This is a genomic window from Acidisphaera sp. L21 (assembly GCF_009765685.1).
Classification (GTDB): Bacteria; Pseudomonadota; Alphaproteobacteria; order Acetobacterales; family Acetobacteraceae; genus LMUY01.
On sequence record NZ_LMUY01000008.1, the window covers coordinates 55,512 to 111,716 of the forward strand.

The 56,205-nt window shown below is 66.4% G+C and carries 54 protein-coding genes and 1 tRNA gene (2 of these 55 running past the window's edge); 30 read left to right on the top strand and 25 right to left on the bottom strand.

Annotation, left to right across the window (positions count from 1 at the left end; all coding sequences use genetic code 11):
- The 3 genes from GSQ76_RS01805 to GSQ76_RS01815 form a co-directional block, all read left to right on the top strand.
- Window positions 1-570, top strand: the final stretch of a protein-coding gene (locus tag GSQ76_RS01805; protein WP_158742204.1) for an amino acid ABC transporter permease. Its footprint begins 603 nt before the window's first position; 570 of the gene's 1,173 nt are visible here — the last part of the coding sequence; its start codon lies beyond the left edge, outside the window; it ends in the stop codon at window positions 568-570.
- A gap of 15 nt (window positions 571-585) precedes the next feature.
- A complete protein-coding gene (locus GSQ76_RS01810; RefSeq protein ID WP_408836154.1) occupies window positions 586-1,371 on the top strand; it encodes an amino acid ABC transporter ATP-binding protein in 786 nt (261 codons plus the stop codon).
- A 62-nt stretch (window positions 1,372-1,433) separates the two neighbouring features.
- The gene (locus GSQ76_RS01815; protein ID WP_158742205.1) at window positions 1,434-3,017 is read left to right on the top strand and encodes an ABC transporter substrate-binding protein; all 1,584 of its coding nucleotides are present in this window, start codon (window positions 1,434-1,436) and stop codon (window positions 3,015-3,017) included.
- A gap of 68 nt (window positions 3,018-3,085) precedes the next feature.
- Here the strand turns inward: GSQ76_RS01815 and GSQ76_RS01820 are convergent, their stop codons facing one another.
- Entirely contained in the window at window positions 3,086-4,714 is a 1,629-nt protein-coding gene (locus GSQ76_RS01820) for an inorganic phosphate transporter (RefSeq protein ID WP_158742206.1), read from the bottom strand.
- A 300-nt stretch (window positions 4,715-5,014) separates the two neighbouring features.
- Window positions 5,015-6,322, bottom strand: a complete 1,308-nt coding sequence (ahcY, locus tag GSQ76_RS01825; RefSeq protein ID WP_158742207.1) for an adenosylhomocysteinase — start codon at window positions 6,320-6,322, stop codon at window positions 5,015-5,017.
- 445 nt (window positions 6,323-6,767) lie between these two features.
- Here ahcY and GSQ76_RS01830 point away from each other — a divergent pair, with 445 nt between their 5' ends.
- Window positions 6,768-9,209 carry a glycosyltransferase gene (locus tag GSQ76_RS01830; protein WP_158742208.1) on the top strand — a complete coding sequence of 814 codons (2,442 nt, stop codon included), beginning with the start codon at window positions 6,768-6,770 and terminating at the stop codon, window positions 9,207-9,209.
- Window positions 9,210-9,225: 16 nt separating this feature from the next.
- Here the strand turns inward: GSQ76_RS01830 and GSQ76_RS01835 are convergent, their stop codons facing one another.
- Window positions 9,226-10,164, bottom strand: coding sequence for a class I SAM-dependent methyltransferase (locus GSQ76_RS01835; RefSeq protein WP_158742209.1), 939 nt, complete (start codon window positions 10,162-10,164; stop codon window positions 9,226-9,228).
- A gap of 181 nt (window positions 10,165-10,345) precedes the next feature.
- On the opposite strand from GSQ76_RS01835, the gene GSQ76_RS01840 reads away from it, so the two are divergent.
- Window positions 10,346-11,506: a hypothetical protein gene (locus tag GSQ76_RS01840; protein ID WP_158742210.1), complete on the top strand. Its 1,161-nt coding sequence runs from the start codon at window positions 10,346-10,348 to the stop codon at window positions 11,504-11,506.
- Between the two features lie 8 nt (window positions 11,507-11,514).
- Here GSQ76_RS01840 and GSQ76_RS01845 read toward each other — a convergent pair whose 3' ends face one another.
- A complete protein-coding gene (locus tag GSQ76_RS01845; protein ID WP_158742211.1) occupies window positions 11,515-13,371 on the bottom strand; it encodes a glycosyltransferase family 2 protein in 1,857 nt (618 codons plus the stop codon).
- A gap of 33 nt (window positions 13,372-13,404) precedes the next feature.
- Complete coding sequence (locus GSQ76_RS01850; RefSeq protein WP_158742212.1) at window positions 13,405-14,634, bottom strand: argininosuccinate synthase; 1,230 nt, start codon at window positions 14,632-14,634, stop codon at window positions 13,405-13,407.
- A 139-nt stretch (window positions 14,635-14,773) separates the two neighbouring features.
- On the opposite strand from GSQ76_RS01850, the gene GSQ76_RS01855 reads away from it, so the two are divergent.
- On the top strand, window positions 14,774-15,712 hold the full coding sequence (locus tag GSQ76_RS01855) for a hypothetical protein (protein ID WP_158742213.1): 939 nt from the start codon (window positions 14,774-14,776) through the stop codon (window positions 15,710-15,712).
- Window positions 15,713-15,727: 15 nt separating this feature from the next.
- Here GSQ76_RS01855 and GSQ76_RS01860 read toward each other — a convergent pair whose 3' ends face one another.
- From GSQ76_RS01860 to GSQ76_RS01890, 7 genes are all read right to left on the bottom strand, one after another.
- Window positions 15,728-16,405 carry a Crp/Fnr family transcriptional regulator gene (locus tag GSQ76_RS01860; protein ID WP_158742214.1) on the bottom strand — a complete coding sequence of 226 codons (678 nt, stop codon included), beginning with the start codon at window positions 16,403-16,405 and terminating at the stop codon, window positions 15,728-15,730.
- Window positions 16,406-16,714: 309 nt separating this feature from the next.
- The gene (locus GSQ76_RS01865) at window positions 16,715-18,793 is read right to left on the bottom strand and encodes a sensor histidine kinase (protein WP_158742215.1); all 2,079 of its coding nucleotides are present in this window, start codon (window positions 18,791-18,793) and stop codon (window positions 16,715-16,717) included.
- A gap of 35 nt (window positions 18,794-18,828) precedes the next feature.
- Window positions 18,829-19,617, bottom strand: a complete 789-nt coding sequence (locus GSQ76_RS01870) for an ABC transporter permease (protein ID WP_158742216.1) — start codon at window positions 19,615-19,617, stop codon at window positions 18,829-18,831.
- A complete protein-coding gene (locus tag GSQ76_RS01875; RefSeq protein WP_174247272.1) occupies window positions 19,610-20,323 on the bottom strand; it encodes an ABC transporter ATP-binding protein in 714 nt (237 codons plus the stop codon). Before GSQ76_RS01875 ends, GSQ76_RS01870 begins: the two co-directional genes overlap by 8 nt.
- A gap of 35 nt (window positions 20,324-20,358) precedes the next feature.
- Window positions 20,359-21,363, bottom strand: coding sequence for an ABC transporter substrate-binding protein (locus GSQ76_RS31570; RefSeq protein ID WP_158742218.1), 1,005 nt, complete (start codon window positions 21,361-21,363; stop codon window positions 20,359-20,361).
- Window positions 21,364-21,443: 80 nt separating this feature from the next.
- Complete coding sequence (locus tag GSQ76_RS01885) at window positions 21,444-21,917, bottom strand: YdcF family protein (protein ID WP_158742219.1); 474 nt, start codon at window positions 21,915-21,917, stop codon at window positions 21,444-21,446.
- Window positions 21,914-23,152 carry a methyltransferase gene (locus GSQ76_RS01890; RefSeq protein ID WP_158742220.1) on the bottom strand — a complete coding sequence of 413 codons (1,239 nt, stop codon included), beginning with the start codon at window positions 23,150-23,152 and terminating at the stop codon, window positions 21,914-21,916. Before GSQ76_RS01890 ends, GSQ76_RS01885 begins: the two co-directional genes overlap by 4 nt.
- Here GSQ76_RS01890 and GSQ76_RS01895 point away from each other — a divergent pair.
- Genes GSQ76_RS01895 through rlmN form a run of 3 tightly spaced genes read left to right on the top strand, consistent with a single transcriptional unit; the run spans window position 23,151 to window position 25,519 of the window.
- Entirely contained in the window at window positions 23,151-23,741 is a 591-nt protein-coding gene (locus GSQ76_RS01895; RefSeq protein ID WP_254070188.1) for an RNA methyltransferase, read from the top strand. The genes GSQ76_RS01890 and GSQ76_RS01895 overlap by 2 nt on opposite strands.
- A 52-nt stretch (window positions 23,742-23,793) precedes the next feature.
- Window positions 23,794-24,348, top strand: coding sequence for an invasion associated locus B family protein (locus tag GSQ76_RS01900; RefSeq protein ID WP_158742221.1), 555 nt, complete (start codon window positions 23,794-23,796; stop codon window positions 24,346-24,348).
- Between the two features lies 1 nt (window position 24,349).
- Window positions 24,350-25,519 (top strand): 23S rRNA (adenine(2503)-C(2))-methyltransferase RlmN, encoded by a 1,170-nt coding sequence (gene rlmN / locus GSQ76_RS01905; RefSeq protein ID WP_158742222.1) that lies wholly within the window; start codon window positions 24,350-24,352, stop codon window positions 25,517-25,519.
- A 54-nt stretch (window positions 25,520-25,573) separates the two neighbouring features.
- Here rlmN and GSQ76_RS01910 read toward each other — a convergent pair whose 3' ends face one another.
- Window positions 25,574-25,903, bottom strand: a complete 330-nt coding sequence (locus GSQ76_RS01910; protein WP_158742223.1) for a TIGR02300 family protein — start codon at window positions 25,901-25,903, stop codon at window positions 25,574-25,576.
- A 125-nt stretch (window positions 25,904-26,028) separates the two neighbouring features.
- Here GSQ76_RS01910 and aroA point away from each other — a divergent pair, with 125 nt between their 5' ends.
- The 5 genes from aroA to GSQ76_RS01935 all read left to right on the top strand — a co-directional run bounded on the left by aroA (window position 26,029) and on the right by GSQ76_RS01935 (window position 31,810).
- On the top strand, window positions 26,029-27,351 hold the full coding sequence (aroA, locus tag GSQ76_RS01915; protein ID WP_158742224.1) for a 3-phosphoshikimate 1-carboxyvinyltransferase: 1,323 nt from the start codon (window positions 26,029-26,031) through the stop codon (window positions 27,349-27,351).
- Window positions 27,348-27,959 (top strand): (d)CMP kinase, encoded by a 612-nt coding sequence (cmk, locus tag GSQ76_RS01920; RefSeq protein WP_158742225.1) that lies wholly within the window; start codon window positions 27,348-27,350, stop codon window positions 27,957-27,959. Before aroA ends, cmk begins: the two co-directional genes overlap by 4 nt.
- A gap of 179 nt (window positions 27,960-28,138) precedes the next feature.
- Window positions 28,139-29,866, top strand: a complete 1,728-nt coding sequence (rpsA, locus tag GSQ76_RS01925) for a 30S ribosomal protein S1 (protein WP_158742226.1) — start codon at window positions 28,139-28,141, stop codon at window positions 29,864-29,866.
- Between the two features lie 87 nt (window positions 29,867-29,953).
- A complete protein-coding gene (gene sppA / locus GSQ76_RS01930) occupies window positions 29,954-30,796 on the top strand; it encodes a signal peptide peptidase SppA (RefSeq protein ID WP_254070189.1) in 843 nt (280 codons plus the stop codon).
- A 147-nt stretch (window positions 30,797-30,943) separates the two neighbouring features.
- A complete protein-coding gene (locus GSQ76_RS01935; protein WP_158742228.1) occupies window positions 30,944-31,810 on the top strand; it encodes a universal stress protein in 867 nt (288 codons plus the stop codon).
- A gap of 2 nt (window positions 31,811-31,812) precedes the next feature.
- Here GSQ76_RS01935 and GSQ76_RS01940 read toward each other — a convergent pair whose 3' ends face one another.
- Genes GSQ76_RS01940 through ubiA form a run of 3 tightly spaced genes read right to left on the bottom strand, consistent with a single transcriptional unit; the run spans window position 31,813 to window position 34,093 of the window.
- Window positions 31,813-32,559, bottom strand: coding sequence for a C13 family peptidase (locus tag GSQ76_RS01940; RefSeq protein ID WP_158742229.1), 747 nt, complete (start codon window positions 32,557-32,559; stop codon window positions 31,813-31,815).
- The gene (locus GSQ76_RS01945; protein WP_158742230.1) at window positions 32,559-33,194 is read right to left on the bottom strand and encodes a methyltransferase; all 636 of its coding nucleotides are present in this window, start codon (window positions 33,192-33,194) and stop codon (window positions 32,559-32,561) included. Before GSQ76_RS01945 ends, GSQ76_RS01940 begins: the two co-directional genes overlap by 1 nt.
- Complete coding sequence (gene ubiA / locus GSQ76_RS01950; protein WP_158742231.1) at window positions 33,191-34,093, bottom strand: 4-hydroxybenzoate octaprenyltransferase; 903 nt, start codon at window positions 34,091-34,093, stop codon at window positions 33,191-33,193. Before ubiA ends, GSQ76_RS01945 begins: the two co-directional genes overlap by 4 nt.
- A 137-nt stretch (window positions 34,094-34,230) precedes the next feature.
- Between ubiA and GSQ76_RS01955 the strand changes: the two genes are divergently transcribed.
- From GSQ76_RS01955 to GSQ76_RS01985, 7 genes are all read left to right on the top strand, one after another.
- Entirely contained in the window at window positions 34,231-35,598 is a 1,368-nt protein-coding gene (locus GSQ76_RS01955; RefSeq protein WP_158742232.1) for a glutamate--cysteine ligase, read from the top strand.
- A gap of 224 nt (window positions 35,599-35,822) precedes the next feature.
- Window positions 35,823-37,721: a BTAD domain-containing putative transcriptional regulator gene (locus GSQ76_RS01960; RefSeq protein WP_158742233.1), complete on the top strand. Its 1,899-nt coding sequence runs from the start codon at window positions 35,823-35,825 to the stop codon at window positions 37,719-37,721.
- 72 nt (window positions 37,722-37,793) lie between these two features.
- Window positions 37,794-38,999: an ABC transporter substrate-binding protein gene (locus tag GSQ76_RS01965; protein WP_158742234.1), complete on the top strand. Its 1,206-nt coding sequence runs from the start codon at window positions 37,794-37,796 to the stop codon at window positions 38,997-38,999.
- Window positions 39,000-40,829: an ABC transporter permease gene (locus tag GSQ76_RS01970; protein ID WP_158742235.1), complete on the top strand. Its 1,830-nt coding sequence runs from the start codon at window positions 39,000-39,002 to the stop codon at window positions 40,827-40,829.
- Window positions 40,822-41,586 carry an ABC transporter ATP-binding protein gene (locus tag GSQ76_RS01975; RefSeq protein WP_216850846.1) on the top strand — a complete coding sequence of 255 codons (765 nt, stop codon included), beginning with the start codon at window positions 40,822-40,824 and terminating at the stop codon, window positions 41,584-41,586. Before GSQ76_RS01970 ends, GSQ76_RS01975 begins: the two co-directional genes overlap by 8 nt.
- The gene (locus tag GSQ76_RS01980; RefSeq protein ID WP_158742237.1) at window positions 41,586-42,287 is read left to right on the top strand and encodes an ABC transporter ATP-binding protein; all 702 of its coding nucleotides are present in this window, start codon (window positions 41,586-41,588) and stop codon (window positions 42,285-42,287) included. Before GSQ76_RS01975 ends, GSQ76_RS01980 begins: the two co-directional genes overlap by 1 nt.
- Before the next feature lie 61 nt (window positions 42,288-42,348).
- The gene (locus GSQ76_RS01985; RefSeq protein WP_158742238.1) at window positions 42,349-43,449 is read left to right on the top strand and encodes a YihY/virulence factor BrkB family protein; all 1,101 of its coding nucleotides are present in this window, start codon (window positions 42,349-42,351) and stop codon (window positions 43,447-43,449) included.
- On the opposite strand, the gene GSQ76_RS01990 is transcribed toward GSQ76_RS01985, so the two are convergent.
- Both GSQ76_RS01990 and GSQ76_RS01995 read right to left on the bottom strand, forming a co-directional pair.
- Entirely contained in the window at window positions 43,446-44,447 is a 1,002-nt protein-coding gene (locus tag GSQ76_RS01990) for a hypothetical protein (RefSeq protein ID WP_216850847.1), read from the bottom strand. The two genes, GSQ76_RS01985 and GSQ76_RS01990, sit on opposite strands and share 4 nt — an antisense overlap.
- Window positions 44,448-44,558: 111 nt before the next feature.
- Window positions 44,559-45,074, bottom strand: coding sequence for an adenine phosphoribosyltransferase (locus GSQ76_RS01995; RefSeq protein WP_158742240.1), 516 nt, complete (start codon window positions 45,072-45,074; stop codon window positions 44,559-44,561).
- On the opposite strand from GSQ76_RS01995, the gene GSQ76_RS02000 reads away from it, so the two are divergent.
- The 5 genes from GSQ76_RS02000 (at window position 45,057) to GSQ76_RS02020 (ending at window position 49,561) form a co-directional block, all read left to right on the top strand.
- Entirely contained in the window at window positions 45,057-45,368 is a 312-nt protein-coding gene (locus tag GSQ76_RS02000; RefSeq protein ID WP_158742241.1) for a DUF2842 domain-containing protein, read from the top strand. The two genes, GSQ76_RS01995 and GSQ76_RS02000, sit on opposite strands and share 18 nt — an antisense overlap.
- Window positions 45,369-45,457: 89 nt before the next feature.
- Window positions 45,458-46,792: a sn-glycerol-3-phosphate ABC transporter substrate-binding protein UgpB gene (gene ugpB / locus GSQ76_RS02005; protein WP_158742242.1), complete on the top strand. Its 1,335-nt coding sequence runs from the start codon at window positions 45,458-45,460 to the stop codon at window positions 46,790-46,792.
- 27 nt (window positions 46,793-46,819) lie between these two features.
- On the top strand, window positions 46,820-47,692 hold the full coding sequence (gene ugpA / locus GSQ76_RS02010) for a sn-glycerol-3-phosphate ABC transporter permease UgpA (RefSeq protein WP_158742243.1): 873 nt from the start codon (window positions 46,820-46,822) through the stop codon (window positions 47,690-47,692).
- Window positions 47,689-48,510, top strand: coding sequence for a sn-glycerol-3-phosphate ABC transporter permease UgpE (gene ugpE / locus GSQ76_RS02015; RefSeq protein ID WP_158742244.1), 822 nt, complete (start codon window positions 47,689-47,691; stop codon window positions 48,508-48,510). Before ugpA ends, ugpE begins: the two co-directional genes overlap by 4 nt.
- Window position 48,511: 1 nt before the next feature.
- A complete protein-coding gene (locus GSQ76_RS02020) occupies window positions 48,512-49,561 on the top strand; it encodes an ABC transporter ATP-binding protein (protein WP_158742245.1) in 1,050 nt (349 codons plus the stop codon).
- 26 nt (window positions 49,562-49,587) lie between these two features.
- Here the strand turns inward: GSQ76_RS02020 and GSQ76_RS02025 are convergent.
- Window positions 49,588-49,664, bottom strand: a tRNA-Pro gene (locus GSQ76_RS02025).
- A gap of 42 nt (window positions 49,665-49,706) precedes the next feature.
- Entirely contained in the window at window positions 49,707-50,291 is a 585-nt protein-coding gene (locus tag GSQ76_RS02030) for a TIGR00730 family Rossman fold protein (RefSeq protein WP_254070190.1), read from the bottom strand.
- Window positions 50,292-50,459: 168 nt separating this feature from the next.
- Here GSQ76_RS02030 and GSQ76_RS02035 point away from each other — a divergent pair, with 168 nt between their 5' ends.
- The gene (locus GSQ76_RS02035) at window positions 50,460-50,870 is read left to right on the top strand and encodes a cytochrome c (RefSeq protein WP_158742246.1); all 411 of its coding nucleotides are present in this window, start codon (window positions 50,460-50,462) and stop codon (window positions 50,868-50,870) included.
- Between the two features lie 19 nt (window positions 50,871-50,889).
- On the opposite strand, the gene GSQ76_RS02040 is transcribed toward GSQ76_RS02035, so the two are convergent.
- Both GSQ76_RS02040 and GSQ76_RS02045 read right to left on the bottom strand, forming a co-directional pair.
- Window positions 50,890-51,582, bottom strand: a complete 693-nt coding sequence (locus GSQ76_RS02040; RefSeq protein ID WP_158742247.1) for a cytochrome b/b6 domain-containing protein — start codon at window positions 51,580-51,582, stop codon at window positions 50,890-50,892.
- Window positions 51,583-51,683: 101 nt separating this feature from the next.
- A complete protein-coding gene (locus GSQ76_RS02045) occupies window positions 51,684-51,974 on the bottom strand; it encodes a hypothetical protein (RefSeq protein ID WP_158742248.1) in 291 nt (96 codons plus the stop codon).
- Between the two features lie 31 nt (window positions 51,975-52,005).
- Between GSQ76_RS02045 and GSQ76_RS02050 the strand changes: the two genes are divergently transcribed.
- From GSQ76_RS02050 to GSQ76_RS02060, 3 genes are read left to right on the top strand one after another with little or no spacing between them, the layout of a single operon-like run.
- A complete protein-coding gene (locus GSQ76_RS02050; protein WP_158742249.1) occupies window positions 52,006-52,809 on the top strand; it encodes a LysM peptidoglycan-binding domain-containing protein in 804 nt (267 codons plus the stop codon).
- Between the two features lie 40 nt (window positions 52,810-52,849).
- Window positions 52,850-53,518: a phosphatidylserine decarboxylase gene (locus GSQ76_RS02055; protein WP_158742250.1), complete on the top strand. Its 669-nt coding sequence runs from the start codon at window positions 52,850-52,852 to the stop codon at window positions 53,516-53,518.
- Complete coding sequence (locus GSQ76_RS02060) at window positions 53,515-54,360, top strand: phosphatidylcholine/phosphatidylserine synthase (protein ID WP_158742251.1); 846 nt, start codon at window positions 53,515-53,517, stop codon at window positions 54,358-54,360. Before GSQ76_RS02055 ends, GSQ76_RS02060 begins: the two co-directional genes overlap by 4 nt.
- Here the strand turns inward: GSQ76_RS02060 and GSQ76_RS02065 are convergent.
- The 3 genes in view from GSQ76_RS02065 to accD are tightly spaced (at most 13 nt apart) and all read right to left on the bottom strand, a layout consistent with a single transcriptional unit that may run on beyond the window.
- Window positions 54,355-54,786 (bottom strand): GNAT family N-acetyltransferase, encoded by a 432-nt coding sequence (locus tag GSQ76_RS02065; protein ID WP_158742252.1) that lies wholly within the window; start codon window positions 54,784-54,786, stop codon window positions 54,355-54,357. The genes GSQ76_RS02060 and GSQ76_RS02065 overlap by 6 nt on opposite strands.
- A complete protein-coding gene (locus tag GSQ76_RS02070; RefSeq protein WP_158742253.1) occupies window positions 54,783-56,018 on the bottom strand; it encodes a folylpolyglutamate synthase/dihydrofolate synthase family protein in 1,236 nt (411 codons plus the stop codon). The genes GSQ76_RS02065 and GSQ76_RS02070 overlap by 4 nt, the downstream gene beginning before the upstream one ends.
- Window positions 56,019-56,031: 13 nt before the next feature.
- A protein-coding gene (gene accD, locus GSQ76_RS02075; protein WP_158742254.1) for an acetyl-CoA carboxylase, carboxyltransferase subunit beta crosses the window boundary here: on the bottom strand, window positions 56,032-56,205 show its final stretch. It continues 708 nt past the right edge of the window; the window shows 174 of its 882 coding nt (coding positions 709-882); its start codon lies off the right edge, out of view — the gene reads right to left on this strand; the stop codon is at window positions 56,032-56,034.

Sequence of the window (56,205 nt, forward strand, 5' to 3'; positions counted from 1 at the left end):
CTGGTGGCGCTCGGCCGCCGGTCGACCAAGCTGCCGGCGGTCAAGGCGCTGTGCGTGCTGTATGTGGAACTGATCCGCGGCGTGCCGCTGATCACCCTACTGTTCATGGCCAGCGTGATGTTCCCGCTGTTTTTGCCCGAGGGCGTGAACATCGACAAATTGCTGCGCGCCCAGGTTGCGATCATCCTGTTTGCCGGCGCCTATCTGGCGGAGGTCGTGCGCGGCGGCCTGCAATCCCTGCCGAAGGGACAATACGAGGCGGCCGACGCGCTGGGCCTGTCCTACTGGAAGAAGACCGGGTTCATCGTGCTGCCGCAGGCGCTGCGGCTGGTCATCCCGCCCTTGGTCAACACCTTCATCGGGTTCTTCAAGGACACCAGCCTGGTGCTGATCATCGGCTTGTTCGACCTGCTATCGGCCGGCAAGATCGCGATCAGCGAGCCGGCTTGGGCGGCTTACTCGACCGAGGTTTACCTGGTTTTGGCCGCGATCTACTTCGTGTTCTGCTACACCATGGCCCGCTACTCGCGCGGGTTGGAGCGCGAGTTCTCCCGCGCTCGTAACCGATAAGATGGGGATTTCAGCATGAGTGCCGCGATGTCGATGACGACGCCAACCCCACTGTCCAACGTCGCCCCAGCGATCGTGCTGGACAAGGTGAATAAATGGTACGGCGCAATGCACGTGCTGCGCGACGTAACGCTGACGGTGGGACAGAAGGAGAAGGTGGTGGTTTGCGGGCCGTCCGGCTCGGGCAAATCCACCATGATCCGTTGCATCAACCGCCTGGAGACGCACCAGGAAGGCAAGATCATCGTCGACGGCACGGAGCTGACCGACGATCTGCGCGCGCTCGACACCATTCGCCGCGAAGTCGGCATGGTATTCCAGTCGTTCAACCTGTTCCCGCATTTGACGATCCTGGAGAACTGCACCCTGGCGCCGATCTGGGTGCGCAAGATGCCGAAGGCCGAGGCGGAGGAGCTGGCGATGAGCTACCTGCGCCGGGTCAAGATCCCCGAGCAGGCGAAGAAGTATCCGGGGCAGCTTTCGGGCGGCCAGCAGCAGCGCGTGGCGATCGCCCGGGCGCTGTGCATGAAGCCGAAGATCATGCTGTTCGACGAGCCGACCTCCGCCCTGGACCCCGAGATGATCAAGGAGGTGCTGGACACCATGATCGGCCTGGCCGAGACCGGCATGACCATGGTGTGCGTGACCCACGAGATGGGTTTCGCCAAGAAGGTCGCCGACCGCGTGGTATTCATGGATCGCGGCGAAGTGGTGGAGGCCGGTCCGCCGCGGGAGTTGTTCGACAATCCCCAGACCGACCGGTTGAAGCTGTTCCTCAGCCAGATCCTGAAAGACCACTGACGCAGCACGCATGGCCGGGCGCACCCGGCCGTGACGGACTTTCTCCCCAGGAGCCATAAACGATGAAACGACGCAGTCTTCTCGCGGGGGCCGCGGCCGTCGCAGCTTTGCCACGCCCGTCCCTGGCGCAGGGTGCCGGCGCCCGCACGCTGAAATTCATCCCGGAGGGCAACCTCGCCAACCCGGACCCGATCTGGACGACGACGACGGTCGCCCGCAACCACGGCTACATGGTCTACGACACGCTGTTCGGCGTGGATTCCAAGCTGATCCCGAAACCGCAAATGTGCGACGGGTATGATTTATCGGACGACAAGCTCACCTGGACCTTCAAGCTCCGGGACGGGCTGAAATTCCACGATGGCGCCCCGGTGCGCGGCGTGGACTGCACCGCGTCCATCGCCCGCTGGGCCAAGCGGGACGCCTTCGGGCAGCGCCTGCTGATGGTGCTGGACAGCATGGAGTCCAAGGACGACCGCAGCTTTACCGTCAAGCTGAAGCAGCCTTTCCCCCTGCTGGTGTCCGCCCTGGCAAAACCGGCGGCGAACGTGTGTTTCATCATGCCGGAGCGTGTGGCCAAGACCGACGCTTTCACCCAGATCACCGACTTCACCGGCTCCGGCCCGTTGCGCTTCCTGCGTAACGAGTGGACGCCGGGCTCGCTGGCGTCCTACGCCAAGTTCGACGGCTACGTGCCCCGGCAGGAGCCGCCGGACTTCGTGGCCGGCGGCAAGGTGGTGAATTTCGACCGGATCGAGTGGAACATCATCACCGATTCCGCCACCTCCGCCGCGGCGATCCAGACCGGGGAGGAGGATTGGTGGCAGACCCCGATCAGCGACCTGCTACCGCAATTGCGCAAGATGCGTGGCGTGACGGTGAAGCCGATGACGAGCATCGGCAGCATCGAGGTGATCCGGTTCAACCAACTGCACCCGCCCTTCAACAACGTCAAAATGCGCCAGGCGGTGCTGAAGGTGGTGAACCAGAAAGAATACATGCAGGCGGCGTATGGCGACGACACCAGCCTGTATAAGACCGGCGTCGGCGTGTTCACGCCGGGTTCGCCGGCGGAATCCAGCGTCGGGATGGAAGCGGTCGATGGTCCGCGTGACCTAGCCGCCGCCAAGAAACTGGTGCAGGAGGCCGGGTATAAGGGCGAGAAGATCGTCATCATCTCCCCCACCGACTACCCGTGGTTGGAGGCATTCTGCCAGGTCGCCCGCGACACGCTGATCAAGCTGGGGCTGAACGTGGACTACCAGGCGTCGGACTGGGGCACGGTGGTGCAACGCCGGGCCAGCAAGGAACCGGTGGAGAAGGGCGGCTGGAGCATCTTCTGCACGGGGTGGGAAGGGCTGAACACCGCCGACCCTGGTGGCCACTATCCCATCCTGGGCAACGGGTTGGACGCCTGGTTCGGCTGGCCGACCGACGCGAAGATGGAGCAACTGCGCACCGACTGGTTCAACGCCCCGGATGCCGCAGCGCAGAAGAAGGCGACGGACGCGATCCAGGCGCTGGTGTGGGAGGACGTGCCCTACGTCCCGCTGGGCCAGTATTTCCAGCCGGCGGCGATACGGACCAACATCACGGGGGTGCTGGACTCGCCGTTTCCGATTTTCTGGAACGCGAAGAAGGGGTGAAGCCGAGGGGATAGCCGCCCCCCGGACACCTAGCGAAAGGGGTTGAAGGGGACGACTGTCCCCTTCGCTCAGAACACTTGCCGGAAGATCACATACAGCGACCCGGCAATCGCCATCGCTGCCGGCAGCGTCATCACCCAGGCCAGCGCCATGCTGCGCAGTGTGCTCCACTGCAGCCCCGACCCGTTGGCGGCCATCGTCCCGGCCACGCCGCTGGACAGCACGTGGGTGGTGGACACGGGCAGGCCATACGCATCCGCCAGCCCGATCGTCGCCATCGCCACGATCTCGGCGGAGGCGCCTTGCGCGTAGGTCAGGTGCGTCTTGCCGATCTTCTCGCCCACCGTCACCACGATGCGCTTCCAGCCAACCATCGTGCCCAGCCCTAGCGCGATCGCTACGGACACCTTCACCCAGAGCGGGATGAAGCGGGTGCCGCTATCCAGCGAGGAGCGCAGGGAGTTCAGCTGCTTCTGTTCGTCATCGCTGAAGCCCGGTGCATGCGCCCCCATTACCCGAACCGCGTCGGAAGCGAGGTACATGTCGTTACGCACGTTCTGCGTCGCCGCGGCCGGGATCGACTTGATCGCGCCGAAGTTCTTCACCTGCTGGTTGATGTCGCCGGTCAGCACGGCCAGGGCGGCGTAGACTTCAGGCTTGTTCACCTCTTTGGTCTTCAACGCCTCACCGACCACCCCGCGCGCGGCACGCGCATCGGCGGGCGGAGCGGCGCCGTTGCTATGGCCCTGCAGCACACCCTGGGCCGATTGCGTGGCGGCAAGGAAGGCTGGGGTCGTGCTCTCCGGCATGGCGCGGTTCAGCGCGTAGGCGGTGGGGGCGGCGCCGATCAGGATCAGCATGATCAGCCCCATGCCCTTCTGCCCGTCATTGCTGCCGTGGAAGAACGACACGCCGGTGCAGGTCAGCACCAGCAGGCCGCGGATCAGCGGCGGCGGTGGCTTGTTGCCCTCGGGTGCGGCGTAGAGCGACTTGCTGCGGATCACGAACTTCATCACCAGCAGCAGCAGGGCCGACAGCACGAACCCGATCACCGGGCTGAACAGCAGCGCCTTGAACACGCCCACCGCCTGGCCCCAATCCACGCCCGAGGTCGCGGACCCGGCGGGCGCCATGAACTGGTTGGCCAGGCCGACGCCCATGATCGACCCGACCAGCGCGTGGGACGAGCTATTGGGGATGCCGAACGCCCAGGTGCCGAGGTTCCAGATGATCGCCGCGATCAGCAGGGCGAAGATCATCGCATACCCGGCGCCGCTGCCGACCTGCAGGATCAACTCCACCGGCAGCAGCGTCACCACCGTGTAGGCGACGGCGCCGCTGGACCACAGCACGCCCAGCAGATTGAACGCGCCCGACCACACGACGGCGACCATCGGCGGCAGGCTGTGGGTATAGATGACGGTCGCGACGGCGTTGGCGGTGTCGTGGAAGCCGTTGACGAACTCGAACCCCAGGGCGATCAGCAGCGCCAGGCCCAGCAGCACCAGCGCGCCGATGGCCAGGTTGTGTTCACCCACGTCCGACATGTCGGTGGCGATGCTGTAGGCGGCGAACAGCAACCCGGCGACCAATACGCCGATGAACACGACGGCGCCGAGCGCGTGCGGCTTCTCGTCCATGTGCGGCCGGGACAACGGTCCCGCCGTCAGTCCGGTATCTGCAGTGAAGTCCGACATCTCGCCCCCGAGGGAAGGTTAATATCGGGCCTTTATCGAAACATCCTGGCCCGTAGGATGTCGTTAATGTGACAATTTGCTCACGACGGCGGAACTATCCGGCCGAGCAGTGGCAGGCAAGCAGAGTTCCGCCACACCCAGCGCGCCATGGTGGTCCGGCCATTGGCCAGCGTCGCTGTGCCGGGTGGTCCTGATTATCGGGGTCCAACTGGCCGCGGTGACAACGCGATCTTGACCCTGTTGGCGACGGCGACGATGCAGCCGCGGAAAGTTAATTCCGCGGCCGCATCGCAACCGGGCTCAGTAGCGGTAGAGGTCGTGCTTGAACGGACCGGCGACAGGCGCGCCGATATACTCGGCCTGCTTCGTCGTCAGCTTGGTCAGCTCTGCGCCGACCTTGGCCAGATGCAGCGCGGCCACTTTTTCGTCCAGGTGTTTCGGCAGGGTGTAGACCTTCAGCTCGTACTTGCCGGCCGGGGCGCCCCACAGTTCCAGCTGCGCCAGAACCTGGTTCGAGAACGAGGCGCTCATCACGAAGGACGGATGGCCGGTGGCGTTGCCGAGGTTCACCAGGCGGCCTTCGCTCAGCACGATCAGGCGCTTGCCGTCGGGGAACACCACTTCGTCGACCTGGGGCTTCACGTTGTCCCAGGTGTAGTTGCGCAGCGCCTCGATCTGGATCTCGCTGTCGAAGTGGCCGATGTTGCACACGATGGCGCGGTGCTTCATGGCGCGCATGTTGTCGATGGTGATGACGTCGACGTTGCCGGTGGCGGTCACGAAGATGTCGCCGCGCGGGGCGGCCTTCTCCATGGTGACGACCTCGTAGCCCTCCATCGCCGCCTGCAGCGCGCAGATCGGGTCGACTTCGGTCACCAGAACGCGGCAGCCGCCCTGGCGCAGGCTGGCCGCCGAACCCTTGCCCACGTCGCCGAACCCGGCGACCACGGCAACCTTGCCGGCCAGCATGACGTCGGTGCCGCGGCGGATCGCGTCCACCAGGCTCTCGCGGCAGCCATACAGATTGTCGAACTTGGACTTGGTGACGCTGTCGTTCACGTTGATGGCGGGCACCAGCAGCTTGCCGGCCTTGGCCATCTCCCACAGGCGGTGCACGCCGGTGGTGGTCTCCTCGGAGATGCCCTTCACGTCCTTCAGCATCTCGGGGTACTTGTCGTGCATCAGCACGGTCAGGTCGCCGCCGTCATCCAGGATCATGTTCGGGGTCCAGCCATCCGGGCCGCGGACGGTCTGCTCGATGCACCACCAGAACTCCTCCTCGTTCATGCCCTTCCAGGCGAAAACGGGGGTGCCGGCCGCGGCGACGCCGGCGGCAGCGTGGTCCTGGGTCGAGAAGATGTTGCAGGACGACCAGCGCACGGTGGCGCCGAGGGCGGTCAGCGTCTCGATCAGCACGGCGGTCTGGATGGTCATGTGTAGGCAGCCGGCGATGCGGGCGCCCTTCAGCGGCTGGCTGGCGCCATACTCGGTGCGGATCGCCATCAGGCCGGGCATCTCGTCCTCGGCCATGGAGATCTCCTTGCGGCCCCAGGCGGCAAGGGTGAAATCCTTGACCTTATAGTCGGTCGGTAGTGCGACGTCGGGCATCGGCGGCTCCTGGCTTGCGTTTCGGGCGCTATATAAGGATATCTTGATGTTTGCAATTCCCATCTGCGGATAGGCTCTGAAGACCAGCGGATGAGCTGTGCGACGTTTTCGGATGCGTAACTTCTATTGCTGCGTTTTCAACGGATTTGCCGCGTTGACCGGCTATACTGCGATGCAATAGGTTCGCGGTCGTGGCTGAGAGAGCAGAATGGTAAAGAAAACACCGGACACGCGATCCCGGCTAGGCCAGATCGACGCTATAGATGACACGCTTATCCGCGGTTGGGCAGTCGATAAAACCCAATTGAAAGGGCCCGCGACTCTCGTTTTACTTATTGACGATAAAATCGTCGGAGGATTTACCTGCACCGACCCCCGACCGGAGCTGAATGCCGAGGGTATTCCCGGGGATCGTCTTGGTTTCCGCTTCCAGCTGCCCCCGGCGGTGATCGATGGCAAGCCGCACCGCATTCGCATCCGGTTCCGCACCGGGGAGGCGTTGTATTTCGGGCAGGGCGAGCAAGCCAGGGATGAGCTTGAGGTCGTTTTTCAGACCACCGCCATCCATGGCGTGGTCGACGGCATGTCCGGCGCGTCCGTCCGTGGCTGGGCGTTCCGCAGCAACCGGGTGACCGGCGAACGCAATGGCAACGTGACGCTGGAGGTGAGGGCCAACGGGATCCGCATTGGCGCCGTCAAGGCGACGCTGATCCGCAACGACGTGGCCGAAATGTTGGGCTGCGAGCCGCATTGCGGCTTCATGTACACCCTGCCCACGCGATTTCGCGACGGCAAGCCGTTCGTCCTGGAATTCCACGGCACGCCGGAGGGCGGCCAGATCCAGGGCAGCCCGTTCAACGGCCGCGTCCTGACACGCGACAGCAGCGACCGTTTGTTCGAGATGTATGCCAAGATCGAGGCGCTCTGCACCCAGGTGTATGCGCTGAAGGATGAACTGCGGAACATGGTGTCCGCGGATGAATACGACCTCAGCACCTACAAGCTATGGATGACCAAGTATCTCGACACGTTGCGATCCCGCGTGTTGGCCGAGCGGCGCGGGCCGGATTACGCGCGGCTCATGGGCGGCGCCTCCAGCAAGGTGTCCGTCATCTGCCCGGTCTACAAACCGGCGGTGGCCGATTTCGTCGCCGCGGTGGAAAGCGTGCGCCGGCAGAGCTGGACCGACTGGGAGCTGATCCTGGTCGACGATGCCAGCAAATCCCCGCAGCTGACCACGGCCATCGATGCGTTCTGCGCCAAGGATCCGCGGATCCGCGTCATCCGCCACCCGAAGAACCTCGGCATCAGCGAGGCGACCAATGCCGGCATCGCTGCCGCCACCGGCGAATGGATCGCCCTGTTCGACCATGACGACCTGCTGGTCGATGTGGCGTTGGAGATCATGTTGCTGGCCGCGCGCAATACTGGCGCCAAGCTGCTGTATTCTGATGAGGACAAGGTCGATCAATACGGCAATCTGAGCGACCCGCATCTGAAGACGGACTGGAACTACCGGCTGATCCTATCGAACAACTATATCTGCCATCTGCTGTTCGTCGAGGCCACGACGCTGCGGCAGGTGGGACCGTTCCGCCCAGCCTATGACGGTGCGCAGGACCACGATTTGATCCTCCGGCTGTCCGAAGCCATTCCTGCCACGCAAATCCACCACGTGCCGGAGATCCTGTATCACTGGCGCAAATCCGCGACCTCCACCGCCGGGCTGCAATCCGCCAAGAGCTACGCGGTCGAGGCCGGGCGCAAGGCGCTGGCCGACCACCTGGCCCGGCGCAATTTGCCCGCCGCCATCGTGCCGCTGTTCAACTCCACCCTCTACGAGGTCCAGTGGGGTTTCCTGGCCCAGCCGAAAGTGTCGATTCTGATCCCGTTCAAGGACCAGGTGGAGACGACGAAGCGCTGCGTTGAGGCGATCCTGAAACTGACTGCCTATCGGAATTACGAGATCGTGCTGATCGACAATTGGTCGACCGAGCCGAAAACCGAGGCCTGGGTCGATAGCATCCGGTCCAACAAGCGCATCAAGATCATCCGGGTGGAGGAACCGTTCAACTACTCTCGCATCAATAATTTGGCTGCAAATCAGTTGGAGACGGATTTCTTCCTGTTCCTGAACAACGACGTGTTCGTGCAGCAGGCGGATTGGTTGCGCATCATGGTCAACGAGGCCCTGGCCGATCCGCATGTCGGCGCTGTCGGCGCGAAGCTGATCTACCCGAACCAGACCGTGCAGCATGCTGGCGTGGTGCTGGGTGTTGGTGGCGTGGGTGACCACATGTTCCGCTATGTCCTGTTGGACGCGCCGGGCTACTGCTTCCGTGCGATTTGCGCGCAGGATATGTCGGCGGTGACGGCGGCGTGCATGCTGTGCCGGGCCGATGCGTTCCGTGCCGTCGGCATGTTCGACGAGGAGCGATTCACCGTCGCGTTCAACGATGTTGATCTATGCCTGCGCATCGGCCGCGCCGGGTATCGCATCGTGATGACCCCGGCGATGATTGCCGAACACCACGAGAGCCTCAGCCGTGGGACCGATTTGGCGGAGCACAATTTGCCGCGATTCTACGGCGAAAACCAGGCGATGGTGGATCGCTGGGGGCCGCTGCTGCTGGACGACCCGTATTACAACCCGCATTTCTCCCGCGAGGTGGGCATGTTCGAGAAATTGTCGAACGCGTCGTTGCAAGCGGCGCGGGCGCCGTCGTTGCTGAAGAAGCCGGTGCCACGGGCGGTGTTGCCGCCGGGTTCCAGTTTCCCGGAGCCTACGTCGGATGCCCCCGGCAAACAGATACCTAGCCCGGTCAAAGCGCCGCAACCCAAGGTGAAGCCTAAGTCACCATCGCGCAAGACGGCGATGGTGAGCTAACGGCGCGAGGCCGAATTCAGCGAATATTCGCGATATGGACTGCGATATGGGCGCGGGCGTTCGACTGGTTGGCCCACTCCATCATCCGGAGCAACTCGAACAGCACCGGCATTTCTCTTGGGTAACGGTTGGCAGTTTCGATTGCCATGGCGCCGGCCTCGGCTGTCTTGCCGGCCCAGATGAGCATGTCGATCCGTGACAACGTGCCACCAGAAGACGGATCGCGGTCGTTTTGCGCGGTAATCGAGTCGAACACGTCCTGGACTTCGGCATTGCCAAAATCGAGGGTTTGGTTGGAAGGATAGGTGTTGGGCCCGCGCTGGAACACGGTGACGTTGCGATAGGTCGCAACACTGCTGGTCATTGTCGCAAGCTGGCTCAGCAATGGATCTGGATTGGGGTCCACGAAACCCTCGGGTGCGTGCATCGCCAGGGACAGGCGATGGGCGAGATCGAAAACCGTCCCACGCCCGTCCGGATGGCCGCCCATGTGGGATGCGAACGAGGTCTGCGTATCCTCGATCGCGTAAATTCCGTTGGGTGCCATTGCCGGGTAGAGATGCCGGAACGACCCGACCATGTGGTCGACGGCGTGGCTGCCGTCATCGATGATGATGTCGAACGGACCTGCCTCGCGCGACAGCCGGTCCAGCAAATCGTAATCGACCTGCGAGCCCTGATGAACCTTGACGCGTGGGGAAAGCGACAGCGTCTTGCGTTCGACATCGAGGCCATGGATCGACGCGTTCGGAAAATACTCCGCCCACATCTTCAGTCCCAGGCCACCGGCCTTTTCCGAGGAATACCCGCCCACGCCGATCTCCAGAAATCGCAGCGGCTGCTCTCGCATGTGCTGGAACAACGCATGATAGATCGGCGTGTAGAGATGACCGCCATACCTGTCTGATCCATGTCGAATGGCGGCTCGGGTCAGGGCATCAAGTGCTTTGGCCATGAGTTGACGTCGCTATCCTGCAGGGGGGAAGTGAACGGCGATGCGCGTATCAGTAAAGCGCATGGTCGGCACCCTACCGGGTCCGTCCTATCCGGTATAGGGTGGTTGGCTCCATCCGCGTTATCGATGTTCGGTAGAATTCGTGCAAGAGAAGGTCCGATCTGCGATGCAGCAGAAGAGTATGCCGACGATCCGCATTCGGCCGTTGGGCAATCTCGGCAACCAGATGTTCCAATTCATGGCGGCCCAGACAATCGCGTCGCAAGTGCCGGGGAGCGTCATCGCCAATGTCGATATTCCCGAATGGAATTTGCACTATCCCGATAGCAGCGACGATCCGACCGATCGGCTCGTGTTCGATCATCGGCAGGAGGTGACACAGGTCAGTTTCGTCGATCCAGATGCACTGGCGGCCGCGCTCAATGCCGAAGCGATTTCGCGTGTGGAGCTGAGTCATTACTGTCAGAACACCGGCAATCTGCTGCCGCCAGCCGGCTACACGGCGTTTTTTCCCTTCGATGGGGCAGTGGGCGGCGCCGGGCCGGACGAATTGCTGATCAACATCCGCCTGGGCGACATCGCGAACGCGCAACATCCGGACTACGTTTTGCTGCCAATCGCGTTCTACCGGATGCTCGTCGCCGTCACTGGATTGAGGCCGGTGTTCTTAGGTCAGCTTGACGACGGCGCATATCTGGCCGCGTTGAAGGCCGAATTCCCCGATGCCGTATACCTCCCCAGCAAAGGTGCCATTGCCGATTTTCAGTTCATCCGGAACTCTTGCAACATTGTGCCCTGCATCAGCACCTTCTCCTGGTGTGCGGCATGGTTGTCGCAGGCGGACCGGATCATCTTCCCCGTGGCCGGCCTGTTCCACCCGCTGCAGGGCCGCCACGCCTGGCTGCTGCCGCTCGACGACGCGCGCTATAGTTTCTACGTGTTTCCCATCTACTATTCGGCCCCGCAGGACGCGGCGCTGCACTACCACGCGGGGCTGGAAAACCTCTGGCGGCTGGTCTGCCCCGGCATGCTGGAGGGCCTGCGGACCGCCCCCCGATACAAACGTCGCAAGGCGGATTTCATCAAACTGTTCGATGCCGCGTTCTACTGCAGGGAATATCCCGACGTGAGCGAAATCGTGGCCAGCGGCGCGCTCAAATCGGCATTGACGCATTACGTCATGAACGGTTTTGACGAGAACCGGCGGGTGGTGGACATCGACCCCAATCGCTATTTTCAGCGCTATGTCCTAGCAGCCATCGAGGTGAGCCAGGGTGACTACACGGACGCGCAACACCATTACATCGCGACCGGGCACAAGCGCGGCTATCATCTTGGCTAGCCTTTATCCTATCGCAACCGCAATTCGGCTCTGGTAGCGGCTTCGGCCATGATCGGGGTGAACCAGGCCTCGTCCGTGCCCGGCTGTTGAAACCGCGGATCGGTCGCCAGTAAGTCGACGACTTGTTTCAGCCGCTCGCTATCGCGTTGCGCCACCAGCGCCAGAACCTCGACCATGCCGGGCAGGCTTCGCAAGGTTGCGATCGCCTGGTCCAGATGCGGGGCACAGGCGAGCGCCCTCGTGTCGACACGCGATGCCGGCGAGTCGAACCAGAACCGGAAATAATGCGCCACCGGCGGCGGCAACGTCTCGGTCGACAGCGGAATGAGGCCGATATCGCCCCGGCCCCGAGTCCGGCGCATCACGAATTCCTCGGCGGATTTGGTGAAGTAGTGGTTGATCCAGGCGCCTTGGTCAGTCGGCTCCTTTGCGAAGGCGGATCCGGCCGTGATGTAGTCCTGCACGTGCGGCGTCCCGCTCGCCGTGCGAAACGACCAGGCAGTGAAATCGTCCCATATGGGAAAGTGGCACTGCGAGTGAATGAACTGCGACGGGCGGCTGATCGCCTTCACATGGAAGTTCGGCGTCGGTTCCCGGTGCAGACAGCGCTGCGTCACCGGAACGTCGCTGCGGAAAATCTCGTGATGCGCGGTGTAGACGACCCAATTGAGCGCGATCGCATCCGTCTGCCGCACGGTTATGCTCGCGATGAAGTCGGGCAGTGAGGCGAACCGATTGGTGTCGAACACAATGAACTCGTCGACGTCGATCACCGCCGCCCAGTCGTAGCCCAGCACGTCCGGCAACATCTGGAAGGCGTGGCCATACGCCTTGCCTTGTGGCCCGATACCGGGACCAACCCGGTTGTGGATCAGCGTAATGACCCCGTCCCCCGCCAGGATCGACAGCATCTCGTCCGAACCATCGTTATTGTCGTTGGTATAGATGAAGAACGCCTCGACCCCGATTTCGCGGTGGTAGGCAATCCACTCGAGCAGGTAAGGCGCCTCGTTCCGGGCGGTGGCAACGATGCAGATGCCACCTCGCGGCGCGGCACTGCGACGCGCGAAGGCGCTGCACATATGCGCGGCGGAGGCGTATTTGCCGCCGAACCCGAGGGTCATCAGGACGTCGAAGCGTTCGTCGATCAGCCGTATGCGCGGCCCGGCGGTGCCACCCTGCCAGCGCACCAGATCAGGCAGGGCATGCGCCGCCCACAAATCGTCCGGCAATGCCCGCGTCAACAAGCGGGCGGCTTCCGGGGCGGTTGCCAGCGCCCGGCCCACCCACTCGATCTGCTTCGGCGGCAGTACCCGCAGGACCTGGGCGAAATGCGATGGCGACGGCGTCGCCCCTTCGTAGAGATAGGCCAGCACGGCCGGCCCGTCATGCAGGCGCTGCAGCAAACCGCGCAGTTGCCGCACTTCCTGTTGCACGTAGGCAGGCACCGAAGCCATTGGCTCCAACGACACCCGTTCCCACGCGCCAGCCTCCCTGCGGTCGATTTCGACCGGGCCAACCCCGCCCTCCACCGGCACCGGGCATAGCAGGAAGCCGGTCAGTGGATGGTATAGGAACGAGGTGCCGTCCGCGTCCCGCCACACCCGCAGGCTCAGAACGTCATGATGCTCCGGGTCATGCGACAGGTGCAGTGGAACGGACGGCCGCTCCGCTGGGATCAGGAAGCCCACGCCCTTGCGGTCCGCCGGCGCCCAAAGCAGCAGTGGGACGTGGTCCCCGACGAGCGTGGGGCCATCGATAGGCACGGGGCCATCGATAGGCTTGGGGCCATGGCGGACCCGGCCAGTCTCCCGCTCCATGAATAGCCTCGTGCCATGGACGGTCACGACGTCGAACACATCCATTGTCTCAGGCTCCGTCAGGTGGCGCGCCCCAAGTTACAGCGTGCCGCCCTTGCGCCCCACGGCTGCACCCAACCGCAGCCGCAGCGCCTGCAGCTTGATGAAGCCCTGGGCGTCCACTTGGTCGTAGGCGCCCTGGTCGTCCTCGAACGTCACAACCCGGGCGGAATACAGGCTGTTCGGGCTCTCGCGCCCGATCACGCTCACATTGCCCTTATACAGCTTCAGCCGCACCCGGCCGCTCACGCTGTTCTGGCTCACGTCGATGGCAGCCTGCAGCATCCGTCGCTCGGGGCTGAACCAGAAGCCGTTATAGATCAGCTCCGCATAGCGCGGCATCAGCTGGTCCTTCAGATGCGCCGCCTCCCGATCCAGCGTGATGCTCTCGATCCCGCGATGGGCCTGCAGCAGGATCGTGCCACCCGGCGTCTCGTACACGCCGCGGGACTTCATGCCGACGAAGCGATTCTCCACCAGGTCCAGCCGGCCGATGCCGTTGGCCTTGCCCAACTCGTTCAGCTTGGCCAGCAGCGTCGCCGGGGACATCTTTACCCCGTCGATGGCCACGGCGTCACCACGCTCGAAATCCATGCTGATCACGGTCGCCTTGTCCGGCGCGTCCTCCGGCCGGATGGTGCGCTGGTAGACCAGTTCGGGCGCCTCGTCCGCCGGGTCTTCCAGCACTTTGCCTTCGCTGCTGCTGTGCAGCAGGTTGGCGTCGACCGAGAACGGGGCGTCGCCGCGTTTGTCGCGGGCGATGGGGATCTGGTTCAACTCGGCAAACTCCAGCAGCTTGGTGCGGCTGGTCAGGTCCCATTCGCGCCAGGGGGCGATCACCGTCACGTCGGGCTTCAGCGCGTAATAGGCGATCTCGAACCGCACCTGGTCGTTGCCCTTGCCGGTGGCGCCATGGGCCACCGCGTCGGCGCCGACCTCCTCGGCGATCTGGATCTGCCGCTGGGCGATCAGCGGCCGGGCGATGGAGGTGCCCAGCAGGTACTGGCCCTCATACACGGTGTTGGCGCGGAACATCGGGAAGACGAAGTCGCGCACGAACTCCTCGCGCAAATCGTCGACGAAGATCTGCTTGACGCCGAACATCTCGGCCTTCTTGCGGGCTGGCTCCAGCTCTTCCCCCTGGCCAAGGTCGGCGGTGAAGGTCACCACCTCGCAGCCATAGGTGGTTTGCAACCAGCGTAGGATCACGCTGGTGTCGAGGCCGCCGGAATAGGCGAGCACTACCTTCTTCACATCGCGCTTGGGCATAGCTAGACCTCCGGTACACCAGGGGTCGCGCATAGCCCCGAAGCGCGAAGGCGGCAAGCAAATGCGGCTTGGTTGGGTGCTCGGAGTGCTTTTGCTCTCGTTCGGGGCTCGGGCCCAAGCGGTATTGGACTCAGCATCCGTGCCGGGGTTGGGACAGGCGGGCCGGGGGCTCTACAGCGAGTTCCTGCTCTCCAACACGCCCCGCGTGGCCGCCATCGACGGCAACGGTCATATCGGCTGGTACTCTGGCGGCCAATCCACCGAGGCCGCGGCGGCCCGCGCCATCACCCTGTGCGTGCAGCACGGCGGCATCGACTGCCATCCCTATGCGGAGGATCTGAGCATCGTCTGGCCGGGGCGGCAATGGCAGCCAACCCTGCCGCCCGGCCCGTTCGTCGACACGATGAATTACGGCTTCGTCCCGGATGCCCGTTTCCTATGGCATGGCCCGGCGGCCGCGCTGGGGGTCGTGGTCTGGTCGCATGGCACCACAGGCACGGTCGATTCCCGCGGCGTGCAGCCGCCATCTTTCCTGCGCGTGTTCAACGATGCCGGGTTCGACATCGTGCGGTTCGACCGCGCGCCAATGGTTGACAATCCCATCCGCGCCGCCGGTTGGCTGCGGGATGGGCTCGCGCTGATGCGACGCCAGGGCTACCGCCTGGTGGTGGCGGCCGGCCAGTCCCGGGGCGGTTGGACATCGCTGCAGATTCTGGACACGGCCGGGCTGGCAGATGTGGTGATCGCGACATCCCCGGCGGCCCATGGCTCCGGCGCCAGCCTGAACCTCACGGCGCAGGATGACGATCTGCGCGCCCTGATCGGGAATGCCCAGCCATCCCGCACCCGCGTCGCCATCGCGCAATTCGCCAACGACCCGTTCATGTCCGACGGCGACACCAGGATCAGCCTGATGGAGCGGCTGCGGCCGAAGACGGGTGGGCTGCTGCTGATCGACCGGCCGCCCGGGTTGAGCGGACACCTCGCCGCCGGCAGCACCGCGTTCAACCAGCGATTCGCCACCTGCCTGCTGCATTTCGCGACCGAGCCCAAGCCGCCGGTGACGTGCGCGCCCTAGCGCGATCGCCGCCGGCTAGCCGATCGGCGGCGTCCAATCCGCCATCGCCCGCATCAATTCGATCTGGCGTAGCGTCACCTGGCCGGATCGCATGTCGAACAAACGATCACGACGGATCTGTTGTAGCGTCCGGTTGATGTGAACCACGCTGAGGCCCAACGCGTCGGCCAAAACCTCCTGCGTCAGCGGCAGGGCAAAACGGTCGTCGTGAACCGCCCCGATCTGCTGCAGGCGGCTGTGGAATTCCAGCATCAGATGAACGACTCGCTCGTATGCGGTCTGCCGGCCCAGCCGGACGATGTGGTCGCGCTGGCGCACATCCTCGGCATAGGCCATGCGGTGCAGCGCGCGCGCCAGGCCGGGCATCACCGGGCCAGACCCGTCGATCGCCTGCATCAGTGGCCGTGCATCGGCAGTGACGACCTGCGTTAGCGCAATTGCCGTGCGCGATAGGGGCAAGTCGCTGCGGGTGGGGGAGCCTATGATGTCACCGGGTAGCAGGAAGTCCACAATCTGCCGACGCCCATCCCCCAGCAGCCGCTGATAACACGCCCATCCTGCCAGCAACACCTGTGGCATCTGGACCTTGCCCTCCGTACACAGCTCGGCCTGGATGGCACTGCTATGCGCCAGCGAGACGTTTTCCCGCAGGATATCCATTTCCTCGGCGGACAGGTCTGCAAGACCCGCCATACGCATCACTAAGGGGTTTTCGAACCGTGACGTATCGCTGGACCTAATGGCTGACCAGCTCATATCCGCACGCATCTCTTTCAATATAGGGCGCGACGGCAGACCGGCGCGCGCAGCGTTGCATGCACATCCCGATGGCTCGCGGCGACGGTCGCGTTGGCTAGCGACGATATCACGACGTCGGTCGCGGTCTCGCATGTCGTGGAAGGATGCGTCATGGTTTCGAAACAACAGGGTCGAGGCTTAGTTCCGGCCATACACCGCCCATCGCATTAATTGATAAGGCGAGTGTGTCATTCGTCGACAGCCTCATGGCGCCTGCCGCCGGTTGCCCGCCGCAGCCATGTCGTCACCCCGGGGATCCAGCACGATCGTGCATTGTAGGCCACCCGGCCGGAAGTCGAGCTTGGTCGACGCTTTCAGCTCGAAGGCGAGCCCTTGCTCGATCAGGTTGCGGCCAAAGCCGCGCCGGCTGGGGTTCACCTCGGTCAACGGCACGCCGTGTTCCAGCCATGCCAGTGTTAGCACGTCCCGGCCGGTGCGCGCGGCCGCAACCGGCGGTTCCAACCGCCAACGCACGGCAATCTGGCCGGACGGGATGGACAACGCCCCGTATTTCAAGGCGTTGGTCGTCAGTTCATGCAAGGCGAGGCCCAACACGCTGGCAACCTTGTCGGACAGCACCACGGGTGGCCCTTCAATGGACACCTGGCGATCGTTTTGGCCGCCATGCGCCGCCAATTCTTCGGCGACTAATTCCTCCAGCATGACATTACGCTCGGGCGTGCGCGCCGCCACGCTTTGGGACCGCGCCAAGGCGCCGAGCCGCCCGGCAAAATGGTCCGCGAAATGGTCCATATCCACGCTCGATTGCAGCGTCCGCTTCAGCAGCGAGCGCACGACCGCCAAAATGTCCTTCACCCGGTGCTGCATGTCCGCCAGCATCAGTCCTTGCCGGCTTTCCGCCTGGCGCCGCTCGTCGATGTCGGTGCAGGAGCCGAACCAGCGCACCACCCCCCCCTGCCGGTCCAACTGCGGCACCGCGCGTATCAGGAACCAGCACCAGGCACCCGTGGCGGCGCGAAATCGGATCTCGTGCTGCATCGTGCTGCCCCGCTCGGCCGCGGCCCGCCATAGCGAGTCCGCTTCCTCACGATCATCGGGGTGAACGGCATCCCACCAGCCGCGCCCCAGTGCCGCCTCAACCGCCAGGCCGGTGAAGCTGTGAAACGGTGGATTGACGTAATCCCAATCCCGCGACGGACGCGCGATGAAGAGAAACGCCGGCACGCTGGCCGCCATCAGATGCAGCCGTTCCTCGCTCTCGCGCCGGGCCTGGTTGGCGTTATGGGTGGCGCTCACATCGATGAAGGCCAGCACCACGCCAGCAGTCGCGGCTCGGCTATCGCGATAGGGCAGCATCCGGGCCAGGAACCGGCGGCCGTCCAGCGTACCGTCGATTTCGCGCTCCAGCATGGTGGCGCTCCGCAATACATTGCGCAGATCCGCAGTCAGGTTCGGGTAGTCGACATCAGCGGTCAAATCGCCGAGCGGACGGCCCAGATCGGCGTCGGATAGACGGAACATGCCGCATGCCAACGGGGTAAAGGTTCGGATGCGAAGGTCTTCATCCAGGAAGACGATGGCGATCCGCGTGCTGTCCAGCAAATTGCGAATGTCGGTATGGGCCAGGTCTAGCTCGACCACCCGGTCGGTCAGCTCGCCATTCAGCACCCGCAGTTCTTCGGTGGCGACTTCCAGCTCGGCATTGGTCGCCTCCAGTGCCTCGGCCGCGGCCTGGTAGTCGGCATTGCTTGCGATCAGGTCGAGCGTGGTGGCGCTAAGCCGGTGATTGGAGTGCTTCAACGCACTTGCCAAGCGGTCGAGCTGGATCTGCCGCTCCGGCCGGGCGGGCGACAGATCGGGGCCGGCCTGCTGGAACAGTATCAACAAGCGGCGCTCCCCGGCGTCGGCGGCCGGCAGTGGCTCCACCACCAGGCTCACCAATAGGGACGGGCCGGTAGCCTGGTCCATCGTCGTGGTCGCGCGGCCGATGCGGCCGGTGACCCGGGTCCAACGGATCAGCTTGCGCAGTTCCGGCAGGGTTTCGGGCCGCGCCATGCTGGCCAGGCTCAACGACGCCGGGCCAGTGGCTTCTAGAAACCAGCCGGTTCCTTCCGAGAACAATACCACGCAGTCAGCCTCGTCGATGACGACATAGGCCGGGGCGTGTTGGGCCGCGATGCGCTGCGCGTCGGATGCAAGCGCCTTGTCTGCTCTGGCCGAACCATCGGCCGGTCGCGTCAAGGGGGGCACAGGAAACCCTCGGTTCTGCCAAGCGGTCGGGGATACGACGGCGATCTGCATGGCCAGCGTAATGAGAACCAACGTTTCGGTCCAGCGCGCGAGGCGAACCTCATCGTCTAGCGATCCCGCCGCACGGCGCTCTCGTGCCAGCGGTGCAGCACCAGCCACGAGAGCAGGCTGGTGCAGCCGTAGATCACGATCCCGGTCAGCGACAGCAGCACCAGCGCGGCATACATGCGGGGAATGTCCAAGCGGTAGCCGCTCTCAAGGATGCGGTAGGCGAGCCCGGTGCCCCCGGTGGCGGTGCCGGCGGTGAACTCGGCCACCACGGCGCCAATCAGGCTCAAGCCCCCGGCGATGCGAAGGCCGGCCAGGAAATACGGCATCGCGGCAGGCAGGCGCAGATACCACAGCACCTGGCCGCGCCGGGCCCGGTAAAGCTGCATCAGATCCAGCATGTTGTGGTCGACCGAGTTCAGCCCCAGCGTGGTGTTGGACAAAATTGGGAAGAACGCCACCAGCCAGGCGCAAATCAGCAAGGCCAGGCGGGTGTCGTGCACGTAGATCAGAATCAGCGGCGCGATGGCGATGATCGGCGTCACCTGAAGCACTACCGCGTAGGGGAACAGGCTCGCCTCCACCCAGCGGGATTGCGCGAACAGGATGGCCAGGCCGCCCCCGCCGACGATAGCCGCCAGCAGCGCCATCAGGGTGATGTCCAGCGTCACCCACAGCGAACTGGACAGTGTGCCCCAATCCTCGATCAGCTTGGCGCCGATCGCGAGCGGGCTGGGCAGGATGTAGGGCGGGATATCGTTCAGCCGCACCACCGCCTCCCACGCCACCAGTACGACGATGCCGGTGACAATCGGCAGCAGGGCCAGCAGAAGGCGCTGGCTACGCATGGATGGCGGACTTCAGCGCTGCGGAGACGGTGCGGCAATCGGCGACGTAGCTGGGGGCGCTGCGGTATTCCTCCGTGCGCGCCGTTGGCGGCGGCAGGGGAATGTCGGCGACGACCCTGCCGGGTCGCGGCGCCATGACGACGATGCGGCTGGAGAGGTAGACCGACTCGTAGACACTGTGGGTGACGAACACGATCGTCAAGCCGTGGCCTTGCCAGAGCCGCAGCAGGTCGTCGTTCAGGTTGCCGCGGGTGATCTCGTCCAGCGCGGCAAAGGGCTCGTCCAGCAGCAGCAGGTCGGGCTGGGTGGCGATGGCGCGGGCGATGGAGACGCGCATCTTCATTCCGCCGGATAGCTGGCGCGGATAGGCGCGGGCGAAGCTGGTCAGCCCCACCCGCTCCAAGGCGTCCGCCACCCGGGGTTCGGCGTCGCCACGGGACAGCCCGGCCATCTGCAGGGGCAGGCGCACATTGCCCCAGACGGTGCGCCACGGCATCAGCGTCGGCTCCTGGAACACGAAGCCCAGCTTGGCGCCGGCCGGGCGCTGCACCGTGCCGGCGGTGGGCTCGCCCAGGCCGGCCATCAACCGCAGGGCGGTGGATTTGCCGCAGCCGGACGGGCCGAGCAGGCTCAGGAACTCGCCCCGGCGCACGGCCAGATCCAATCCGTCCAGGGCGACCGTGCCGTTGGGGAAGGCTTTACGCACGCCGGACAGGCGGAGGAGTGGTTCGTCGGCCGGGCTCAGGGCTTCGGCGCCAGGTCGTGTTTCTGATTCACGAAGTCCAAGGTGTAGGCTTTGTGGAAGTCCAGATCGGGTTTGTAGAGCCCGGCCTTGACCATCGTGTCGAAGAAACCCCTCCATCGCGCCTCCGTCATCGCACCGATCCCAAGGGCGAGGCTGTCGCCGGAATCGACGATGCCGTATTGGCGCATCACCTTGACGGAGTTGGCGAGCACGTCCTCCGTGATGTCCGGATTGTCCTTGTGGATCAGCACGTTGCCCGGTGCCGGATCGTCCATGTAGCTCCGCCACCCCTCGATCGACGCCTCGATGAACGCGCGCACGACCTGCGGCTTGTCGTGCACCAGCTTGGACGTGGTGAGGATCGTGGTGGAGTAGCTGTCGTAGCCATGGTCGGCGAGCAGGTTGACCACCGGTTTGATCCCCGTCGCCTTCTCGATCTGATACGGCTCGGACGAGACGAAGCCCTGCTGGATGGCCGTCTTGTCGGCGATGAACGGCGCAACGGAGAAATTGTATGGGCGGATCTGGTCGTCGGTGAAGCCGTATTTCGCTTTCAGGAACAGCCACGACCCGGTGCGCGTCGCCCCCCCGATCATGATCGGCTTGCCCTTCATCTGCTCCAGCGTGTCGCTGCCGGTGCCGGGATGGGAGATCAGCACCTGCGGGTCCTTCTGGAAGAACGCGGCGACGGCCACCACGGGAATGCCCTGCTGCGCCATCGCCATGGCGCCGAAGCTGCCGGAGGAGATTTGGAAATCCACCACCCCCGCCGCAACCTGCTGCAGCGGATTGGTCTGCGGTCCGCCCATGCGGATGGTCACGTCCAGCCCGTGCGCCTTGAAATATCCTTTGGCGACCGCCTGGTAGAACCCGCCATGCTCCGCCTCCGCCAACCAGTCGGTGCCGAACGTTACCTTGGTGAGTGCGCCCTGCGCCAAAGCGGGCCGGGCCAGCGGGGCAGCGAGGGCGGCGGCGAGCAGTGTCCGGCGGCGGGCTAGCATGGGCGGGCTCCGTAGCAGGGGCGATGGCGGAGCCTAAGCGAAGTGGCGCGCCGCGGTCACGGGGTCATGGCGCGATTCTGTCACAGCCGCCCAAACAGCCGCCGTGCCGTGATGGCGATGACGTCATAGGGATACGCCACGCACTCTCGCAGCCGCCAATACCACACCCGGCGCTCCCGCGGCGGTGGCGGGCAGTGGGCGGTACGCACGCCGACCGCGCGCATCAGCATGGCGCAGCGCGGCAGGTGGTAGTCGCTGCTGACGATGCGCACCGGGCCGGGGCTCGCCCCCAGCAGGCGCGCGCAGGCCACGGCGGACGACAGCGTGTCGGTGGCCGTTTCCTCCAGCGTGATGTGGTCGGGGGGCACACCGAACCCGGTCAGGATGGCGGCCATGACGCTGGCCTCGGACGGGCCGTGACGGCCGACAGCGCCCGTTGGCATGTAGTGGGAAGTGACGCCGCCGCAGCGAAACGCCGCCTCGACCCGGCCCTGCAACGTCAGGCTAGGGCGGCCGCCGGGAAGGATGGCGGCGCCGAAGATGATGATGGTCATGGTGGCGGCGCCAGCAGCAGGCGGTTGAGCGCGGCGAGCGGCGTGTACGTTTCCCGCCAGGCGCGGGTGAACGCCTCGGCGGAGGTGCGGCCGGCCATTTCCGCGGCGATGGCGGCAACGCTGCGTTGGCCGTCCACCAGGCGCAGGATGGCCGCCGCCAAGGGGGGCAGTGGCACCGGGTGGCGCAGCCCGTCGAACAGGAAGGGCAGCGTGCCGTCCGGCCGGATGTGCTTGGCCAACTCGGCGCCGGGCATTTCACGCATGACGGGGACCGCCGCCGGGTTGGCAAAGTCCGGCGGCGGAGGGGCATCTGCGGCGCGCACGGCGTAGACGACGTGGGTGCTGATGTTGCCGCACAGGGATTCTGCCAGGGCGGCGCGTTCCACCGGGTTCAGCGCGGCGGCGCGGGCGCGCAGGCGTGGGTCCGGCAGGTAGATGGCCGGGTCGTAGCGCAATGGCTCCATCCAGCAGGTGATTTGCAGCCCGGCATCGGCCAACAGGGCGTGCAAGGCGGGCACGTCGTAGGCGCGGTCGCGCGGGTTCAACAGTAGATCGTAGAGCCCGGCGTCACCCCCGCTGATGTGGTCGGCGAACAGGGTGTTCTGCCGTAGCCAGGCGGAGTCCGGCAGGTGACGCATCATCCGGCGCGCCGTGTCCAGCCGGGCGGATGGCGCTTCCGCCTCCGGCGCCAACAGCCGCAGCGCGTCCTGCAGCATGTAGACGCCGGTGCGGCCATGTGGGGCGTAGACCATCAGGCCCAGCCCGCCACCCGGCGCCAACACGGACAGCAGCGCCTGCAAGCCGGCCGCCGGGTCGGGCAGGTGATGCAGCACGCCGCAGCAATCGATGTAGTCGAACGGGCCAAGACCAGAGCCGGGTAGGTCCAGCAGCGAGCCCTCGTGCCAATCCAGCGTCAGCCCGCGCGCGGCGGCCCTGCCCTTGGCAATGGCGGCGGCGGCCCCGGATCGGTCCAAATACGTCACCCGCCCCGGCCGCCCCATGCTGGCGAGTTGCTGGGCCAGCATGATGGTGCCGTCCCCCGTGCCGCCGCCGGCCACCAGCGCGCGCAGGGGTTGGGAAGCGGGGCGGGCGGCGCCGAACACCCAATGGTCGACCTCGCGCAGATGGCTGGGGCTGCCGATCACGAGGCGCTTAGCCTCCTCCGCCGGGTCGCGGGCAGGGTAGGGATAGGCCTCGTATTGCGCGGCCAGGCGGGAGTCTGTTGCGTCGGTCATGGTGTACACCTATCCCGCGCACATGACGCTCGCCAGATCACGCGGATATTTCGGCATCGGGGCGGAGGGGACCAGCAAGTCCGCCAATGTCGGCGCGCTGTTGCGCACGGCCCACGCCTTCGGGGCGTCGTTTTGCTTCAGCGTGGCCGCCGGATACGACGCCCACGCCGCCCGCCGCGCCGACACCGCGGACACGCCATCGCATGTGCCGCTGTGGCGCTTCGCCTCTGTGGCGGAGATGCAATTGCCGCAGGGCTGCGTGCTGGTGGGGATCGAGCTGCTGGAGGATTCGGTAGAACTGCCGTCGTTCCGCCACCCGTTAAACGCCGCCTACGTGCTGGGGCCGGAGCGGTCGGGCCTGTCGCCGGAGATGCTGGCGCAGTGCAAGCACGTGGTGCGCATCCCGACCAGGTTCGCGTTGAACCTGGCGGTGGCCGGGGCCATCGTGCTGTACGACCGGTTGCTGCAGCACGGGCGCTTCGCCGATCGGCCGGTGGCAACCGGGGGCGCGCCACCGTTGCCGCCTGCAAGCGGCCATGGCGACCCAACGTTCCGCCAAACCCCGCCGCCATGGCTGGGACGCGAATAGAGATCCATCTCACGACTTGTTCCGAACCCGCACCCGCCGTATTTGTGGCGGCATGCGCCCCACCTTTCTCTGCCTCTTTGCGATGCTGGCCGCGACGCCGGCATTGGCCCAGTCTCGCCAATCCCAATCCCATGCCCCCGCCGCCAAGCCGGCCGCCCACCCGGCGCCGGCCGCGCCCAAGGCCATCGGCAAGTTCGAGGATTGGACCGCCGCAACCCACCAGGAAGGCGGCGCAACCGTCTGCTACGCGTTCACCCGCGCCGCATCCTCCACCCCGCCGCTGCCGGGCCGGGGCGACGTGGTGCTGACGGTGACACAGCGGCCCGGTGGGGCACGCGATGCGGTCGCGATCAGCGCCGGGTTCGCCTACGCACCGAATGCCGAGGTGTCGTTGCAGGTCGAGGGGCCGGCGCTGCCGTTCTACACCAGCCAACGCTCCGCCTTCGCGCGGGACGGCCATGCCGTCGTCGGCGCGTTCGAGAAGGGGCGCCAGGCCGTGGCCAAGTCCCCCGGCCCGCGCAACGTCACCGTCGTCGACACGTTCAATCTGCGCGGCTTCTCCACCGCCTTCGCCGCCATCAACAAAGCCTGCCCCGGCAAGGGCTGACATGTCCGCCACCCTCACCGAGTCCGAGCGCGACCGCGTCCTGGCGAAGTCGGCGCTGTTCTCCCCACCGCCGGTGGCGCTACCGGACGGGCGACGCGAACTGGTGGGGTTGAGCCGGCCGGAACTGATCGAGGAGCTGGCTGCGATCGGTGAAAAGGCGTTTCGGGCCAAGCAATTGTGGCACTGGATCTACCACCAGGGCACCACCGATTTCTCGGCCATGTCCTCCATCGCCCGACCCCTGCAGGAGAAACTGGCGCAGCGCTTCGTCATCGGCCGGCCCGGTGTCGCGACCGAGCAGACCAGCATCGACGGCACCCGCAAATTCCTGTTCCGCTTCCGCGACGGGCAGGAGGCCGAGACCGTCTACATCCCCGACCGGCAGGAAGATCGCGGCGCCGTCTGCATCTCCTCCCAGGTGGGCTGCACGCTGTCGTGCAAATTCTGTCACACCGGCACGCAAAAGCTGGTGCGCAACCTGGGCGCGGCGGAGATCGTGGGCCAGTTCATGGCGGCACGGGATGCCTATGCCGAATGGCCGTCACCCCGCGGCGAAACACCCCGGCTGCTGTCCACCATCGTGCTGATGGGCATGGGCGAGCCGCTATACAATTACGAGAACGTCGCCCGGGCGATGCAGATCGTGATGGATAACGAGGGCATCGCGCTATCCCGCCGTCGCATCACGCTGTCCACCTCCGGCGTCGTGCCGATGATGGATCGGTGTGGCGAGGAATTGGGCGTCAACCTGGCCGTGTCGTTGCACGCGGTGCGGGACGATCTGCGGGACGAGATCGTGCCGTTGAACCGGAAATACCCGATCAAGGAGTTGCTGGCGGCGTGCCGGCGCTATCCTGGCTCCTCCAACTCCCGCAGGATCACCTTCGAATACGTGATGCTGCGCGACGTGAACGACAGCGAGACGGATGCGCGCGAACTGGTGCGGCTGATCGCCGGCCTACCGGCCAAGGTGAACCTGATCCCGTTCAACCCGTGGCCCGGCAGCATCTACGAGCCCAGCACGACGGCCCAACTGAACAAATTCGCCAGTATCGTCATGGATGCCGGCTTCTCCAGCCCGGTGCGCACCCCGCGCGGCCAGGACATCCTCGCCGCCTGCGGGCAACTTCGGACGGAGAGCGAGCGGGTTCGGGTTCGCCCCGCCGCCTAGTCCCCGGGTAATCCTACGCTGCTGCCCCCACACAGTTGGGCAGCAGCGGCGGGATTAGCGCTCGCGTTCGTCGTCGTTCTGCTCGACCTCGATCTCGTCCGGGATCGCGTCGGCGTCGTCTTCCAGGTCGGACGCGTCTTCGATCACGTCCTCCTCGGCATCATCCTCGACGGCTTCGACCTCGACATCCGCGTCATCGGCCACCGCCGGCTTCTTCGGGCGCTTGTCGTCGACGACGTTACCGCCAGCCCGGCGCGGCTTTGGCAGCTCGGCTGGCTGTTCCGTGCCGCACTTCGGACAAATGGCGGGCGACTTCTGCAGGTCGTAAAAACGGGCGCTGCACGCCACGCATACTCGCTTAGTACCGAGCTCGGGCTTCGGCATGACGCAGCACTCCTTCGCAATCCAGCGCAATCTGCCAGAGGGCGCGCCCCATGCCATCGTCCTGCATCCGTGTCAAACCCGGCCACCTATCCAAACCGTCCCGCCACTGCTAAGCGCGCCGCATCATGGCACCCTTGCACCCCCTGACTGCCCGGCGCCCGGCCGATCCGTTGACCGGTCAGATCCGGGTGCCCGGCGATAAATCCATCAGCCATCGCGCGCTGATGTTTGGCGCGCTGGCCGTGGGCGAAACCCGTATCGACGGCCTGCTGGAGGGCGAAGACGTGCTGCGCACCGCGTCGGCGATGCGGGCGCTGGGCGCGACGGTGCGGCAGGAAGGCGCGATCTGGCGCGTCGCCGGGCGCGGCATCGGCGGCCTGGCGGAGCCGGCGGACGTGCTGGACATGGGCAATTCCGGCACCGCGGCGCGGCTGCTGACGGGAATTTTGGCCAGCCACGATTTGTTTGCCGTCATGACCGGCGATGCGAGCCTGCGCGGCCGCCCGATGCGCCGGGTCACCGATCCGCTCGCCATGTGCGGCGCCCGGTTTTCCGCCCGCGAGGGTGGGCGGTTGCCGCTTGCCATCCAGGGTGCCCGCGACGCGATGCCGATCCATTACCGCGTGCCGGTTGCCTCGGCCCAGGTGAAATCCGCCCTGCTGCTGGCGGGGCTGAACGCACCGGGCCAGACGGTGATCGAGGAAGGCGTCGCCACCCGCGACCATACCGAGGCGATGCTGCGCCATTTCGGCGCGACCGTGTCGGTGGAGGTGGCCGGCGCCGGCCGCATCATCACCCTGTCCGGCCAGCCGGAGTTGCGGGCGCGGGACGTGGTGGTTCCGGGCGACCCGTCCTCCGCCGCCTTCCCCGTGGCGGCGGCGCTGCTGGTGCCAGGATCGGCCATCACCATCGCCAATCTGGGCCTGAACCCGCTACGCGCCGGGCTGTTCGCGACGCTTTGCGACATGGGCGCCGACATCACCGTCAGCAACGAACGGACCGAAGGTGGGGAGCCGGTGGGTGACCTGGCGGTGCGCTACGGTCCGTTACGGGCGATCGACGTGCCGCCCGAGCGTGCGCCGTCGATGATCGACGAATACCCGATCCTGGCCGTGGTCGCTGCCTTCACGCCCGGCACGACCCGGATGCGCGGTCTCGGTGAGTTGCGGGTGAAGGAGAGCGACCGCCTGGCCGCCACTGCCGCCATGCTGCAGGCCGCCGGCGCGCAGGTGACGATCGAGGGCGACGACCTGTTGGTGCACGGCGCCGCCACACTGCCAGGCAATTGCACCGTCGAAACCCACATGGACCATCGCCTGGCGATGAGCGCCCTGGTGATGGGCCTGGCGACCGATGCCCCCGTCGCCGTGGACGATGCGGCCTTCATCGAAACCAGCTTCCCCGGCTTCGCGGCGCTGCTGGCATCCCTGGGCGCCGATATCTCGTGATCATCGCCATCGACGGCCCAGCCGCCGCCGGTAAGGGGACGCTAGCCCGGCGCCTGGCGAAGGAACTGGGGCTGCCCTATCTCGACACCGGCCTGCTGTATCGCGCCGTCGGCCGCCGCGTGCTCGACGCGGGCGTCGACCCGGCGGACCCGGCGGCGGCCGAGGCCCAGGCCAAGGCGTTGCACCCCGACGACCTCGCCCGCACCGACCTCCGCGGCCCGGCGGCCGATCAGGCGGCCAGCCAGGTTGCTTCGGTGCCCGGCGTGCGGGCCGCCTTGCTGGCCTTCCAGCGCAACTTCGCCACCACCGGGGGCGCCGTGCTGGACGGGCGGGACATCGGCACCGTCATCTTCCCCGATGCCGACGTGAAGCTGTTCGTCACCGCCAGCGTAGAGGCCCGCGCGGAACGCCGCTGGCGCGAACACCAGGCCGCTTCCTTGGAATCCGTCACCGAGGACCTCCGCCGCCGCGACGCCATGGACGCCGCCCGCGCTGCCGCCCCCCTCCGCCCGGCGGATGACGCCGTGCTGTTGGACACCACGGCCATGGATCCCAACCAGGCATTCGCCGCGGCACTACTGGCGGTCAAAGCACAGAATAGCGAGTAGCGAAGGCGGCTTTTTTGTCGCGAGGATCGCCGATCCCCTTGACTCCCCGCCCCACAATCGTGTTCCTGCGCGCGATACCCCCGTAAACCCGGCCCGTAATCCACGGGCAAGCCGCTCCCGGAACTGGGAACGCATACCTCGGCGCCACTGGCGCCCCGATCAGGAAGCACATACTCCACATGGCATCTCAGGCCGTCGCCTACGATAACACTGCACATAATCCGGGTGGCGAAGACTTCGCCTCCCTTCTGGACGAGACCCTCGGCCGCGACACTGGCTTTGATGGGTCCGTCGTTACCGGCCGCGTTCTTCGCCTGACCGACGAATTCGCTATCGTCGATGTCGGCCTCAAGAGCGAAGGCCGTGTTGCCCTCAAGGAATTCGGACCGCCGGGTGCCGCACCCGAGGTCAAGCCTGGCGACCTCATCGAACTGTTTGTCGAGCGTTACGAGGACCGCGATGGCGCGATCGTCCTGTCTCGCGAGAAGGCGCGTCGTGAGGAAGCCTGGACCAACCTGGAAAAGGCGTTCGAGGCGCAGCTGCGCGTCAACGGCACTATCTATGGCCGGGTCAAGGGCGGCTTCACCGTCGACCTCGGCGGCGCCGTGGCGTTCCTGCCCGGCTCCCAGGTGGACATCCGCCCGGTTCGCGACGTCGGCCCGCTGATGGGCACGCCGCAGCCGTTCCAGATCCTGAAGATGGACCGCGCCCGCGGCAACATCGTCGTCAGCCGTCGCGCCGTCCTGGAAGAGACCCGGGCCGAGCAGCGGTCTGAGCTGATCCAGGGCCTGAAGGAAGGCATGATCCTCGACGGCGTGGTCAAGAACATCACCGATTACGGTGCGTTCGTGGACCTCGGCGGCGTGGACGGCCTGTTGCACGTCACCGACGTCGCATGGCGCCGCATCAACCATCCGTCCGAGGCGCTGCAGATCGGCCAGGCCGTTCGCGTGCAGGTCATCCGCTTCAACGCCGAGACGCAGCGTATCAGCCTGGGCATGAAGCAGCTCGAGGCAGATCCGTGGGAAGGTGTGGCGGCGAAGTATCCGCCGGGCGCCAAGTACACGGGCCGCGTGACCAACATCACCGATTACGGCGCGTTCGTGGAGCTGGAGCCGGGCGTCGAAGGCCTGGTCCACGTGTCCGAGATGAGCTGGACGAAGAAGAACGTCCATCCGGGCAAGATCGTCTCCACTTCCCAGGAAGTGGACGTGATGGTGCTGGACGTCGACAGCTCCAAGCGCCGGATCTCGCTGGGCCTGAAGCAGGTGCAGCGCAACCCGTGGGAAGAGTTTGTCGACACGCAGCCGGTTGGCAGCGTCGTCGAGGGCGAAATCCGCAACATCACGGAGTTCGGCCTGTTCATCGGCCTGTCCGCCGACGTGGACGGCATGGTCCACATGTCCGACATCGCCTGGGACGAGCCCGGCGAGTTGGCCATGGCGAAGTTCGAGAAGGGCCAGATCGTCAAGGCCAAGGTGCTGGACGTCGATGTCGAGAAGGAGCGCATCTCGCTCGGCATCAAGCAGCTCGAGGACGATCCCGCCGCCGACACGCTGAGCCGCGTGCACAAGGGCGAGGTCGTGACCTGCGTCGTGACCGCGATCCAGGCGAACGGCATCGAGGTCAAGGTCGACGAGGTCCTCACCGGCTTCATCCGTCGCGCCGAACTGGCCCGCGACAAGGGCGACCAGCGTCCGGACCGCTTCGCCGTGGGCGAGAAGGTCGATGCCAAGATCACGGCCATCGATCGCGCCGCCCGCAAGCTCTCGCTCACCATCAAGGGGCGCGAGATCGAAGAGGACAAGCAGGCCGTGGCCGAGTTCGGCACGTCCGACAGCGGTGCCTCGCTGGGCGATATCCTGGGTGCGGCGATCCGTCGCCGCAATCAGCAGAGCGCCGAGTAAGCCTTGCCCAACTCTGGGCTCGAAGCGGACCTTCTACTGGACAGGCGGCGCCTCAAGCGCCGCCTTGTCTTTTGGCGGGTCCTCGCAGTGGTCGCGATCGTCGGCGCTGTGGGCTATGTCGCCATTGGCGGCCGGTCCGCAGCCTTCGCCGGCGGCCAGCACATCACCCGCGTCAACGTCAGCGGGGTCATTTCCGCCAACCGCCAACTGATCCAGGCCGTCACGGCCCTGGCGAAGGATCGCAACGTTGCGGCAGTGGTGCTAGCGGTCGACAGCCCGGGCGGCAGCGTGTCTGGCGGGGAGAGCCTGCATGATGCGTTGGAGCAGGTTGCGGCGGCCAAGCCGGTGGTGACCGTCATGGGCGGCACCGCGGCTTCGGCCGGCTATATGATCAGCCTGCCCGCGGCGCGTATTTTCGCCAGCAACGCGACGCTCACCGGGTCGATCGGCGTCATCCTGGAGACAGGCAACGCTGGCGGATTGCTGGATAAACTGGGGCTGACGGCCGAGGCGATCATCTCCGGCCCGTTGAAAGACCAGCCCTCCTTCACCCACGGCCTGTCCCCGGCGGGCCGCGAGTATCTGCAGGCCCTCGTTGGCGACATGTTCGGCCAGTTCGTCACCATGGTCGCCCAGGCGCGGCATATGGACGAGGCGAAAGTGCGCGAGCTTGCCGATGGCCGCGCCTATACCGGCCGCCAGGCCCTGGCGCTGGGTCTGGTCGACCAGATCGGTGGCGAGCCGGACGCCCGGGCGTGGCTCGAGAAGGAGAAGGGGATCAAGGCCGACCTGCCGATCGCCGATCTGAAGCTCGGCAGCTTCTACGACCGGACCGTGGGGGCGACCCTGGGGCTGATCAGCCAGCGCCTCGGGCTGGATTCCTCGGTCGGCCTACCCATGGCGATTTGGGATCCGCTGCTCGTCCGCTAGCAACTGCGTACCGCGATTCGCGTTGATGCGCCGGCCGGAAGATCCGGGTCGAGAAGCGAAACCTTGCATCCCCGGTCGGCTCTTGCTTCTGTTCGCGCCATAACGACGCATTCAAGTCGATGCCTGTTAAGTCAAGGGACGCCCGTCATGCCGATCCGCAAGCTGCTTCTGCCACTCACCGGTACATCCGCCGGTGAAGCCGCGATTGCGACTGCGCTGCTCGTCGCCCGGCAATTCAATGCCCACATCATGGCCCTGCACGTCCGAGCCGACAGCCGCGACGTGGCCCCGCTGGCCGGCGAGGGCCTGTCCGGCGCCATGATTCAGGAGATGATGCAGGCCACCGAGAAGGAAAGCGGTGAGCGTTCGTCCGCCGTGCGGGATCTGTTCGACCGCGCATTGGGGGGCGCCGGTATCAAGATGGAACACCCGACCGCGCAGGCGGACCATCCCAGCGCCTCCTTCGCCACAACGATCGGCCGGGAGGAGGATGTCGTTGCCCAGCAGGCGAGGCTGTCCGACATCACCATCGTGCCGCACCCGGAATCGGGCGACGACGTGTCATCGTCCGACGCACTGCACGCCGTGCTGTTCGACAGCGGCCGCCCGGTGTTGATTGCACCGCATCGCAGTCCCGTCACGCTCGGCAGGCGCGTCGCCGTCGCCTGGAACGGCACCGGTGAGGGCGCGGCCTCGGTACAGGCGGCGCTTCCCTGGCTGCGCACGGCCGAGGCAGTGCGGATTCTCTCGTCCGACGACTACCAGCGCAATGGCCCGCTAGCCCGCGAACTGGCCGCCTACCTCGCCCTGCACGGGGTGAAGGCGGAATTGGCGACCTTCCGCCCGTTGGACCGCGAAGTGGGCGCCGGGATGCTGGCCGCCGCCCGTGAGTTCGGTGCCGATTTGCTGACGATGGGCGCGTATTCCCACTCTCGCCTCCGCCAACTCATCCTCGGTGGCGTCACCCGGCACGTGCTGGAAAAGGCCGACCTACCAGTTCTGATGAACCGGTAGGCCTACCCGCCCGCCACTGGCAGGCCGGCGACGGAGCGTCCGATCCAGCTTTGTGGGTCGGACGGCGCCACGTGCTCAAGCGCCTCAAGCCGGCTGACGCATTTGTCGGTTTCCGTGGCCACATCGCTCCAGCCCGGCATCACCTTGTTCAGGCTGCCCAGGATGCACTGGTCGTAATAGGTCAATTCCCGCCCGGCACCGCAGCCAAATGACGGGCGATCGGCGGCCGACGCCGTCAGCACGATGCGGTTCGCCTTCGCCACGGGCGACTGGGCGAACCCGCCCGTGTAGCACGCCGATACGATCGCCACCGTGGGCGCCGAGCCGCAGCCGGATTGCAGCGCGGTATCCAGATCTGCGGGCAGCAGGAACTCCTCCCGCGTGGCGAGATACACGCCTTCGCCATGCGCGCCATGCGAGGTGATGAACACCAGACAGGCCTGGCCCGGCGCCGGGTGCAGTTCCGCGACCGCATCCAGCACACGCGCCCGGGTCGCTACCTGCACATGCGGTGTGGCCAACACGCTGGGGGACGCGCTGAAGCGGTGAATGTCCTCCGGCGGCACGCCGGCCCTTTCCAGCAAGGTCGCCATCGCGCCGGTGGCGTTGTCGAACACCGGCAACGACTTATCGCCAGCCACCAACACCGCCGTCCAACGCTGCGGTCCCATTCTCGGCAGTGGCGTAGCGGCGATCTGGGAGCGGGCGCATCCGGCCAGCAACAACACCAACAGCAAGGTGGCGCGCATCAGGCGGCAGCCAGCCGGTGCAGGGTGGTGCGGCGCATCACAGTATCCTCAAGCTCTAGGGACGTCGGCACGTCGTACTGCGCGAAGGCCTGCAACCCTGGTGGCAAATAGGCGCGGCCCGGGTCGGCGATCCACACTTCCGACCTGGCGGTCATCAGCCGCAGCCAGGGCAGGATGTGATTAGTCATTGGGGCTTCGTAACACACGTCGCCGCAGAGGATCAGATCCCATTCACAATCTTTGCCGACAAAATCAGCAGTCGTTACAGTGAGTACGACGTTGTTTGCGGCCGCATTCATTCGGGTCGCAGACGATGCGACGGCATCGATCTCCACCGCCTCCACGCTGGCGGCCCCGGCCATGGCGCAGGCGATGGCTGCCAGCCCGCCGCCCGCCGCGAAATCCAACACGCGCCGGCCGCGCACCAGCCCGGGATTGTCTAGCACATGCCGCGCCATCGCCTGGCTGCCGGGCCAGGCGAATGCCCAGAACGGCGGCTCGATATTGTTCTGCTTCAGGAAAATTTCGCTGGCCAGCCAGATCGGCGTGATCTCGGTCGCAAGGTACAGCGCGATCTCCGGCACCAGCGGGGCGTGGGCGAGGGTGGTGTTGCCGGTGACGAATGCCTCACTCATAGCTGGCCGAGCAGGATCGCCGCGGCGACGGCCAGCCCGGTCTCCCGGTTCAGCCGGAATAGTCGGAGGCAACCCGCCGGGTCATCGATGTCCAGCCGCACCACCTGCCACAGCAGGAACGCGGCCGGCAGCGGCAGTGCCAGGGTGAACCACTGCGACAGCCCGGCCAACCAGCCCGCAACCGCCAGCACGGCGATGGTCGCGGTGTAGCAGACCAGCAGGAACAGGCGCGTATGCCGGCCCAGCAGCCGCGCAGTGGACAGCACGCCGGCGGAGGCGTCCTCCTCCCGGTCCTGATGAGCGTAGATGGTGTCGAACCCGAGGTCCCACAGGATGGCCGTGGCATACAGTGCCACGCACGCCCAACCAATGCGGTTGGCGCCCGCGACGTAGCCCATGGGCGCGCCGAAGCCGAAGGTGAAGCCCATCACCAGCTGCGGCCACCAGGTCACGCGCTTGGCCAACGGATACAGTCCTACCAGCACCAGCGAGCCGGCGCCCAGCGCCCAGCACAGCAGCGGCAGTTGCAGCAGCACCAGCAGTCCGGCCACCAGCAGCGCCACCAGCAGCACCGCCGCCTGCCACATCCGCAATGCGCCCGAGGCGAGCGGGCGGCCGGCGGTTCGGGCCACCAGCCGGTCCAGATCCCGGTCCCACATATCGTTCACCACGCAGCCGGCGCCGCGCATCACCACGCTGCCGACGGCGAACAGGGCCGCCAGCCAGGCCATGCGGGCGAGTGGTGCTCCGGAAAGCAGGATGCCCCACAGGCCCGGCAGGAATAGCAGCCACGCCCCGATCGGCCGGTCCAGCCGCAGCAGCAGCGCGTACGGCCGCCAAGACGGGGGGAGGTGCGCCACCCACCCGCCAGTCACGATATCGGTATGGCTACTGCTCATGCAGCGTGCATTGCGCGCCAAGGCCGCCGGGTCAACCGCGACGCGTGCGCGGCATGCCCTGGGGGGTGCTTGCCTTGACGATCCTTGCCGGTATGTACCATCCCTGGTGACAACCAACCCGGAAAGTCTCGTCCCGAATGTCCAACCCGTCCGACGCCGACGAGACGCCCATTGCGTCCGTCCAGCAACTCGCCGACCATTTGGCCGCTGGTGGCAAGCCGAAGGCGCAATGGCGCATCGGCACCGAGCACGAGAAATTCGGCTTCCGCCACGTCGATTTCGCCTCGCCGCCGTACGAGCCGGGTGGCATTCGCGCGCTGCTGCAGGGCATGGCGTCGCCGGAGTGGGAGGACATCGTGGATGTCGACGCCCTGATCGGGCTGAAGGGCGTGGGCCCGCGCGCCGGCGCCTCCATCTCGCTGGAGCCGGGTGGCCAGTTCGAGCTGTCGGGCGCCCCATTGCGGACGCTGCACGAGACCAAGGCCGAACTGGACGAGCATTGCGCCACCGCATCCGCCCTGGCGGCCAAGCTGGGCTTCGGCTTCGCCCCGATCGGCTATCACCCGACCCTGTTGCGTGAAAACGCCGAGTGGATGCCGAAAAGCCGCTACGCCATCATGCGGCGCTACATGCAGCAGACCGGGACGATGGGCCTGGACATGATGCTGCGCACCTGTACCGTGCAGGTGAACCTGGACTACGCCGACGAGGCGGACATGCGCCGCAAACTGCGCGTGTCTCTGGCGCTGCAGCCGTTGGCCACTGCGCTATTCGCCAGCTCCCCCTTTAAGGAAGGTAGGCTGAACGGTCTGCTGTCCAACCGGGCGCATGTGTGGACCGACGTCGACGCCGACCGCACCGGCATGCCGGCGATGATGTTCGCCGAGGATTTCGGGTTCGAGCGGTTCACCGAGTGGCTGCTGGACATGCCGATGTATTTCATCCAGCGCGACGGCCGCTACATCGATGTCGCCGGAAGGTCGTTCCGCGATTTCATGGCCGGCCGCCTGGATGCCGCGCAGGGGCACGTCGCGACGGTGGGCGATTTTGCCGATCACGTCACAACGGCGTTCACCGATGTGCGTCTGAAGCGGTTCCTCGAAATGCGCGGCGCCGATGCCGGCAGCCCGGCCATGATGGTGGCGCTGTCGGCGTTCTGGGTGGGGTTACTGTACGACGATGCGGCCCTGGCAGCGGCGGACGCGTTGGTGCGGCGCTACCCGGTCGAGGCATTTACGGCGTTACGGCCCCTGGTGCCGTACACGGCCATGGGGACGCCCTGGGCCGGTGGCACGCTGCGCGACCTGGCGCGGGAGGTTCTCGCCATTGCCAGACAGGGGTTGCAGGCACGCAGGAATTGGGCCGGTGGAGATGAAAGTGATTACTTGGATCCATTAAATATTATTGCTGAAGGTGGTCCAACTGAAGCCGAAATGTGGCGTGAGAAATATCAAACGGAATGGAACGGAGAAATCACGAAGATTTTCACGGCTGCGGCCATCTAAGATCTGCATTAAAGCGCCCTGAAAGCTCAATATATTCTTTACTTGGAGCAAACGACCTGCCGTAATCTCGTAACAGGAATGCTACGGCGTCGTTTGGGGGCTACAATATGACCATTCTCGGTGGCATAGACGTGCCTCAGCAGTTTGAACACGAGACCTATCGAAACGTTGTGCTGCGCCTTCGTTTGATCGGTCAGATACAAGCTGTCACGGATGAGGACGAGGTGGTCCTCCCGCTCGGTCGCAAGACCCGAGCGTTGCTCGCGATTCTAGCTTTGTCGGCGCCGCGGCCGATCATGCGGCCCCGGCTAGCCGAACTCCTATGGTCCCGCCGGTTGGAGGAACAGGCTCGCGCCTCCCTGCGGCAGGAGATCCATCGCCTGCTGGAGGCGCTGCAGCCTGTCGGCGCCGATGTGCTGCGGGTCACGCGGGATCATCTGGCGATCAGGTCCGATCTGGTGTGGATCGACGTGAACGAGGTCCTGAATGCAAGCGTGGCGAACCCAAGCGCCCTCTCGATGATGACCGCCGAGTTGCTGGAGGATTTCGACGACGTCGACCCCGCACTCGACCAATGGCTGTTGACCGAGCGGGCGCGGCTGCGCGACCACGCGCGTGGTGTGGCGGAGGTTCTGCTGAAGCAGCAGACCAGCCCGGATGGTGTGATCCAGTCTGCCCAGCAATTGCTGGGCATCGACCGGGCGCATGAAGGCGGCTGGCGCGCGCTGATCCGCGCCCATGCCGAGCGGGGGGAGCGCGGGCTCGCCATTCAAGCGTTCGAGCGGTGCCGCGTCGCTTTGGCCGAGCGGTTGGACGCCGCGCCGTCGCAGGAAACCCAGCGTCTGGTGACCGAGGTGCGGTCCGGCACGGTGGCAGTCCCACCGCAACGTCCGCCAGCCGTCTTCGCCCGTCCACCCATCCCGGAGGGTGAGCGGCAAAGCGTCACGGTTGGCGTGCGGCCGCTGCAGCTTATCGGGTCCAACGGCAGCGATGCCCAACTGGGCATGGGACTGGCCGAGGACATCGCCGCCGCTTTGTCGCAGTTCCAGTGGCTGTCCATGGTGCCATCCTCGTCCCTGACGCAGTTCGACCGGGATGCGACGATGCTGCGGCGGAGTTTCGGGGTGGACTTCCTGCTGGATGGGAACATCCACCAATTGGGGAGCCGAACCCGTGCCAGCGTATGGCTCATGGATCTGCGTGACGAGAACCGGATCGCCTGGTCGCAGCGGTTCGACTGGACCAGCAGCGACATCCTCACCCTGCAGGACGACATGGTGGCCGAGATTGCCGCCCAGTTGGGGCCCGAGATCCAGATGGCGGAAAGCCGCCGGGTGGCTCAGCAGGGCGACGAGCCCCGCACCGCCTACGATTTGGTGTTGCGGGCCCTGCCGCTGACGGCACGGCTGCGGCGGGACGAGTTCAACCAGGCCGAGTTGCTGTTGAACGAGGCGCTGACGCTGGATCCGGATTACGCGCCCGCGCATGTCAGCCTGGCCTACCACCTGAACTTCCGGGTGGGGCAGGGCTGGGCGAGCGACGTGGCGAAGGCGGTGGCCGATGCGGGCCGCCATGCCAGCCGCGCCATCGCACTGGACCCGGCCAGCGCCCGGGCCTTCGCAGTGGCGGGCCACGTGCGCGCCTTCATGGACAAGCGCCCGCGGGAGGCACTGGAGCTTCATGCCCGCGCCTTATCGCTGAACCCGAACCTGCCGATGGCGTGGGGGTTTTCCGCCGCCACCTACACCTACCTCGGTGAGTTGGACGAGGCGGCCCGGCGCTTCGCCCGCTACAAGCGGCTATCGCCGAACGACCCGAATACGTTTCTGTTCGACGCAGCGATGACCCTGATGGAGCTGCAGCGCCGGGACTACGATGCCGCCATCCAGTGCGGTCGCCGCACGTGCGAGCTCAACCCCAATTTCGTGTCTGGCTTCAGGCATTACCTCTGCGCGCTGGGCCATGCCGGGTTGACGGAGGAGGCGACGCGCATGCGGTCCCGGCTGCTGGCGCTCGACCCGACGACGACGGTCGCTACGGCGGTGTGGGCGGTACCACTGCAACATGGCGACAAAGATCACTATGCAGCCGGGCTATTGCTGGCGGGCCTACCGGCGGACTAGCCGCCCGCGTACCGGCGATTGACACGCCGCGCCTTCGCCGACGAGCATCACGGATCGTTGAGGAGGCCGATCGTGACCGTGACCCGCCGCGCCTTGCTGGCAGGAACTGCAGCGACCCTTGCCGCCCCGGCCCTGGTGCGGGCGCAGGGGTCGGGCGTGCTGCGGGTGGGCGAGGTCAACAGCTACACCGCGCAACCGGCCTTCACCCTGCCGTATCGCAATGGCTGGCAATTGGCGGTGGCGCAGGTGAACGCGGCCGGGGGCGTGCTGGGCCGCAAGCTGGAAGTGCTGAGCCGCGACGACGCCGGGCAGCCGCAGAACGCCACCCGCCTGGCCGGGGAGTTGCTGGGCGACAACCATGCCGACCTGCTGGCGGGCGGCTTCCTGTCCAATGTCGGCCTCGCGCTCAGCGACTATGCGCTGCAGAACAAGGCGCTGTATGTCGCCGGTGAGCCGCTGGCCGATGCGTTGGTGTGGGAGAAGGGTAACCCCAACACCTTCCGCCTGCGCCCCGACACGTACATGCAGGTCGCGATGCTGATGCAGGAAGCCGCCAAGCTGCCGGCCAAGCGCTGGGTCACCGTCGCGCCCAATTACGAATACGGCCAATCCTGCGTGAAATGGTTCAAGCAGATGATGGCCAAGGTCCGCCCGGACGTGACGGTCGTGGCCGAGCAATGGCCGGCGCTCGGCAAGCTGGACGCTGGACCCACCGTCGCCGCGCTGGAACAGGCCAAGCCGGAGGGGATCTTCAACGTTCTGTTCGGCGGCGACCTCACCGCCTTCGTCCGCGCCGCCAACACCCGCGGCCTGTTCGAGGGACGCAGCGTCGTCTCCGTCCTGACCGGGGAGCCGGAGTACCTGGACCCGCTGGGGGACGAGGCGCCGGAGGGATGGCTCGTCACCGGTTATCCGTGGGACCAGTTGAAGACTCCGGACAATACCAAGTTCGTCGAGGACTACCGCGCCATGTTCAAGGAGCCGCCGCGCATGGGCTCCGTCGTCGGCTACACGCTGATCCACGCCATCGTCGCGGGTGTGGCGCGGGCGGGTGCCACCGACCTGCCGGCGCTGATCAAGGGGTTTGCGGGCGCCCAATTCGACACGCCGTTCGGCTCGGCCAATTTCCGCAGCATCGACCACCAGAGCACCCTAGGCGCCTTCGTTGGCAGCACGGCGCTGGTCGGCGGCAAGGGTGCGATGAAGGACTGGCACTACGTCGATGGCGCCACCGTCATGCCCACCGACGATTTCGTGCGGAACGTGCGACCCGCCTGATTGGGCTTCCTCCTTTCCCAGGCGCTGACGGCGCTCGCCAGCGCGTCCTCACTGTTCCTGGTAGCGGCCGGGCTCACGGTGATCTTCGGTGTCACCCGCGTGGTGAACTTCGCGCACGGGAGCCTGACGATGCTGGGCGCCTACGTCGCCTGGACCATCCTGCGCCATTTGCCGCGCGACCCGGCGTCCTTCTGCCTCGGCGTGTTGGCAACCACGCTGGCCTTGGCGGCGCTGGGTGCGCTGCTGGAGATGACGCTGCTGCGCCGGATCTACCGCGCGCCGGAGTTGTTTCAGTTGCTCGCCACGTTCGGCGTGGTGCTGATGGTGCAGGATGCAACGCTGCACATCTGGGGGCCGGACGACCTGTCGCTGCCCCGCCCGCCCTGGATGCGCGGTTTCGTCACCCTGCTGGACCAGCGGTTTCCCCAATACGACCTGTATCTCATCGCAGCCGGCCCGGTGGTGCTGGCCCTGCTCTGGCTGGTGCTGAACCGCACCCGGTGGGGCCGCCTGGTGCGCGCCGCGACCCAGGACCGGGAGATGGTGGCGTGCCTGGGCGTCGACCAACGCGTGCTGTTCACCACCGTATTTGCGCTGGGTTCGGCACTGGCCGGGTTGGCGGGGGCACTCGCCTTGCCGGACGGCTCGGCGAATCTCGGCATCGACCTGTCGGTGGTGACGGAGGCGTTCGTCGTCGTTGTGATCGGCGGCCTTGGCAGCGTTCCCGGCGCGTATCTGGCGAGCCTGCTGATCGCCGGGTTGCAGGCCGTTGGGATCGTGGTGCTGCCGAAGATCACGCTGGTGCTGGTCTTCCTGGTGATGGCCGCGGTGCTGACGGTACGGCCGAACGGCTTGCTCGGGCGCCCGGTTGCAGCAGCCGCGGTGCTGGGTGCGCAACCGCCAGTGCGCCCTTCCAGCCCGGCCCTGCGCTGGGTTGGCGTCGTGTTGCTGCTGCTGTTCGTGCTGGCGCCGCTGGTGGCACCCTCCTGGATCCTGGCGATCGGGACGGAGGCAGCGGTCGCGGTTCTGTTCGCTGCCAGCCTGCACTTCATGATGGGGCCGGGGGGTATGCCGTCCTTCGGCCACGCCGCCTGGTTCGGCATCGGCGCCTATGCCGCCGCCCTGTCCGCCACCGTGCTGGCGGCGCCCATGCCGCTGGCGCTGCTGCTGGCGCCGGTGGCAGCGGGGGTGATCGCCGGCGCGTTCGGCGCAGTCGTGGTGCGGTTGTCGGGCATCTACCTCGCCATGCTCACGCTGGCTTTCGCGCAAATCGTCTGGGCCATCGCGTTCCAATCGGTCGGACTCACGGGCGGCGATAACGGCATTCTCGGCGTGTGGCCGCCGGGCTGGGTGGCGTCGCCGGCGCGGTTCTACTGGCTGACCCTGGCGCTATGCGCTGGCGGCACGCTGCTGCTGCGACGGGTGCTGTATGCGCCGCTGGGCTACGCCATTCGTGCGACGCGCGACGCGCCGGCGCGGGCGGACGCGATCGGGCTGCCCAGTAACGCCATCCGGGTCGTGGCCGTTACCGTGTCCGGCGCCGCGGCGGGGTTGGCCGGGGCGATCTTCACGTTCGCGCATGGCAGCGCCTTTCCCACCTATGTCAGCATTCCCCGCTCCGTCGACGCGCTGCTGATGGTGCTGCTGGGCGGCGTCGGCACCATGACCGGCCCGATCATCGGCGCGCTCGCCTATACTGGGCTGTCGGATTTGCTGCTGCGCGCGACCGAGTTGTGGCGGTTCGTGCTGGGCGCGGCCATCGTGGCGCTGGTGCTGCTGTTCCCCGCGGGGCTCGCCGGCGCCTTCGCCGGGCGGCATGGCGATGCCTGAACCGCGGCTGATCGTCACCGGGCTGCGCCGCGCCTTCGGTGGCCAACCGGCCGTGTCCGACGTGTCATTCACCCTGGACCAGGGGGAGATGCTGGCGCTGATCGGCCCCAATGGCGCCGGCAAGAGCACGACCTTCAACATGGTTGGCGGCCAGTTGCGCCCCGATGCCGGGCAAATCCGCCTCGATGGCCGTGACATCACCGGGCTATCGCCGCGCCGTATCGCCGGGCTGGGGGTCGGCCGCACCTTCCAGATCACCGCGACCTTCGGCTCGATGACGGTGCGGGAAAATGTGCAGATGGCGCTGCTGGCGGCGAGGCGGGAATTCTGGCGTGCTTGGCGGCCGGTCCGCGACCAACACGCGGCGGAGGCCGCGGCATTGCTGGAAGCCGTCGGTCTGCTGGCCCAGGCCAGCCGCCCTGCCGCGATCCTGGCCTATGGCGACCTGAAGCGGTTGGAACTGGCGATGGCCCTGGCCGACAAGCCGCGATTGCTGCTGATGGACGAGCCGACCGCCGGCATGGCCCCGGCCGAACGCGTGGCGCTGATGCAGCTCACCCGGCGCCTCGCCAGCGGCCGCCGCGTCGCCGTGCTGTTCACCGAGCATGACATGGATGTGGTGTTCTCCACCGCCGATCGGATCCTGGTGCTGAACCGCGGCAGGCTGATCGCCAGCGGCACCGGGCCACAGATCCGCGCCAACCAGCAGGTGCGGGAGATCTATCTCGGCACCGGCCAGACCAGCGGCGGCCATTGATGCTGACGGTCGAAGGCCTCAACAGCCATTACGGCCGCGCCCATATCCTGCACGGCATCGGCTTCACCGCGTCCGCCGGGTCGGTGCTGGTTTTGCTCGGCCGCAACGGCGCCGGGAAAAGCACGACGCTGAAATCCATCATCGGCCTGGTGCGCCCCAGCAGCGGCCACATCGCCTTCGACGGCCACGAGATCGCCCGGGCCGAGCCGCATCGCATAGCCCGGCTCGGCCTTGGCTACGTGCCGGAAGAGCGACGGATCTTCACCGATCTCACCGTCTGGGAGAATCTGGAGGTCGGCCGGCAGCCGCCACGCCCCGGCCTGTCGCCTTGGACGCCAGAGCGGCTCTACGCGCTGTTCCCCAATCTAGGCGCCCTCCGCACCCGCCCGGGCGGTCGGATGAGCGGTGGGGAACAGCAGATGCTCACCATCGCCCGAACCCTGATGGGCAATCCTCGCATGGTTCTGCTGGACGAACCGAGCGAGGGCCTGGCCCCGGTCATCGTCGAGCAGATAGAGGCCGCGATCCTGGCGCTGAAGGCGGAGGGCGTCGGCATCGTTCTGGCCGAACAGAACCTGCATTTCGCCCGCCGCGTGGCCGACACGGCGGTGGTGATCGAGAGCGGTCGCGCCGTCTGGTCCGGCGGGATGGCCAAACTGCAAGCCAATCCAGCCGTCCACGCCCGGTATTTGGCGGTTTAGTGCACTGCAACTTGCCACTGTCGTCAGCGATAAAGGCAGTCTGCGACAAGGAGCGTTTCGTATGGCGAAGGAGTCCGGCACCAGCACCGCGCTATTGGTCGCATTGGCGACGCTCGGGTTGCTGACGGCAGTCTACGGGCGTGCCACCGGCACCGCCCAGGCCCCCGGTCGTCTCCCCGGATCGCGCCACGACATTACGCCGGGCTCCGAGAAACGCGCTGTCGAGACGAACATCGCAGGGCGCGAAGCCACCACCCCGCTGGAAATTCCCCCCAGCGGCTGGGTGACGGTGTTCAAGCGGGTTGCCGTCGGCTTCAACGACGACCGCCTGATGACGGAGGCCGCGGGCGTCACCTTCTACACCCTGCTGGCGATCTTTCCGGCCATCGCGACCCTCATCTCGCTATTCGGCCTGTTCGCCGACCCGGCGGTGGTGAACGACCAGTTGCAGAATCTGCAGGGCGTGCTGCCGGGCGGCGGCCTGGACATCATCACCAGCCAGGTGAAGTCGCTAACCAGCAATGGTCGCCAGGCCCTGCATGCCGGGGTGCTGATCGGGCTGTTCACATCCCTCTGGAGCTCGAACCAGGGGATCAAGGGGCTCTTCGACGCGCTGAACGTGGTTTATCACGAGAAGGAGAAGCGTGGTTTCGTGTGGCGGACCGTCATCACGCTGGGGTTCACCCTGGGCGCCATCGTGTTCATCCTGCTGGCCATGGGCGCCATCATCGTGGTGCCGCTGATCATTAGCTTCTTCGGGCTTGGCAGTTGGGCCACCGCGTTGCTGGCGTCGGCGCGCTGGCCGGCGCTGATGGTGGTACTGGGGCTGTTCCTGGCCGCGGTCTACCGCTTCGGCCCCAGCCGCACCCAGGCACGCTGGCAATGGGTGAGCTACGGCAGCGCCTTCGCCGCCGTGGTGTGGCTGCTCGCCTCGATCGGGTTCTCGTACTACGTCGCCAATTTCGGCAGCTACAACAAGACGTATGGCTCGCTAGGCGCCGCCATCGGCTTCATGACCTGGATCTGGATCTCCACCATCATCGTGCTGGTGGGCGGGGAGTTGAATGCCGAGTTGGAGCAGCAGACCTGGCACGACACCACCGTTGGGCCCCCGAAGCCCATGGGCTCCCGCGGCGCCTACAAGGCGGACGTAAAGCTTTAGGCCGGCCGGTAGTTCAGCCGCGTCGCCAGCCAGTTGCGCAATTCCAACTGGGCCGTCGCATCGGCCAACACCGCGGTGGTGCTGGCGGTGGCGGCCGGCACGCCTTGCGGACGCACGCCCAGTGCGCTCGCCTGCTCCTGCACCGGGGAGGAGCCGATTGCCTGGGCGCAGGCGCGCCGCCACAGCGCCACCATCGAGGCCGGGGTCAACTGCGGCAGCACCAGCGCCATATCGAGTTCCGAAGCCGCAGCGGTGGCGCGCCAGGCGTTGCGCATGCCGGGCGTTGCCGGGCGCACGGCCATCAACTCGCTGAGCGCCGGGGTGTCGGGGAAGGCCGGGTCGCGCACCCGGCGCCCTGTGTCGTCGACGCTGCCGAAGGAGAAGAGCGGCCGCACGCCGGTGGAGGCGAGGAGCTGCGCCATCTCGGCCACCCGGCGGCCATGCAGGCACACTGCATCGGCCTCGCCATCCGCGAGCGCAGCGGAGGCTGCGGCGTCCGTCAGGCCAAAGACCGGCGTCCATTTCACGCCCAACAGATCCAACGCCAACAGCGCCGGTAGTTCCTGCCCGGACGGGCCAGATGCGGCGATGCGGACCGAGGCGCCCGCCATCACCTGCGCCAACGACAGCCGGCTGACCACCAGGCCAGGCGTGATCCCGGCCAGTGCCGGGACCCAGTGCCCGACGTCGAAGCGGGCGCGGGGGTCGCCGACCAGCCAGGCCATGGCAGCGCTGCCCGGCAGCAACAATGCGGTGCCGCCATCGGGCACCGTGCGGGCCTCGAACTGGTTCGCCCCGGTGACGCCGTCGATGCCGCCCACCAGGTCCTTGCGAAGCTGCGTGCCCGGTGGCAGCGCCTTGCCCAAGCTCGGCGCCAGCCACTCCGCCCAGGAATCCACCGGTCCGCCGCCGGGCCCTGCCACGATCAACGTGACGCCGTCCGCGAACGGGGCGGTGGCGGCTGCGGCGTAGGCGGCCATGCCAACGCTCGTCGCCATGGCCGAGCCAAGCAACATCCGACGCGTGATTGTTTGCGTCACCGAGACATCCCCCCTGTCGGTTTGCCGCCGCACACTCCTACCGGGGTGACGGACCATGTCAAACCGGGGCTATTCATCGTATGCAATGAGGCTTTCGAAGGGCACGTTGAGCTTCTTGCGGCCACCCAGGAAATTCAGCTCGATCAGCGCTGCCGCGCCGGGCACTTCGGCGCCGATGGATTGCAGCAGGGTGATGCCCGCCGCCATGGTGCCGCCGGTCGCCAGCAGATCGTCCACCACCACCACGCGCTGGCCCGGCGTCACCGCGTCGGCCTGTATTTCCAGCCGGTCGGTGCCGTATTCCAGGGCGTAATCATGCCCGATCACCTTGCCCGGCAGCTTGCCGCGCTTGCGCAGCATCACGAAGCCGCAGCCCAGCTTGAGCGCCAGCGGGGCCGCCAGCAGAAACCCGCGGGATTCGACGCCGGCCAACAGATCCGGCTGCCAGCGCCGCACCGTGCTGGATAGCCGGCCCATGGCTACCTGCCACGCATCTGGATGCCGCAGCAACGTGGACACGTCGTAGAACAGGATGCCCGGTTTCGGGAAATCCGGGATGGCGGCGATATGGTCCTTCAGGTTCATGGCGTGCTGTCCTTGGCGGGGGCGTTAGCGGGGGCGTTGGGCGATAACTGTGCGGTTGCGATTGGCCCCTATAGCCGGGCGGCGCCGGTTGCGCTAACCGGCTGCATGCCCCGCCCGTTTGCAGCCTCCGTCATGGGGGTGGTTTTCATCATCGTCTACATCGCCGCGGCGATTACCCTGCCGGATGTGCTGCCCCAGGCCTGGCCGGTGCAAGCGGTGTATTTCCTGCTGGCCGGCGTGATCTGGGTGTTTCCAATCCGCTGGCTGATGCTGTGGAGCGTTCACAAGCGCTAGCCGCTTCACAGAACCGTCATAGATCTGTCACTCTGGTGAAACGACGGGGCCCTACCCCGCAACGCCCACCTGGTCGAGGAATCCGCTACATGAACCGCCGCACGCTGCTCTCGGGCGCCGCCGCCCTGGCGCTTACCCCCGCGCTGCACGCCCGCGCCCAGTCCGGGAAGACCAAGATCGTCTTCTGGCACGCCATGACGGCGGCCCTGAATGAGGAAGTGAACCGCTTGGCGACCGCGTTCAACGCGTCCCAGTCGCAATACGAGGTGCAGCCGGTCTTCAAGGGCACCTATGCGGAGACGCTGACCGCCGCCATCGCCGCCTACCGCGCCGGGCAGGCGCCGAACCTGGTGCAGGTGTTCGAGGTCGGCACCGGCACGATGCTGGCCGCCGGCGCCGCGGTGAAGCCCGCCTGGCAGCTCATTCAGGAGACCGGGGCCGACATCAAGGCCGAAAGCTACATCCCCGCCGTGCGCGGTTATTACAGCCTGGCCGATGGCCGCATGGCGTCCGTCCCGTTCAATTCCTCCACCGCGGTCATGTGGATCAACCAGGACGCGTTCGAAAAGGCCGGGCTCGACCCCGCCAAGGCCCCCACGACCTACGACGAGGTGACGCATGCCGCCGAGGCGTTGAAGGCCAAGGCTGCCGCGGATTTCCCGATTTCGTCGGGCTGGTTCTCGTGGATCCATCTGGAAGAGTACGCAGCACTGCACAACATCGCCTTCGCCAGCGAGGGCGACGGCTTCAGCGGGTTGAACGCGGTGTTGGAGGTGAACAAGCCCGACTTCGTCAAGCAGCTGCAGCGCTTCCTGGATTGGCAGAAGGCTGGACTGTTCAAATACGGCGGCCGGGACAGTGCCGGCGACACCATCTTCCTGTCGGGCCAGGCAGCCATCGGCTTCAACAGCTCCGGCATACGCGGCGATCTGATCAAGAGCGCCAAGTTCAAATGGTCGAACGCGTTCCTTCCCTACGACCCGGCGATCATCAAGCAGCCGATCAACTCCATCATCGGCGGCGCCAGCCTGTGGACCATGACCACGCCGACGCGCCCGGTCGAGGAATATAAGGCGACCGCCGCCTTCCTCGCCTTCCTGGCCCAGCCGCGCAATGCGGCCGATTGGCACCAGCACACCGGCTACGTCCCGGTGACGCTGGCGGGCTACGAGCAGTCCAAGACGGACGGGTTCTACGCCAAGAACGCAGGGACCGAACTGCCGATCCAGCAGTTGACCCGTGGCAGCGTGACGCAGAACAGCCGCGGCCTGCGTCTGGGCCGCCTGCCGGAAATCCGCAACATCATCTACGAGGAAGTGGAGAAGGCGCTGCAAGGCCAGCAGACCGCCCAGGCCGCGCTGGACAGCGCCACCACCCGCGGCAACCGAGTCCTGCGCGAGTTCGAGAAATCCGTACACACCTGATGCCCGTAACGGTGGGCGGCGCCTGATATGCGCCGCACCATCTTTCCGGGCTGGCTGCTGCCGGCAGCGCTTGTCCTGCCGCAACTGGCCCTGACCGTTGTGTTCTTCCTATTGCCGGCGGGTGAGGCGGTTTGGTCCAGCCTCACCCGGACGGACCCGTTCGGCCTGTCCTCCGTCTTCGTCGGCATCGATAATTTCAACGATCTGTTCGCCGACCCGCTCTACGTCGAAACCATCTTGCGCACGATCGGCTTCGTAGCCGCCGTTTGCGTCATTTCCATGGGCACGGCGCTGCTGCTGGCCGTGATGGTGGAGGGCGTGGTGCGCGGCCGCGGCATCTATCGGACGATGCTGATCTGGCCCTACGCGGTCGCCCCCGCAGTGGCCGGCGTGATTTGGCTGTTCCTGCTGCATCCGCAGATCGGCCTGCTCGGCCGCTGGCTGAACCACAATCTCGGCTGGGATTATTCCCTGAACGGCACGCAGGCGATGCTGCTGGTCATCCTGGCCAGCGCGTGGAAACAGGTGAGCTACAATTTCATCTTCTTCGTCGCCGGGCTGCAATCCGTGCCCCGCACCGTGACGGAGGCCGCGCGTATGGATGGCGCCCATGGGTTCTACCGCTTCCGCACCATCACCTTGCCGCTGCTGATGCCGACAGTGTTCTTCCTCATCGTCGTCAACGTGGTGTATGCCGCGTTCGACACGTTCGGCGCGATCTGGGCCTTGACGCAAGGCGGCCCCGGCAAGGCGACCGAGACGATGCTGGTCAAGGTGTATCGCGACGGCGTCATCAACCTCGACTTAGGCTCATCCTCCGCCCAGTCGGTGGTGCTGATGGTTGGGGTGATCGTGCTGACGGCGGTGCAGTTCCGCTTCATGGGTAAACGCGGCAAATGAACCGCGCGCTCACCCACGGGATCATCATCCTCGGCGTGCTGCTATTTGCGCTGCCGCTATGGATGATCCTGGCCGGCTCCACCCAGGACCCAGGCGCCATCGCACGTGGCGATCTGTCGCTGATCCCGCATTGGTCCGGCCTGCACGTCTATATCGACGTGCTGTCCTCCGGCGGGGCAGGGGCCCAGCCGGTATGGCGCATGCTGCTGGTCTCGTTCGGCATGGCGCTGACGATCGCGGTGGGCAAGATCGTCATCTCCGTCTTGTCCGCCTATGCGGTGACGTTCTTCCGCTTCCCGTTCCGCATGGTGGCGTTCTGGGTGATCTTCATCACCCTGATGCTGCCGCCCGAGGTCCGGATCATTCCGACCTACGACGTGATCGCCGGGTTCGGCATGATCAACACATTCGGCGGGCTCACCGTGCCGCTGATGGCGTCGGCCACCGCCACGCTGTTGTTCCGTCAGGTGTTCCTGGTGATCCCGGACGAGTTGATGGAGGCGGCGCGGATGGATGGCGCCGGGCCATGGCGCTTTTTGCGCGATATCCTGCTGCCGGTGTCCGCCGGCAACATCGCGGCGCTGTTCGTCATCCTGTTCGTGTTCGGCTGGAACCAATATCTGTGGCCGCTGCTGGTCGCCACCGATCCGAAATTGGACACCATCGTCATCGGCATCGTGAAAATGATCGGCGTCGAAACCCAGGTCGAGTGGAACCGCGTCATGGCCGTTGCCGTGCTGGCGTTATTGCCCCCCGTTGCCGTGGTGCTGCTGATGCAGCGCTGGTTCGTGGCCGGGCTTACCGAAGGCGAAAAGTAACATGGCGACCCTGCAACTCGACGGCCTGCGCAAAAGCTTCGGCTCCACCCACATCCTGCAAGGCGTCGACCTGAGCCTTGCCGACGGCGAGATGCTGGTGATCGTCGGCGCCTCCGGTTGCGGCAAATCGACGCTATTGCGGCTTGTGGCCGGGCTGGAGACACCGACCTCCGGCAGCGTCCTGCTGGATGGCCGCGACATCACCAAACTGGACCCGGCGGCGCGCGACATCGCCATGGTGTTCCAGAACTACGCGCTATACCCCCACATGAGCGTGGCGGAGAACATGTCCTACGGCCTGCGCATCCGTGGCGTGCCGAAGGACACCATTCGCGCCAAGGTCGAGGCGACGGCTGGCCTGTTGGGCCTGGAAAAACTGCTTGCCCGGCGCCCACGCGAATTGTCTGGCGGCCAGCGGCAGCGCGTGGCGATGGGGCGCGCCATCATCCGCGACCCGAAGATGTTCCTGTTCGACGAACCGCTATCCAACCTGGACGCCGCCCTGCGCGTGCAGATGCGGGCCGAGATCCGCCGCCTGCAACGCCGCCTGGGCGTCACCAGCCTCTACGTCACGCACGACCAGGTGGAGGCGATGACGCTCGGCGACCGGCTGCTGGTGCGGCACCAGGGCGTGCCCGTGCAGTTCGCCCCGCCGATGGAGGTGTTCGCCCGTCCGGCCACCGCCTACGTCGCCGGCTTCATCGGCGCGCCGGCGATGAACTTCTTGCCCGCCACGCTCGACGGCCACAACGCTCGCCTCGCCTCGGGCCACGCCATCGCGCTGCCCAACGCACATCCTGGCCATGCCTCGGTAACGCTGGGGATCCGGCCCGAGAACGTCGTGGTGACGCCGAATGGCCTGCCGATGACAGTGGATCTGGTGGAACCCCTCGGCTCCGAAACGCTGGTGCATGGGCGGTTGGCCGATGGCACGCCGCTGCTGGTGAAGCAATCCGGCGCCATGCCCGTGGGCGAGGTATTGTACGTGGACCTGCCACCCGCCGAACTCCACGTGTTCGACGCGGGCAACGGCCAGAGACTCGCCGCCTGAACCATCTGCCTGGGATGGGTTTCTCTTGGTCGGAGCGAGAGGATTCGAACCTCCGGCCTCTGGCTCCCGAAGCAAGCGCTCTACCAGGCTGAGCTACGCTCCGACCGAGGAGCGCCGTATAGCCGCCACTCGCGACGCAAGCAAGCTACACTCGTGCGCTATCGGCAGGCATGCGCGCGGGAAGGGTCAATAAGCGCCGCAGGATCGCCGGCGCGTCCGGCAGCACCTCGTACAGCGCCCGACTGGAGGCATCGGCGAAGCCATCGGTGACGAAGCCGTTCAGTACCGCGATCATGCTGGTCGCCCAGCCGTTGATATTGGCGATCAGCACCGGGCGGTCGTGCAGGCCCAACTGGCGCCAGGTGATGATCTCGATCGTTTCGTCCAGCGTGCCCATGCCGCCGGGCAGGGTGACGAAGGCGTCCGCCTGCTCGAACATGAGCGCCTTGCGCGTGTGCATGCTGTCGGTCACCAGCAAGTCCGTCACGCCGGGGTGGGCGACTTCGCGGGCGCGCAGGAAATCGGGGATGATTCCGGTGACCGCGCCACCGGCTGCCAGTGCGCCGTCCGCCACGGCGCCCATCAGGCCGACCCGGCCACCGCCATAGATCAGCCGGATACCGGACGAGGCAAGGCCGCGGCCCAATGCCTCGGCCGCGCTGCGCCACGCCGGGTCATTGCCGACGCGTGAGCCGCAGAATACGACCACCGAGCGGATATTGGCTGCCAACGATACGATGCTCCCGACTGAATGCGCGTGGTCTGCCGCGAATGGCCGCCGATGTCATGCGCTTTTCCTTGGCGCACGGCCCAACTGGTGACACGATCGTTTCATTAACCTCGAAGGGCAACGCGCATGCGGGCATGGGTTGTGGGTGGCTTGGCTCTTGCGATCGGGATGACCGGTCTGGCTCAAGCGGCGGATCTGGCGGCAAAGCCGGACGACATCATCGCCGGTCGTCAGGCCGGCTACGACGTGGTGAGTGGCATGTTCGCCGCCATGAAGGCGACGGTCGAGTCTGGTGGCTCCGTCAAGCCGCTGGCCGAGGGCGCCAAGGGCATTGCCGCCTGGGGCGCGGCCATTCCCGGCATGTTCCCGGTCGGCACCGAGACCGGCCACAACACGAAGGCCAAGGCGGAGATCTGGTCCGACCGCGCGACGTTCGAGAAGGACGCCGCCAACCTGCACGACGCCGCCGTCAAGCTTGCCGCGTTGGCCGACGCCGACGACAAGGCCGGGTTCGCCGAGCAGTGGAAGGCCACCGGCGGCACGTGCGGCGCCTGCCACCGGGCGTTCCGCGCGCGCTGAAGCCAATAGCTTCGGTCGACTAGACGCGCGTTGCGACGATCCAGACGATGACGGCCGACAGCGCCAGCACCAGCAGCGCCAGCAACGGAGATGCCATCCGGGGCTGGCGCGTGGCGCCCGGCAGGCGCTTGCGGCCGGTGATCATCGGCCGCAGCAGGTTGTGCCGCTTCACCACGCCATAGCCGATCACTGCCAGCACGTGCAGGCAGATCAGCCCCAGCAAGATGTTGAAGTTGGTCGCGTGATACGCGGTCAGCCGGTCGCTCATGTCCTTGCCGACGACATGCGCGAGCGGCCCCTCGGTCGCGCCATCGTCGTTGCTGCACAGGCCCAGCCCGACCTGCACCGCGAGGTCTCCCAGCAGCACCAGCACCATCCAGCCGCCGGCTGCATTGTGGCCGATCTCGTTATCCTCCTCACGCCGGGCGAAATGGGCCAGGTGCCGGAAGGCCTCGACTGGGCTGCGCAGGAACTGGCGGAAGCGGGAGGTCTCGCTGCCGACGAACCCCCAGGCGAGGCGGAACAGCAGCAGCGTCATCAGCGTGTAGCCGGACAGCAGATGCAGCGCGATCTTGTCGTATCGGATGGAGAAATAGCTGGTGGCGATCAGCAGGACGATCGCCCAGTGGAACAGCCGGGTAGGGGCGTCCCAGACGCGCATGGAAAGGCGTAGCGCCGTCTGACGCACGCGTGGCCGCCGCACACCGCTCATCGTGTACTCACCTTTTTATCGACGTCGAATTTGCCCGGCTTGGCTTAGCGTATGTGCAGCCCCTGGGTAACACACAGTGTTGCGTTTGTGTCTCAGTTCCGTTACTTTGGATTGGTTATGTTATTGGCAAGCCACAGGTCAAGACGCCGTCTGTCGGTCTTGGCCATTTGCGCTTTCGTTGCGATCGGCACTGGTGTGGCCGTGGGCATCTCCACGTCGCGCCACACCGGGGTGATGAACGCCCCAGTGGTGTCCCTGGCCAGTAGTTCGGCTCCTTCGGTTGGTGTGGTCGCAACGACGCAACCTGCAGTGCCCACCGCGCCAAAACTCGCCCCAACGTCGAACGTCCCAACGTCGAATGTTCCAACGTCGAACGCCCCGGCCTTCGACATCGTGCGCGTCGCCCCCGACGGTAGCGCGGTCATGGCTGGCCGTGCCGCGCCCGGCACCGCCGTTACCGTGCAGGAGGGTGGCAAGATCGTGGGCCAGACCCAGGCCGATTCCCGCGGTGCCTGGGTGATGGTGCCCACCGCCCCGCTCGCACCCGGCGCCGGCGAACTGATCCTGTCGGCGCGGGAGCCGAGCGGGAAGACCACCGTCGCGGAGGCGCCGGTTGTCGTGGTCGTGCCCATGCCGCCAACGGCAACCACCCCCAAGGCCGAAATCACGCCCGCGCTGGCGCTGCTCGCCTCCCCGGCCGCGCCATCCCGCCTGTTGCAGGCCCCGTCGGCAGCGCCGGGGCGCAAACTGGGGCTGGATACGGTGGATTATGACGAGCACGGCGCCATCCGGTTCAGCGGTACCGCTCCGCCCGATGCCTCGGTGCGGGCCTATGTGGACAATCACCCCGTGGGCGACGCCAAGGCCGACCCCGAGGGTCACTGGGCGATGTCGCCCCCGCACGAAGTCGATCCCGGCGTGCACCAACTCCGCCTGGACCAACTGACCGAGAGGGGCCAGGTCGCCACCCGCATGGAACTGCCGTTCAAGCGGGAAACGCTGGCGCAGACCCAGATCGCCGATGGCCAGGTGGTCGTGCAGCCCGGCCAGAACCTGTGGCGTCTGGCCCGCCGCGCCTATGGTTCCGGCATTCGCTACACCATCATCTTCATGGCCAATCGCGATCAGATCCGGGATGCCCGGCTGATCTACCCGGGGCAGGTCTTTGCGACGCCCAACGCCGTCGCAGCCACGCCCGCCGTCGCCACCGTAGCGCTGCCGCACTGACCTTGCCGCTGCCGGAGCCCGGGGCCATAACCCCGCTCAAATGACCCTCGCCCAGACCCTCCGAACCGTATTCGCCCCGCCCCATCGCGCTGGCTGGCCCTTCATCGCCGGTGGCATCATCGTCGCCCTGATCGGCCTGGTGCTGACCCGCTGGCTGTTCTGGCCCGGCGCGGTCTTTACCCTGTTCTCGCTGTACTTCTTCCGCGACCCGGAACGCACGCCCCCCGGTCGGGCCGACGCCATGGTGTCGCCCGCCGATGGCCGGGTCGTGTCGGTGATGCTGGCCGTGCCGCCCGAGGAATTGGGCCTTGGTCCGGCGCCCCGCTGGCGCATCGCGACCTTCCTGTCGGTGCTGAACGTGCACGTGAACCGCGTGCCCGCCACCGCCGAGGTAACCGCCATCGCCTACCGCAAGGGCGCCTTCGTCAACGCCAGCCTGGACAAGGCCAGCGACTTGAACGAACGCAACGCGCTGGCCATGCGCCTGCCGGACGGCCGCAACTTCGCCGTGGTGCAGATCGCCGGCCTGATCGCCCGGCGAATCCTATGCGACGCCAAGGTGGGCAACACCGTGTTCACCGGCGCCCGTTTCGGCATCATCCGCTTCGGCAGTCGCACCGACCTCTATCTGCCCGAGGGTGTGATGCCGCTGGTGGTGGTGGGCCAGACCATGGTCGGCGGTGAAACCGTGATGGCCAATCTGACATGAGCGGCATCCGGCCGTTCCGCCGCGCCGGCCGGGTTCGCCCGCGTCCCCGGTTCAACGGTCCGTCCTTCAACCGGATGATCCCCAACCTGATGACCATGCTCGGCTTGTGCGCCGGGCTGACGGGGATGCGGTTCGCGTTGGACCAGCGTTGGGGCAGCGCCGCGGTGGCGATCCTGGTGGCAGCCTGCATCGACGGGCTGGACGGCCGCATCGCCCGGCTGCTGAAGGCCACGTCCCGCTTCGGAGCGGAGTTCGACAGCCTGGCCGATTTCCTGTGTTTCGGCGTGGCGCCCGCCTTCATCCTGTATCTGTGGTCGCTGCACGTGGCCGCGGGCTACGGCTTCGCCCCCTGCCTGATGTTCGCCGTCTGCATGGCGCTGCGGCTCGCCCGGTTCAACGCCATGCTGGATTCCGGTACCGCGCCCGCCTACGCGCAATCGTTCTTCACTGGCGTCCCGGCACCGGCGGGCGCGGGGATCGTGCTGTTCCCGCTCTTTGCCGGGCTGGAAGCGCGTGAGTGGGGTTGGGAATGGCTATACACCATCGTCCACAACCCGCTGTTCTGCGCCGTGGTGCTGGTGGGCTCGGCCACGCTGCTCGTCTCCACCCTGCCGGTCTGGAGCTTCAAGAACTTCAAGGTGCCGTCCGTTTACGTGCTGCCCTTGCTGCTGGGCACCGGGCTGGTGGCCGCACTGCTGGTGGCCGACCCCTGGGCGGCGCTGGCGGTGGGCGGGCTGGTCTATGTGTGCATGCTGCCATTCAGCCGCCGCAGCTTCCGCCGGCTGCGCGCCGCCGCGGAAGACCACGATCCGCCGGAGCCTTTGGCGGGCGAGGCGTCATAGCGGGTATTCGTAACGGATGAAGCCGGAGTGCTTGGCTAGCCGGTCGTAAAGCTGCCTTGCCGTCGCGTTGTGGCTTTGGGTCATCCAATACATCCGCGTGGCCCCGGCCTCCCGCGCGGCATCGCCCACCGCCTCGATCAACTTGCGGCCGCCGCCAGTGCCGCGGACGCTTGGGTCGACGAACAGGTCCTGCAGGTAGACCACCGGCTGCATCGTCCATCCGCTCTCGTGAAAAAGATAATGCGTGATGCCGACCAATTGGGCCTCGTGCCGCAGCGCGAAGCCGTGCAGGTGGTCGCCCATCATCAGGCGATCCCAGGTGTAGTCGAACTGCTCGGCCGGCAGCGCCGTGTCGTAGAAATCCAGATAGGCGGTCCAAAGCTCGGTCCAGCGTGGCCGGTCGGCCTCGGTCAGGCGATTGATCATGTCAGTTGCACCCCATCTGCCTTCAGCACCTCCCCAGCGAGATAGAGGCTGCCGCAGATCAGCACGCGACCCGGCGTGTCGTCCAATGACCGGAGCGCGTCGGCCACGGTGGGGCCAGGCCGTGCGAGCCCGCCGGATGCGGCGATGATCGCCTCGACCGGCAAGGCCTGATGCTGCTCCGGCTCGGCCACCGCCCAAAGGCTGGCGGCGTGCGGTAGCAGGGGGCGCAGGAACTCGGCCGTGTCCTTGGCCTGCTTCATGCCCACGATCAGATGCGTCGGGCCCCAATCGGCCAGGTGCCGCGCCAGGACGTCCCCCGCGCCGGGGTTATGGCCGCCGTCCAGCCACAGCTCCCGCCCTGGCACCAGCGCCGCCAAGTCGCCGTGCAGGCGTTGCATCCGGGCGGGCCAGCTCGCCCGCGCCAGCCCGGCGAAGTCCGTAATGCCCAACCCGGCGGCGCGCACGACCGCGACCGCGATTCCGGCATTGTCCAACTGATGTTCACCCGGCAGCCCCGGCGCCGGCAACGCGACCTCACCCAGCGCGTCGCGATAGCGCAACCCGGCGCCATCCCGCTCGATCCACCAATCGCGCCCGCGCGCTCGCATCGGGCCGGCGTGTTCCAGCGCCGCCATTGCCTCCGCCGGCTGCTCGCCGGTCACGGTCGGGATGCCAGGCTTCATGATTCCGGCCTTCTCCGCCGCAATCAGCGCCAGCGTTTCGCCCAGCAACTCCCGATGATCCATCGAGATGGAGGTGATGGCGCAGGCCACCGGGGTGATGACGTTCGTTGCATCGCCGCGCCCGCCCAGTCCGACCTCCAGCACGCATAGATCGGCCGGGGTCTGCGCGAACAGCACGAAGGCGGCGGCGGTGATGACCTCGAACACCGTGATCGGCGCGCCGTCATTCACCCGCTCGATCGCCTCCATCGTCTCGGCCAGCGCCGCGTCGGTCACCAACCGGCCGGCAACGCGAAACCGCTCGTTGAAATGCACAAGATGGGGCGAGGTGTAGACGTGCACCCGCAACCCGGCGCCCTCGGCGATGGCCCGCACGAAGGCGCAGGTGCTGCCCTTGCCGTTGGTTCCGGCGACGTGGATGATCGGCGGTAGCTTCTGTTCCGGATGACCCAACTGCGCCAGCAACCGCAGCAAGCGATCCAGGCTCAAATCGATCAGCCGCGGATGCAGCGCGTGCAGCCGGGCGACGATCGGCTCGATACGGCTCATGCCGGGCTTCTCCTCAGGCGGCTTGTTCCGCCGGCTCCACCCGCACGCCGCGCAGCATCCCCACCACGCGGCCCAGCGTCTCCCGCATGTCCCCGCGCTTGACCACCATGTCGATGATGCCGTGCTGGTGCAGGTATTCGGCCCGCTGGAACCCCTCCGGAAGCGTCTCGCGCACCGTCTGCTCGAT

Bases quoted from the DNA above. Each gene is read 5' to 3' on its own strand.
- GSQ76_RS02020 (WP_158742245.1), top strand. From the start codon at position 48,512: ATGGCGACCCTGCAACTCGACGGCCTGCGCAAAAGCTTCGGCTCCACC.
- GSQ76_RS01860 (WP_158742214.1), bottom strand. From the start codon at position 16,405: ATGGCGGGTCTTGCAGACCTGTCCGCCGAGGAAATGGATATCCTGCGG.
- rpsA (WP_158742226.1), top strand. From the start codon at position 28,139: ATGGCATCTCAGGCCGTCGCCTACGATAACACTGCACATAATCCGGGT.
- GSQ76_RS02035 (WP_158742246.1), top strand. From the start codon at position 50,460: ATGACCGGTCTGGCTCAAGCGGCGGATCTGGCGGCAAAGCCGGACGAC.
- ahcY (WP_158742207.1), bottom strand. From the start codon at position 6,322: ATGCCCGACGTCGCACTACCGACCGACTATAAGGTCAAGGATTTCACC.
- GSQ76_RS01820 (WP_158742206.1), bottom strand. From the start codon at position 4,714: ATGTCGGACTTCACTGCAGATACCGGACTGACGGCGGGACCGTTGTCC.
- GSQ76_RS02065 (WP_158742252.1), bottom strand. From the start codon at position 54,786: ATGATCAATCGCCTGACCGAGGCCGACCGGCCACGCTGGACCGAGCTT.
- ugpA (WP_158742243.1), top strand. From the start codon at position 46,820: ATGCGCCGCACCATCTTTCCGGGCTGGCTGCTGCCGGCAGCGCTTGTC.
- GSQ76_RS01815 (WP_158742205.1), top strand. From the start codon at position 1,434: ATGAAACGACGCAGTCTTCTCGCGGGGGCCGCGGCCGTCGCAGCTTTG.
- GSQ76_RS01885 (WP_158742219.1), bottom strand. From the start codon at position 21,917: ATGACCATCATCATCTTCGGCGCCGCCATCCTTCCCGGCGGCCGCCCT.
- GSQ76_RS02050 (WP_158742249.1), top strand. From the start codon at position 52,006: ATGGCTGGCCGTGCCGCGCCCGGCACCGCCGTTACCGTGCAGGAGGGT.
- GSQ76_RS01995 (WP_158742240.1), bottom strand. From the start codon at position 45,074: ATGAACCTGAAGGACCATATCGCCGCCATCCCGGATTTCCCGAAACCG.
- GSQ76_RS02045 (WP_158742248.1), bottom strand. From the start codon at position 51,974: ATGTCGAAGGCCGGGGCGTTCGACGTTGGAACATTCGACGTTGGGACG.
- GSQ76_RS01975 (WP_216850846.1), top strand. From the start codon at position 40,822: ATGCCTGAACCGCGGCTGATCGTCACCGGGCTGCGCCGCGCCTTCGGT.
- GSQ76_RS01850 (WP_158742212.1), bottom strand. From the start codon at position 14,634: ATGCCCAAGCGCGATGTGAAGAAGGTAGTGCTCGCCTATTCCGGCGGC.
- rlmN (WP_158742222.1), top strand. From the start codon at position 24,350: ATGTCCGCCACCCTCACCGAGTCCGAGCGCGACCGCGTCCTGGCGAAG.
- GSQ76_RS01870 (WP_158742216.1), bottom strand. From the start codon at position 19,617: ATGCGTAGCCAGCGCCTTCTGCTGGCCCTGCTGCCGATTGTCACCGGC.
- GSQ76_RS01980 (WP_158742237.1), top strand. From the start codon at position 41,586: ATGCTGACGGTCGAAGGCCTCAACAGCCATTACGGCCGCGCCCATATC.
- GSQ76_RS01955 (WP_158742232.1), top strand. From the start codon at position 34,231: ATGTCCAACCCGTCCGACGCCGACGAGACGCCCATTGCGTCCGTCCAG.
- GSQ76_RS31570 (WP_158742218.1), bottom strand. From the start codon at position 21,363: ATGCTAGCCCGCCGCCGGACACTGCTCGCCGCCGCCCTCGCTGCCCCG.
- GSQ76_RS02055 (WP_158742250.1), top strand. From the start codon at position 52,850: ATGACCCTCGCCCAGACCCTCCGAACCGTATTCGCCCCGCCCCATCGC.
- ubiA (WP_158742231.1), bottom strand. From the start codon at position 34,093: ATGAGCAGTAGCCATACCGATATCGTGACTGGCGGGTGGGTGGCGCAC.
- GSQ76_RS01840 (WP_158742210.1), top strand. From the start codon at position 10,346: ATGCCGACGATCCGCATTCGGCCGTTGGGCAATCTCGGCAACCAGATG.
- GSQ76_RS01940 (WP_158742229.1), bottom strand. From the start codon at position 32,559: ATGCGCGCCACCTTGCTGTTGGTGTTGTTGCTGGCCGGATGCGCCCGC.
- GSQ76_RS01985 (WP_158742238.1), top strand. From the start codon at position 42,349: ATGGCGAAGGAGTCCGGCACCAGCACCGCGCTATTGGTCGCATTGGCG.
- aroA (WP_158742224.1), top strand. From the start codon at position 26,029: ATGGCACCCTTGCACCCCCTGACTGCCCGGCGCCCGGCCGATCCGTTG.
- GSQ76_RS01910 (WP_158742223.1), bottom strand. From the start codon at position 25,903: ATGCCGAAGCCCGAGCTCGGTACTAAGCGAGTATGCGTGGCGTGCAGC.
- GSQ76_RS01900 (WP_158742221.1), top strand. From the start codon at position 23,794: ATGCGCCCCACCTTTCTCTGCCTCTTTGCGATGCTGGCCGCGACGCCG.
- GSQ76_RS02070 (WP_158742253.1), bottom strand. From the start codon at position 56,018: ATGAGCCGTATCGAGCCGATCGTCGCCCGGCTGCACGCGCTGCATCCG.
- GSQ76_RS01945 (WP_158742230.1), bottom strand. From the start codon at position 33,194: ATGAGTGAGGCATTCGTCACCGGCAACACCACCCTCGCCCACGCCCCG.
- GSQ76_RS02000 (WP_158742241.1), top strand. From the start codon at position 45,057: ATGGTCCTTCAGGTTCATGGCGTGCTGTCCTTGGCGGGGGCGTTAGCG.
- ugpE (WP_158742244.1), top strand. From the start codon at position 47,689: ATGAACCGCGCGCTCACCCACGGGATCATCATCCTCGGCGTGCTGCTA.
- GSQ76_RS01935 (WP_158742228.1), top strand. From the start codon at position 30,944: ATGCCGATCCGCAAGCTGCTTCTGCCACTCACCGGTACATCCGCCGGT.
- GSQ76_RS01835 (WP_158742209.1), bottom strand. From the start codon at position 10,164: ATGGCCAAAGCACTTGATGCCCTGACCCGAGCCGCCATTCGACATGGA.
- GSQ76_RS01990 (WP_216850847.1), bottom strand. From the start codon at position 44,447: ATGGCGACGAGCGTTGGCATGGCCGCCTACGCCGCAGCCGCCACCGCC.
- GSQ76_RS01810 (WP_408836154.1), top strand. From the start codon at position 586: ATGAGTGCCGCGATGTCGATGACGACGCCAACCCCACTGTCCAACGTC.
- GSQ76_RS01895 (WP_254070188.1), top strand. From the start codon at position 23,151: ATGGTGTACACCTATCCCGCGCACATGACGCTCGCCAGATCACGCGGA.
- GSQ76_RS01845 (WP_158742211.1), bottom strand. From the start codon at position 13,371: ATGGATGTGTTCGACGTCGTGACCGTCCATGGCACGAGGCTATTCATG.
- GSQ76_RS02060 (WP_158742251.1), top strand. From the start codon at position 53,515: ATGAGCGGCATCCGGCCGTTCCGCCGCGCCGGCCGGGTTCGCCCGCGT.
- GSQ76_RS02040 (WP_158742247.1), bottom strand. From the start codon at position 51,582: ATGAGCGGTGTGCGGCGGCCACGCGTGCGTCAGACGGCGCTACGCCTT.
- ugpB (WP_158742242.1), top strand. From the start codon at position 45,458: ATGAACCGCCGCACGCTGCTCTCGGGCGCCGCCGCCCTGGCGCTTACC.
- GSQ76_RS01890 (WP_158742220.1), bottom strand. From the start codon at position 23,152: ATGACCGACGCAACAGACTCCCGCCTGGCCGCGCAATACGAGGCCTAT.